The following is a 57,671-nucleotide window of genomic DNA, read 5'->3' on the forward strand; positions in this document are numbered from 1 at the left end:
AAGCAACTCCACTGTGCAACCGGAGGTCCTCACCTTTGGCTCAACAACTCCAGCGAGTCATCACATTCACCAAACCAACGTCCCTGGGCAGTACAGCTAGGCCAGCGTGATCAGGTCCAGGTAGTCCTCGTTCCAGTGGTCCTCGACGCCGTCGGGCAGCAGCACGACGCGTTCGGGGTTCAGCGCTTCAACGGCGCCTTCATCGTGGCTGACGAGGACGACGGCGCCGGTGTAGTTCCGGAGCGCACCGAGGATTTCCGCGCGGCTGGCGGGGTCCAGGTTGTTGGTGGGTTCGTCGAGGAGCAGGACGTTGGCGCTGGACGCCACGATGGTGGCCAGTGCGAGGCGGGTCTTCTCACCGCCGGACAGGACTCCGGCCGGCTTGTCGACGTCGTCTCCGGAGAAGAGGAATGACCCCAGGATGCCGCGGACCTCGGCATCCTTCATGTCGGGCGCGGACGAGCGCATGTTCTCCAGGACGGTGCGGTTGACGTCGAGGGTCTCGTGTTCCTGGGCGTAGTAGCCCACCTTGAGCCCGTGCCCCGGTACGATTTCCCCGGTGTCCGGCTGGTCTACGCCGGCGAGCATCCGCAGCAGGGTAGTCTTGCCGGCACCGTTGAGGCCGAGGATGACCACCTTGGAGCCGCGGTCGATAGCGAGGTCCACGTCCGTGAAGATCTCCAGGGAGCCATAGGACTTGCTGAGCCCGTCCGCGGTGAGCGGGGTCTTGCCGCACGGCGACGGATCCGGGAAACGCAGGGCGGCCACGCGGTCGTTCTCGCGGACGGCTTCGAGGCCGCTGAGGAGCCGCTCGGCGCGCTTGGCCATGTTCTGCGCGGCCACGGCTTTGGTAGCCTTCGCCCGCATCTTGTTGGCCTGGTCGAAGAGGACCTGGGCCTTCTTCTCGGCGTTCGCGCGTTCCCGCTTGCGGGCGCGCTCATCCGTTTCGCGCTGGGTGAGGTACCGTTTCCAGTCCATGTTGTAGAAATCGATCTGGGCCCGGTTGGCGTCCAGCAGGAAGACCTTGTTGACGGTGGCTTCGAGGAGTTCGGTGTCGTGGCTGATGACGATGAGCCCGCCCTGGTGGTTCTTCAGGAAGTCGCGAAGCCAGGCGATGGAGTCGGCGTCGAGGTGGTTGGTGGGCTCGTCGAGGAGCATGGTCTCGGCATCCGAGTAGAGGATCCGGGCCAGTTCCACGCGGCGGCGCTGGCCTCCGGAAAGTGTCTTGAGCGGCTGGTTCAGCAGGCGGTCGGGCAGCGCGAGGTTCGAGCAGATGGATGCGGCTTCGGCCTCCGCGGCGTAGCCGCCCGCCGCCAGGAACTCGGACTCCAGCCGGTCGTACCGGTTCATGGCCTTCTGCTGCACGGCAGCGTCCTCGCTGGCCATCTCGTCATGGGCCTTGCGGAGTTTTCCGACGACGATGTCCAGGCCGCGGGCGGAGAGGATCCGGTCACGCGCCAGCTGCTCCATGTCCGGGGTGCGCGGGTCCTGCGGCAGGTAGCCGATCTCGCCGCTGCGGGTCACCTTGCCGGCAGCGGGAAGCCCTTCGCCTGCCAGGACACGTGTGAGCGTGGTCTTGCCGGCTCCGTTGCGTCCCACCAGGCCAATCTTGTCGCCCTTATCGATGCGGAAGCTCACCTGATCCATCAGGAGCCGGGCACCGGCGCGGAGTTCAAGATCCTGGACAGTAATCACAGAAGGTAAGGCCTTTCACAACGGGGAACGCCGCAGCCCCAACAGGATATGGCGGGGGCTGGAGGCAGAGTGGCCGGAGAACGGCCTTGACAAGTCTACCGTCCATGCCAAGGAAACCGGACCTTCGGGCGCGGACCGGGGTATCAGAAGGCGTAGCGGACCCGGCAGTAGGGAGTGATCTCCTCGATCAGCGCCGTCAGCTGCCGTACATAGCGGCCCTTGGTTCCGCTGCGGTAGCGGACGTTGCTGAAGCCGTTGGAGGAGGTCTTGGCCTCCTGCAGGTCCGGACGCCAGAGGACCTTCTCCGCCTGCGGGTGCCATCCGAGGTTGACCTTGTGGAGCCCCTCATTGTGGGTCAGGAAGATCACTTCTGCGGCAAGCTGCGCTTTGGCTGCAGGCGTCAGGGCGGCATCGAGCTGTTGAAGCAATTCACGCCAGTCATCAAGCCAGGTCTCAGTGACCACCACCGGTGAGAAATTGACGTGCACCTCGTAGCCGGCGTCGACGAAGTCGTTGACTGCGGCAATGCGTTCGGCAACCGGGGACGTCCGGACATCAATGGACTTCGCCAGGTGCGCGGGCATCAGCGAAAACCGGATCCGGGTGTGGCCACCGTGGTCCCAGTTAAGGAGGTCCCTGTTGACGTACTTCGTGGCGAATGACAGCTTGGCGGTGGGCAGTTCCCGGAAGAGCCCAACCAGGTCCTCCACGTTGTCGCTGATCAGCGCATCCACGGAGCAGTCACTGTTTTCACCGATGTCGTAGACCCAGAGTTCGGGGTCGCACTGGTTGGGTTCCAACTTGATGCCCTGCCGGGTGGCGTGCCGTTCGAGTGCCGCGGCGATCTGGTTGATGTTGGCAAAGACGGTGACCGGGTTGCTGTACCCCTTGTGGCGGGGAACGTAGCAATAGGCGCATGCCATGGCGCACCCGTTCGCCGTGGAGGGGGCAATAAAGTCTGCCGAGCGCCCGTTGGGCTTCACGGTCAAGGACTTCTTCACTCCGAGGACCAAGGCCTCGGTCTTGATCCGGGACCACCGCGGCACGTTGGTTTCGTCGCCGTGCAGCTCCGGGATGTTCCAGTGGTTCTCGACAGGTACGACGTCGGCGTCCGGCCAGCGCGCGACGATCTCGCGGCCACGGGGCAATTCCAGCGCCTCCGGCTGGGCGAAAATGCGCCGGATCTGCAGGAGCCGGTTGAATTCCATGACGCTATTCTTCCGAACCGCTGCAGCCGCTGCGGGCGGTTAAGCCAAGGGCTCACGCTGTTCGGCTACATCCGGCGCCCCACCATCGGTGCTGCTCATTCCATTACTTCGAACGGGGCCGGCTCCGGCCTGAACCACGGCAGTTGTCTTGTAGGCCTGTAGAGGAAACGGCGCAACGTCCGGGGCTGGATCCGTCAGCAGGCGCGCATGGGTCTCTACGTCGAACCGTTGGTTCATGACTCCCATCTTGCCCTGCTAACACAGCAGACGGTGGAAGACGGCACTGCGGCTCTTCCGCCATAGATCGCCTCAAGCACACGCCAGCAAACCATGCAATGGTTTAGGCTCACATCCGGGGGGAATTGATGGATCTTTTTAGACGCGTGTTTGTCGCGCTGGCCGTCACCGGCTGCCTTGCGGGCTGTACCTACACAGAGCCGGTACCAGCGGAATCGGTGGAGTCAGCTGAGCGATCGCCGTCACCGGGTTTGTCCCAGCCGCCGAGTCCGGCCCCTTCCGTTGTGCCGCGCACAATGCACGGGCAGTTCCAATCGCAGGCCGCCGTTACCCGGGGAACGGCCACCATCCGGGTTGCTGCCTCGGGCACAGTCCTCCAGCTGGACGGCTTCACCACCGGGGCTGGCGACGACCTCCGGCTCATGCTCAGCCCCGGGATCCTGGCTCCGGACAGCACCGGCCAACCCGGCCTTTCCTCTTCCACCCTGATCGAACTGGGTCCACTCAGCGGCAGCCCGCAACAACGCATCGACATCGACGCCCGGATGTGGTCCGCCATGGCCGTGCCGGTCAGGAGCGTAGTGGTCTACAACTACGCGGACAAGACCGCCTACGCCACCGCAAACCTCTCGTAAGGGCCGGCCGGTGGAAGCAAGGCCCCCTGCCCCTGTCTTGCCTTGAGGCCTCCGCATGTGTGTAGGTAGGAACTGCAATGACGTTATGGTGCCTACCCCATGGATGAGGAAGAAACACGAATGACTGAAACGACCACAGCAGAGCGTGCACAGCAGCTGAAAGCCCTTCACGAAGCACCGGAAATCCTCCAGGTGGTCAACGTGTGGGATGCCATCAGCGCGGCAACCGTCGCTGGCCTCCCGGAGACCAAGGCGATCGCCACCGCAGGGCATTCGATCGCAGCCGCGCTGGGCTACGCGGACGGAACCATGCCCTTGGATGTTGCCTTGGAGGGTGTCAGAAGGATCGTGGACGCCGTGGACCTGCCTGTCACTGCAGACCTCGACGACGGCTACGAGGACCCGGCCGAGACCATCCGGCGGGCCATCGGGATCGGCGTGGCCGGAGCCAACGTCGAAGACAGGCTGCGGCCCTTTGATGAAGCCGTTGCCCGGGTTCAGGCAATCGTGGCTGCTGCCGCTGACGAGGGCGTGCCCTTCCAGCTCAATGCCCGCACCGATGCTCTGGTCCGTGCCGGGGACCGGCCGGTCAAGGACAGCATCGAGGACGCCATCGCCAGAGGCCGTGCCTTCCTCGACGCCGGTGCGGCACTGGTCTTTGTCCCAGGTGCCCTGACCCGGGAAGTCATCGAACCCCTCGTCGACGGCCTCGGCCGTGGAAAGCTGTCCATTATCGGCGCACCAGGCGCGCTCCCGGCAGCCCAACTCCAGGAACTGGGCGTAGCGCGGGTGTCGTACGGCCCCTTCACTCAACGGGTGGCCCTCCGGGCTCTGCGCGACCTTGCCGCGGATCTGTACGGGGCCGGAGTCATTCCCGCTGATACTCCGGCGCTTAACTAAGGAGCGGCCGGAGGAAGGGACGGCACTCCACATGCCGTCCCTTCCGCGTCCCCGTAAGCCAGCTCATCAGGCGGTTCTGCCCGCAGTTGTGCCCTGCCCCCAATCTCCTGGCCAACCCTTTAGTAGGTCCCCTACAAAATGGGCCCCGTTCCGTCCCAGTAACGTCGGCAGTACATTAGATTCCGCTTGTACAACCCCGACAGGACTGCCATGAGCAACACCGACACCGCCGTCACCTCCGGCCCTTCCTCCAAGCGCCGCCGCTGGAACGCCACAGACCTGGGCCTCATCGGCGTCTTCGCTGCACTGGTGGCCGGCGCCGCGCTGGTACCCGGCCTGGCCGTCAACGGCTTCGGCGTGCCCATCACCTTTCAGACCCTCGCCGTGATGCTGACCGGCCTGGTGCTCGGACCCGGAAGGGGGTTCGCCGCCGTCGGCCTTTACACCCTCCTGGGCCTTGCCGGACTGCCTATCTTCAGCCAGGGCCGCAGCGGCCTGGGCATCCTCGCCGGCCCGTCCGCAGGCTACATCATCGCGTTCCCCATCGCTGCCGCACTTGTCGGCTGGCTGGCTACCGTCGTGATCCGCCGCACCACCAAGGCCCGCGCGCTGTGGTTCTTCCTCGCCGCCACTGTCACCAGCATCCTCACCGTCCACACCCTGGGCATCGCGGGCATCGCCCTTAACACCAAGGCCACCCTCGGCCAGGCCTTCCTCAGCGACCTCGTCTTCTACCCCGGAGACATCATCAAGAACATCCTCGCCGCCGGCATCGCCGTTGCCCTTCACCGCGCCTTCCCGGACCTCCTGGTCCGCCGCTCGCGCGCCAGCAAACGGCCTGTCCAGCCCGCCAAGGCCTAGGAAGAACTCCAATGCCAGTTGTCACCTTTGACCAGGTAACAGTCGCCGTGGACACGGACCACTCCCCCGTGCCAAAGGTCCTCCTCGACGGCGTGAACCTCCGCCTGGCGGAACGCCGCGTGGGCGTCATCGGTGCCAATGGTTCCGGGAAATCCACCCTGCTGCGCCTGATGAACGGGCTCGTCCAGCCAACCGCGGGCAGGGTGGCGGTGGACGGCGACGACACAGTCCGCGCTGTCCGGAAAGTCCGCCGGAGCGTCGGTTTCGTCTTCACCGACCCGCTGTCCCAGCTGGTCATGCCAACCGGCCGGGAAGATGTTGAGCTGTCGCTGCGCCGCTCTGTCCGGAACGGCCGCGAACGGCAGGCCATGGCCGAAGCCGCGCTCGAACGCCTTGGCCTGCTGCCCCTGGCCGACCAAAGCATCTACGAACTCTCCGGCGGGGAACGCCAGCTGATGGCGCTCGCGGCCGTCCTGGCGGTTGAGCCGGCGGTGCTGGTCCTCGATGAGCCCTCCACGCTCCTGGATCTCAGGAACCGCGAACTGTTGCGCCACACCCTGGCGGGACTGGAACAGCAGGTCATCATGTCCACCCATGACCTCGAGCTCGCCCTGGACATGGACCGGGTCCTGGTGGTCGAGGACGGAACGGTGGCGTTTGACGGCGCCCCGGCAGACGCCGTCGCCTTCTACCGCGCCCTGTGCCTGGACGGGACGCGGCATCCCGCTGGCCCGGACCGCAACCCGGCCGCGCCATGAGGGGCCACGGGTTCCTGCTGGCCAACTATGTGCCGGGCAACTCCCTCATCCACCGGTGGCCCCTCGCCCTGAAATTCCTCCTGGTCTTCGCCTGCGGTTTGGCATCCTTCCTGATTGTCGACTGGCGTGTCTCCCTGGCGGTGCTGGCTGCCCTGTGCGGGCTGTTCCTCCTGACGGGAGCCGGGCCGAAGCGGCTGGGGCGCGCGGTGCGGCCGCTGCTACCGGTACTCCTGGTGATCGGGCTCTTCCAGTGGTGGCAACTCGGTGCGCCCACAGCGGGCAGGATCGTCCTGAACATCCTGGTCTGCGTGGTGGCCGCGTCCCTGCTGACCGCAACCACGCCCGTACAGCGGCTCCTGGACGGCGTGGTGGCGGCCGCCACACCTTTACAACGTTTCGGAGCCGATCCGGAGCGGTTCGCCCTCACCATCGGGGTCATGCTGCGCAGCATCCCCTACATCGCCGGCACCTTCGCCGACGTCAGGGATTCCGCAAGGGCCCGGGGGCTGGAGCGGAACCCGCGGGCACTGGTCCTGCCGGTCTTCATCACCTCCGTGGCCTACGCCCGGCAGACCGGTGAGGCACTCGCCGCCAGGGGGCTCGGAGACGCTGAAGACGACGGCCCCGGGGACTAAGCGGCGGACGGACTGTTGGTCAGTCCAGGTGTCCGTAGCGCAGCAGGGCCGCCGTTCCCATGCCGCCGGCACTGCTGATCATGGCCAGCCCGAGGCTCCCGGGCCTTCCCGCCCGCCGCGCCTGGGCGAGCAGCCTGGTCACTAGGACGGCGCCGGAGGCACCGTAGGCGTGCCCCAGGGCCAGCGCCCCACCGTCAAGATTGGCGCGGGCAGGATCAATGCCCAACTCGTCAAAGCAGGCGAGGGTCTGGGAGGCGAACGCCTCGTTGAATTCCACCAGGTCCAGCCCGGCTGCCTCAACACCGTGGGTGGCGAGCAGTTTCCGTGCTGCCTCGGCGGCACCCACGCCCAGCACGTCCGGCTCCACCCCGGCGGTGCAGGTGCCCAGCACAAGGAGACCGTCCTCGGCACCCAGGTCGCGGGCCCGCTGCAGGGAGGTCATGACGACGGCGGACGCGGCGTCCGCGTCGAAGCAGGAGTTTCCGGCGGTGACAGTTCCTCCGGGAACGAACGCGGCGGGGAACCGCCCCATGACTGCAGGGGTGAGCCCGCGCCTCGGGCCGTCATCAGCCGTTACCGTCCCGCCGGCCGCGGCGAGCGGAACAATCTCCTGCTCATAGCGGCCCTCCGCCATGGCCTCAAGGGCCTTCCGGTGGCTGCTGAGGGCAAAGGCGTCCTGCCGGTCCCGGGTAATGCAGTACCGCCGGGCCACCGTCTCCGCGGCAACGCCCATGTCCGGGTCGCCAAAACTGGCCGGCACGAACTGGGCACGGGCGTAGAACTCCGGGCCGCCGTCGGACTTCCTGTGCGCGCGCAGAGGAGCGGTGCTGGTACTCTCCACTCCCCCCGCGAGATAAAGCGGGTTTCCGCCGGCGGCCACCAGCTGCGCGGCGAGGGCGATTGCGTCCAGGCCGGATCCGCACTGGCGGTCCACGGTGATGCCCGGAACACTGACGGGCAACCCGGCGTCCAGGAGGGCCAGCCGGGCAACATTTCCGCCGCCGCCCACCGCATTTCCGATGATGACGTCGGTCACGGCGCCGGGTGCCGCAGCAGTCTCGTGGAGCAGGCTGCTGAGCACCGGGGCCAGGAGTTCATGGGCGCCCACAGTCCGCAGGGAGCCGTTGGTCCGGCACACAGGGGTCCGGCGGGCCGCGATGATCACGGGCTGGCGGTCCGCCGGAAGAAGGTCAGCTGCCAAGGCTCTTCACCCGTGGATCCCTCTGGGTGATCCAGTCCAGAAGCAGGCTGCGGCTGACCTTGCCGCGGTCCGTGACGGGAAGCTCGGCGAGCACGAAGTACTGCAGCGGTCGCTTGTCCCTGGCCAGGATGTCCTCCAGGCCAGACCGGAGCTGCGTTGCGGTGATCCCGCCGTGGGAAGGGACGACGCCGGCCACCACCTTCTGCCCGCGCAGGTCGTCGGGCATTCCGGCGGCGATGGCGGCGGAAACGCCGGGCACGGCGCAGAGGGCCAGCTCCACCTCGTGCGGGTAGATATTCCGGCCCGCGGTGAGGATCATGTCAGCCCGGCGGCCCAGGATATGCAGCCCGTCCGGGCCCAGGTAACCCTGGTCTCCCACGGTGTGCCAGTCGCCGAAGGACCGCAGGGCTTCGCCGTCATCGCCCCACAGGTAGCCGTTGCTGACCATGCCGCTGCGCACACAGATATTCCCGTACCCGCTGTCCGGTACCGGTTGCCCTGCGTCATCTAGGATGCGCACCTCAGCGCCGGGAAACGGCCGGCCTATGCAGGTGCTTCCGACGGCGGGTGGCTGGTTGGCGGACAGGCCGGCACCTGAGACGAAGCTCAGTTCCGAAGCGCCGTAGTACTCGTAGATGGTGGCGTTGGGAGCCCAGCGGCGGGCCGCTTCGAGGGTCCTGGCATCAAGCTTGGAGCCGGCGCAGACGATGGTCCGGATCCCGGATGCGTCCACGCATCCGGTCAGCCCGCGTTCGCTCAGCATCCGCAGCATGGTGGGCACCAGCACCAGGCGGGTCACGCGGTCATGGGTGATGGCTGCGTGGACGTCGCCAACGTCGAAATGCTCCAGGGTCTGGAATTCGGATCCGGCGTAGAGGCACTCGGCCAGGGCGTAGAGGTTCAGGCTGGCGGCCAGCGGGCCGGGAGCCAGGGTCACATCGTCCTGGCGCAGGCCGAAAAACTCGATGGAGGCTTCAAACGACTCCTGCCACGAACGCCGGGACCGGGTGAACGCTTTCGGCACGGAGGTGGTGCCGGACGTGAGGCCGATCAGGAACGTTGAGCCGGGCGGGCCGTCGGCCAGGGGGTCGTCCGCAGCCACCGCTGCCGGTCCTGCTGACGACTCGACGCGCCGGACAATATCCTCCTGCAGGTGAGCGGGCCAGGCAGGATCCAGCACGGCGCACTGGCGTCCGCCGGCCACGGCCGCGGCAAACTTCACTGCGAAATCGATGGAATTGGCTTCACACAGCGTGGTCACCGATTTCGTTTCCGGAACCATGGCGGCCGCCCCGCCCCGCAGCTCGGCCCAGGACAGCCGCCGGCCGGCGACGGCCACGGCTGTGCCGTGCGGACGCTCGGTGGCCCAGCGCTGGATTCGGTCAAGGAAAGGCATCGGATCAACTTTACCGGCGGCCCTGATTGGGTGGCCGATCCGCGGGTATTGTGACGATATGAGTTTCAATGACAATGTGCAGCTGGATCCGTCCCAGGTACAGGACCGGCGGGGCATGGGCCGCGGCGTAAAAGTCGGCGGCGGCATCGGTGGCGGACTTATCCTGCTCATCGCGGCGCTGCTTGGAGTAAACCCGCAACTCCTGGAAGGCCTGGCCGGCGGAGGCACAGCGGAACCCCAAACCCAGGGCAGCGCTCCTGCCTGCAGCACCGGCGCCGATGCCGACGCCAGGCTGGACTGCCGGATCACCGGTACGGTCAACAGCCTGAACGCGTTCTGGCCCGGCTACCTGCAGCAGTACAACGTCCAGTACCCCCGGCCGGAAGCCGTGATCTTCACGGGCGGCACCAATACCGGGTGCGGCGCAGCGACGTCCGAGGTGGGCCCCTTCTATTGCCCCACGGACACCACCGCCTACTTCGATCCGGGGTTCTTCCAGGAGCTGGTGGACCGGTTCGGTTCCTCCGGCGGCCCGCTCGCACAGGAGTACGTGGTGGCCCATGAGTTCGGCCACCACATCCAGAATGTCCTTGGTGACCTGGGCCGGGCCCAGCAGGATCCGCAGGGCCCGGAATCCGGTTCCGTCCGGACAGAGCTGCAGGCCGACTGCTACGCCGGGCTGTGGGCCAAGTACGCCTCCACCACGCCGAACCCCGATACCGGCCAGCCGTACCTGGAACCGTTGAAGCAGCAGGACGTCAACGATGCCCTTTCCGCTGCCGCCTCCGTGGGCGACGACCGCATCCAGAAGGCCGCCACCGGACGCGTTTCCCCCGAGGGCTGGACGCACGGCTCCAGCGAGGAACGCCAGCGCTGGTTTGCCCGTGGCTACGAGTCCGGCGACATCAAGCAGTGCGACACGTTCAGCGCCCCCACCCTTTAGCCCAAGCACAACGGCCGGTCACCTTCGTGGAGAAGGTGACCGGCCGTCGTCGTACTTCAGGTTTTTCAGATGTTGAAGCCGAGGGCCCGCATCTGGTCCTTGCCGTCGTCGGTGATCCGCTCAGGACCCCATGGCGGCATCCAGACCCAGTTCAGGCGCCAATCATCCACAACGCTTTCCAGGGCTTTGCCCACCTGTTCCTCGAGGACATCGGTGAGCGGGCAGGCCGCCGTGGTGAGCGTCATGTCGATCAGGAGCGCACCGTCGTCATCGGAGTACTTCAGGCCGTACAGCAGCCCAAGGTCCACCACGTTGACGCCAAGCTCGGGATCGATGACGTCCTTGAGCGCTTCCTCGACGTCTTCCAGGGCCGTGCGGCCCGGCGTGATTTCGGTCATCGCAAGTCCTAACTAGGCCTGTGCTGCTGCGGGAGCTGCGGCCGTGCCGGCACCCTTGGCGTAGCGGTCGTAACCCTCTTCTTCAAGGCGGTCAGCCAGTTCCGGGCCGCCTTCTTCGACAACCTGGCCGTCAACGAAGACGTGGACGAAGTCAGGCTTGATGTAGCGCAGGATGCGGGTGTAGTGGGTGATGAGCAGCGTGCCCATGTTGCCCTCGGCGTGTGCGCGGTTGACGCCTTCGGAAACGATCTTGAGCGCGTCGACGTCCAGGCCGGAGTCGGTCTCGTCCAGCACGGCGAACTTCGGCTTGAAGAGTTCGAGCTGCAGGATCTCCACGCGCTTCTTTTCACCGCCGGAGAAGCCCTCGTTGACATTGCGCTCGGCAAAGTCGGCGTCGATGCGCAGCTTCCCCATGGCGTCCTTGACGTCCTTGGTCCAGGTACGCAGCTTGGGTGCTTCGCCGTCGATCGCGGTCTTCGCGGTGCGCAGGAAGTTGGTCATGGTGACGCCGGGAACCTCCACCGGGTACTGCATGGCCAGGAAGACTCCGGCGCGGGCACGCGCGTCAACGCTCATCTCCAGGACGTCTTCGCCGTCCAGGGTGATGGAACCGCTGGTGACCGTGTAGCGGGGGTGGCCTGCGATGGTGGAGGCCAGGGTGGACTTGCCGGATCCGTTGGGGCCCATGATGGCGTGGGTCTCACCCGTGCGGATGGTGAGGCTGACGCCCTTCAGGATCTCCTTGGTGCCCTGCTCCGTCTCAATGCTGACGTGCAGGTCCTTGATCTCAAGAGTTGACATGCTCTTCTTTCTGTTCGTTCGTAAGTCTGTGCTGCGGGGCGCTCAGTAGTTGTTTACTGCCGCGCCGTTCAAAACGTTGGTGACATCCACGTAGACGTCGTCGCCGTCGAGCTCGATGGCGAACACCGGAACGGGCTCGTAGGCGGGAAGCTGGAGTGGCTGCCCACTGCGCAGGTCGAACTGCGAGCCGTGGCCCCAGCATTCGATCGCGCAGCCTTCCACGTCGCCTTCGGACAGCGAAATGTCAGCGTGCGAGCAGGTGTCGCCGATGGCGTGGATGTCACCCATCGAATCCCTGACCACGGCCACGGGGTAGTCGTCGATCAGGATGCGCAGCGCCTGCTTGACCTTGATGTCGTTGGCGCTGCACACCAGCTCGCCCTTGGGCTTACCACTCATGCGTTCCTGCCTGCCTGCCGTCTAGTTTTCCGTTGCCGCGAGTTCGCGTTCCACAGCCTCGGTCAGGCGCTCTTCGAGTGCCGGGACCTTGATCTGCTGGATGATCTCGTTGAGGAAGCCGCGGACCACCAGGCGGCGGGCAACATCCTCGGGGATGCCGCGTGCCATCAGGTAGAACAGGTGCTCGTCGTCGAAGCGGCCGGTGGAGCTGGCGTGGCCGGCACCTTCGATCAGGCCGGTCTCGATTTCGAGGTTGGGCACGGAGTCCGCGCGGCAGCCGTCGGTCAGGACCAGGTTCTGGTTCTTCTCGTAGGAGTCGGTGCCTTCGGCCTGCTTCTGGATGAGGACGTCGCCCACCCAGACGGTGTGTGCGCCCTTGCCCTGCAGTGCGCCCTTGTAGAGGACGTTCGACTTGCAGTTGGCCAGGTTGTGGTCAACGAACGAACGGTGCTCCAGGTGCTGTCCCGCGTCGGCGAAGTAGAGGCCGAGGAGTTCGGCATCGGCGCCCTCGCCGGCGAACCGGACGTTGGAGTTCAGCCGGACGATCTTGCCGCCAAGGGTCACCGCAATGTGCTTGTACACAGCGTCCTTGGAAACCTCGGCGTCGTGCTGGGCCAGGTGGCGCGCGTCGTCTTCCCAGAGCTGGACGGAAACCACTGTCAGCTTGGCGCCTTCGCGGACGAAGACCTCCACGTTGCCGTTGTGGTCGGCGGAGCCGTCGTGCTCCAGGATCACCACGGCGCGGCTGTTCGCGCCGGCCTCGATGACGTGGTGCGTGTTGGTGCGGCGGCCTGCGCCGTTGCCGGTCATGACCACGCGGATGGGCTGGTCCAGTTCGGCGTCCGCGGGAATGCGGATCAGCTGGGCCTCCTCCACATTCGCGGAAGCGACGACGGCGGCACGGTCCGCGGGGACCAGCGTGGCACCGCGGGGGGCCTCGCCGGCGCGGAGGGCACCCTGGACGAAGGATTCCGGGCCTTCGACGGTGACGCCGAGCGCACCGGCGTCCGAAGGCGTGTCCGAGAGCAGGTTGGCAAGCTCGCGGACCGGGGTGAAGCGCCATTCCTCTTCGCGGCCGTTGGGCATGGCGAAGTCAGCAACGTCGTGGCTGGTGATGCGCTCCGCGCGGGAGGCCATGACCTGCGTTCCGTGGCTGTGGTGGCGGTCCACCTTGGAGGCGACCAGGTGTTCGCCTTCCTCAGTGAAACCGGCGATTGACGGCGCGCCGATGCGGGCCTTTTCGGTAGTAGCTTCGGCAGTCATTAACCGACGGATCCTTCCATCTGGAGTTCGATGAGGCGGTTGAGCTCGAGGGCGTATTCCATGGGGAGCTCACGGGCGATCGGCTCGATGAAGCCGCGCACGATCATGGCCATGGCCTCGTCCTCGGGCATGCCGCGGGACATGAGGTAGAACAGCTGCTCCTCGCTGACGCGCGAAACAGTTGCCTCGTGTCCCAGCTGTACATCGTCCTCGCGGATGTCGATGTAGGGGTAGGTATCAGACCGCGAAATGGTGTCCACCAGCAGGGCGTCACAGCGCACGGTGTTGGCGGAGTGCTTGGCGCCTTCGCGGACCTGGACCAGTCCGCGGTAGGCTGCACGGCCGCCGCCGCGGGCTACCGACTTGGAGATGATGGAGCTCTTGGTGTTGGGCGCGATGTGGACCATCTTCGAGCCTGTGTCCTGGTGCTGGCCTTCACCGGCGAACGCGATGGACAGGGTTTCACCCTTGGCGTGCTCACCCACCAGGTACACGGCCGGGTACTTCATGGTCACCTTGGAGCCGATGTTGCCGTCCACCCATTCCATGGTGCCGCCGGCTTCGCAGACGGCGCGCTTGGTCACCAGGTTGTACACGTTGTTGGACCAGTTCTGGATAGTGGTGTACCGGACGCGGGCGCCCTTCTTGACCACGATTTCCACAACGGCTGAGTGCAGGGAATCCGAGGTGTAGATCGGCGCCGTGCAGCCTTCGATGTAGTGGACGTAGGAGTCCTCGTCGGCGATGATCAGGGTCCGTTCGAACTGGCCCATGTTCTCGGTGTTGATGCGGAAGTATGCCTGCAGCGGGATGTCCACGTGAACGCCCTTGGGGACGTAAACGAAGGAACCGCCGGACCAGACTGCCGTGTTGAGTGAGGCGAACTTGTTGTCGCCCACCGGGATGATGGTGCCGAAGTACTCCTGGAAGATTTCCGGGTGTTCCTTCAGTGCCGTGTCGGTGTCCAGGAAGATGACGCCCTGCTTCTCAAGGTCCTCACGCAGCTGGTGGTACACAACCTCGGACTCGTACTGGGCAGCGACGCCGGAGACCAGGCGCTGCTTTTCGGCCTCGGGGATGCCGAGCTTGTCGTACGTGTTTTTGATGTCCTCGGGCAGTTCCTCCCAGCTGGTGGCCTGCTTCTCCGTGGAGCGCACAAAGTACTTGATGTTGTCGAAGTCGATGCCCGAGAGGTCTGCACCCCAGGTGGGCATGGGCTTCCGGTCGAAGTACTTCAGCCCCTTGAGGCGAAGGTCCAGCATCCACTCGGGCTCGCTCTTCTTAGCCGAGATGTCGCGGACTACCTCTTCGTCGAGTCCACGGCGTGCGTTGGCGCCGACGTCGTTCTTGTCAGCCCAGCCGTACTCGTAGTTGCCGATGCCGTGGAGCTCGGGATTCTTTTCCAGAATCTCCGAGATCACAGTGTTTTCGGCTACTGCTTTCTCTGATAGTTGGTCCGTCATCACGGCCTTTCTTGCTGATGGTTTGTTACTTCGTTCAGGCTGGCGGGGGCTGCGGAAGGCCTTGTGGGCCCGGGCGCAGACAGCCTGCCTGTGGGAATGTGGGTGGTGCAGACGTGCCCGCCGCGGGCCAGTGTGGACAGGCGGCGCACGTCGACGCCCACCAGCCGTGAAAACACTTCGGTTTCCACGTCGCAGAACACGGGGAAGCGGGCGGCGAGTTGCTGGATGGGGCAGTGGCCCTGGCACAGCTGAACGCTGGACAGCGCGGCCGGCAGTGGCGCCTTGGCCTCGATGGAGGCTGCGGACGCAACGAAGTTGTCCCGGCTAAGTGCCTCGGCAAGAGCCCTGGCCCGGTCAGTGATGTCCGGACCTGCCTTGTCGATTTCGGGGGCGTAACGCCGTTCCATGTCGGCGAAGCGCTCTTCGGCGAAGGCACGGACAGCGTCCGGTCCGGCGGCTTTCTGGAGCTGCTGGAGCGCCAGCGCGGCAATGTCCAGGTAGTCGTTGCCCAGGCTCGACTGGCCTTCGGAACTGAGGACGTAACGGCGTGCGGGGCGTCCGGCGCCCGCTCCGGCCCTGGCCACCCTCTTGACTTCGATGATGCCGGCGCGGGATAAATGGTCGAGGTGCCGGCGGACTGCCGCCGGCGTGAATCCCAGCATGTCGCCAAGCTCGGCTGCGCTGACCGGTCCGTGTTCCAGGACAGCCGAGAGGACGCGGTCGCGGGTGCGCTCATCGGCGTCAGCCACGGGACCGGGCACCGTTTGGGCGCGCCCTTCCTGGGCCTGCGCGGCCCCGTGCCCGGCGATAGGCACAGCAGTAGCATTGCTCACGGAATACACAACACAATCATGTCGTAATTTAGTCCCGGGCTCCAGTAAGGGCAGGCTGACCTTCCCCCCCGGCAGTACGGCGGGGACCGGCAAGTACTACATCCCGTAGAATACTGGGGTGCGATCCCCCCAATCCCCCGTCCTGTCCATCAGTGGACTCGTTAAGGACGTCGGCCCGCTGGCCAGCCTGGACGGAAAGATGCTGAGGGTGGTCAGCGATGTTTCGCTGATCGCCGGGCGTGGCGAGGTGACGGCCCTGCTGGGACCCAACGGCGCCGGAAAGACCACCACACTTGAGTGCGCGCAAGGCCTCCAGCGGCGCAGCGGCGGAACCATCAGCCTCCTCGGCGAGGATCCTGCCTCTGCCGGGGCAGACCTGCGCTCCCGCGTCGGCGTGATGCTCCAGGACGGCGGGCTCCCGCCGTCGGCCAAGCCTGTGCCGCTGCTGCGGCACATCGCCGGCCTGTATGCGAACCCCTGGCCCGTGGAGGACCTGGTGGAGCGGCTGGGCATCGATACCTTCAGCCGCACCGGCGTGCGGAGGCTGTCCGGCGGACAGAAACAGCGGCTTGCCCTCGCGGCGGCCCTGGTGGGCAGGCCCGAAGTCCTCTTCCTCGACGAACCGAGCGCCGGGCTGGACCCGCAGTCCCGCGCCCTCGTCTTCGACCTCATCTCCGAGCTCCGCAGCAGCGGAATGGGCATCATCCTCACCACCCACCTGATGGACGATGCGCAGCGCCTGGCCGACTACGTCTACATCATCGACGGCGGCCGCAACGTTGCCGAAGGCACAGTGCAGCAGCTCCTGCAGCGCGAACCGGCCCTCGACAGCGGGGCGGACCACGTCCGGACGCTGGTGTTCGAAGCGCAGCCCGGCCTGGACGTCTCCGCTGTGCTCCCAGATTCCATCGCCGTCGCCGAGACCCGCGCAGGCAGCTATTCCGTGACCGGAGCACTCACGCCGGGACACCTCGCGGCACTGGCTGCCTGGTGGGAAGCGAAGGGCATCATGCCCGCCGCCATGAGCCTGCAGGCGCGTAGCCTTGAAGACGTCTTCCTGGACATCTCTGGAAAGGACATTCGATGAACGGGACCGGTACTGCCGCTGGCAGCGCTCCCGGGAACGGCCTGGCGGAAGCAGCCGGCCGCCGCCAGCACCCCGCTCCCCTGCTTCGCCGCGTGCTCCTGCAGGGCAAATATGAAGCCGTCACCATGCTGCGGAACGGTGAACAGCTGATCCTTGCCGTGGTGCTGCCGCTGCTTGCCCTGGTGGGCCTCACCGTCACGCCTTTCCTTGACGGCCTGGGTCCGAGCCGTGTCAACGTGGCCGTCCCGGGCATCCTGGCCCTGTGCGCCATGTCCACGGCGTTCACCGGCCAGGGCATCGCAACAGGCTTCGACCGCCGCTACGGCGTGCTCCGCTTCCTCTCCACTACCCCCCTTGGCCGCGGCGGCCTGATTGCGGGCAAGGTCCTCTCGGTGCTGGTGGTGCTGTGCCTGCAGATCGTGGTGGTATCGGCAGTAGCGTTTGCCCTGGGCTGGCAGCCTGTTGCTGCGGGCTGGCTGCCCGGCCTTGTCCTGCTGGTCCTGGGTGCGGCAGCGTTCACGTCACTGGGCCTGCTGGTTGCCGGTACCGTCCGCCCGGAGGCAACGCTGGCCATCACCAACCTGCTGTGGATCCTGCTGGGAGCCATGGGAGGAATCGTGATTCCGGCTGACAGGCTTCCGGCCCTGGCACAATCCATCGTGCACTTCCTGCCCTCCGGCGCATTGGGTGAATCCCTTCGCGACGCCTTCCTTCGTGGCGCCCTGAACGGCGGGGCCGCCCTCATCCTGGTGCTCTGGACGGCGATTGCCGGGGCAGCAGCCATCCGTTGGTTCAAGTGGAATTGAGATATTCGTGAGCACGGCTTCGCGCCTCCCCCAGTTCGCCGGCCGCCTGGCAGCGCGGCTTCCCCGCACAGTCGACGCCAGAGTGCGCCGCCTGGCTGTGGCCTCCCTGATCGGGCAGACACTGCTGGTGGTGACCGGTGGCGCCGTGCGGCTGACGGCGTCGGGCCTGGGCTGCCCCACCTGGCCGCGCTGCACCGACACCTCGTTGGTCAACACGGCGGAAATGGGCATTCACGGCTTCATCGAGTTCGGCAACCGGCTCCTCACCTTCGCCCTCGCCGCCGTCGCGGCCCTCATGCTGGTGTACCTGTGGAACCTCCGCAAGGAACGCCGCGACCTTTTCCTGCTGGCACTCGGCCTCCTGGCCAGCATCCCCGCCCAGGCCGTCATCGGCGGGATCACCGTCCTCACCGGCCTCAACCCGTGGGTGGTGGGCCTGCACTTCCTGGTGTCCATGGCCCTGGTGGTGTTCGCCACCCTGCTGGTCAACAGGGCCTATGGCCGCACCGGGCGTTACATGACGCTGTCCCTGCGTCCGTTGCCGGGGACCCTGCGTCCGGTGACGTCCGCCGTCGCGCTTTTCTCCGCCCTGGCCGTGATGCTGGGTGTTGTAGTCACCGGAGCCGGACCGCACGCAGGTGACGCGGACGCGCCACGCAACGGGCTGGACTGGGACCTTTTCTCGCACATCCACGCCGTTCCGGCCTACCTGGTGACTGCGGGTTCCCTGGTGGCGCTTGTCCTGGTGCTGATGCGCCGCATTGCCGGTCCGTTCCGGACTGCTGTGTTCGGCCTGCTGGGGGTCACGGTCCTGCAGGCGGTCATCGGTTTCACCCAGTATTACAACGGCATTCCTGCACTGCTGGTGGGCGCCCACATGCTGGGAGCCGCGCTGCTGATGGTCACCGCCACGAATGCCTGGGACGTGGCCCGGTCGAGCCCGGTGGAGTAAAACCTTAACGCGAGGGCGCCCCGGTTCCAGACCGGGGCGCCCTCACGTTTTAACGTGTGTTGATGTCTGCGCTCAGCCGGCTGCCGCGCCAGTGGCTTGCACCAGGGCTTGGGCCGGATCCAGGGACTCGATGCCGTGCGGTGTCACCAGGACCACGCGGGCCGTGGCGATGTCGTAGAAAAGCCCGGTGGCCTGGACCTCCCCGGCGGCGATGGCGGGGCCAACCACCGGATGGTTGTCGAGCTTGCTGAGCTGGACTGCCACATTGACCATGCCCAGCTGGTCGAGGCGGCAGTAGCCCGCCTCAGCAGCGGCCCGCGCCACGGGGTGGTCCGCCAGCAGTTCGAGGTAGCTGGGACGGGCATGCTCCAGCCAGGCGTCGAACCCGGTACCCAGCCCCGGGTTCCCCGCGCCTTCGGCATCGGCGATGACGGCCTTCATGGCACCACAGTTCGAGTGCCCGCACACCACGATGGTGTTCACCTCAAGGCCCTTGACCGCGAACGACAGCGCAGAGTCAATGGAGGCGTCCTGGCCGTCATGGCACACCACATTGCCGATGTTGCGCAGGGTCAGGAGATCACCCGGGCCGCTGCTGGTGATGAGGTTGGGGTTGACCCTCGAATCGACGCACGCCACGAAGAGCGTATCCGGATGCTGCTGCTCGGCCAGGTCCTCCACCAGGGGACGGACCTGATCAGCGAAGCGCCGGTGGTACTTGCTGATTCCCGCCAGGACTGCCGGCAGCCGTTCACTGCCGCGCCGGTCACAGTCGTCAGCGCCGTCCGCGGTCCGTGAGTTGCGCGGCGGCAGCGGAAGTTCGCGTGCGTCCTGCCGCTGCGGTGCCCTGTGCTCGGCGTCCTGGAACAGCGTGTTGCCGTGTTCCTCAAGTTCGACGGAGCCGCCGGCGGCCAGGTACTGGTCGCGCCAGGCCACCAAGGATTCACGGAACGCGTGGTCCACGTAATCGGCGTTGAGTTCAACCACTACCGCGTTCCCTGCGGGCACCGATTGCAGTACGCGGTTCAGGCGCGGCAGGGCGAAGAAGCTGCACGATCCGGCGATGGTGATGCGCCAGGCCGACGACGGCGAGACCGGCTCGTGCACGCGGATGGCCGCGCGCAGGACGCGCCACAGCACGCTGGCCGCCGCTAGGGCCAGGCCGATGAGCACGCCCTCCAGCAGGTTGAGGAAGACGACGCAGAAGAGGGTCACGACGTAGATCAGCAGGTCACCGGTGCGTCGGCTGGTACGGATGTCCGCTACCTTGATCAGCTTGGCCCCGATGACCAGGAGCAGCCCCGCCAGCACCGAGAGCGGAATGAGCTGGATCATGCCGGCGAAAAGGGCCGAGAAGATGAGGATCCACACACCGTGCAGGATGGCCGAAGTCCGTGACTTGGCACCTGCTTCCACGTTCGTGGCGCTGCGGACAATCACGCCGGTGACCGGCAGGCCGCCCAGGGCACCGGAGAGGATGTTGGCCGTTCCCTGGCCCATCAGCTCCTTGTTGAGGTTGGTCCGCGGACCGGAGTGCATCTTGTCCACGGCGACGGCTGACAGGAGCGATTCGATACTGGCAATGAGCGCCATTGACAGGACAGCGAAGGCTATGGCGCGCCAGTTTCCTTCGGGCAGTGCCGGCAAGGCCACAGCGTCCAGGATGGAGCCCGAGAAGGAGATCCGTTCAACTCCCGGCGCCAGCGGCACTGACAACGCGGTGACGGCGGCAACGGCGGCCAGCGGGCCGGGGATTTTCCGTACGGCGGCGGGCAAGTGCTTCCAGGCCACCAGGATGATCACCACCGTGAGCCCAAGCAGAGCCGCATGGATCTCGACGTTGGTGATGGCCGCCGGGAGGTTGGCGAGGTTTTCGATGGCGGAGCCTGCCGGGCCGGAGCCGAGCAGCACATGGATCTGCTGGACCATGATGGTCACGCCGATGCCGGCGAGCATCGCCTTGACCACCACTGGGGAGACCGCCAGTGCAGCCCTCCCCACCCGGCTCACGCCGAGCAGGAGTTGTACGACGCCGGCAGCGGCGGTGATGGCACAGGTGGCCTGCCAGCCGAATTCCTGGACGAGGCCGGCGACAATCACGGTCAGGCCGGCGGCTGGACCGCTGACTTGCAGCGGAGCGCCGCCCAGGCTGCCGGCGACGATGCCGCCGACGGCTGCGGCGATGAGTCCGGCCATGATCGGCGCACCGGAGGCAGCGGCGATTCCGAGGGACAGTGGCAGCGCCACGAGGAACACGACCAGGGAGGCGGGCACGTCAGCGCCCAGGTTCGACAGGAAAGGCCGGAAGCGGTTGGCTCGGCCGCGCTGTCCTCCGGGCGGGCTGTGGTTGGAGGCTGTTGTTGTGGCTGGGCCGGGCGTCATGGGATTTCCTTTACTTCGCGGGAAAGATCCAGTCCACCGTATGCAGGTTGTCACGCCCAGTGACACTTAAAGTGACGGATATGACAAAATTAGTCACCTCGCGTTCTTGCGCAGACACAGGGACGCCACGGTTGGCAACGGCGCTTAAAAGGCGAACGGCCCGGACTCGAAAGTCCGGGCCGTTCGTCGGCACAATGGGCGCGTCTAGCCGCCGATGACAGCAGGTCCGATGAAGGGATCCACGGCCAAGGCAATGAACAGCAGGGTGAGGTAGCTGATGGAACCGTGGAAGACCTTCATGGCCCGCTTATCCGGGATGTCTTCACGCTGAGCGCGGTTGTAGAGGGCATGCGACTCGTAGAGGAACCAGGCGCCGGCGAGCACGGCTGTGACTGTGTAGACCCACCCGGCGCCGCCGGCCGGAACCATCAGCAGCGAACAGGCCACCATGGCCCAGGCGTACAGGACCACCTGGACGGACACCACCTTCGCGCCCGCGATGGCTCCAAGCATGGGCACCTTGGCGTTGCGGTAGTCCTCGCCGTAGCGCATGGACAGCGGCCAGTAGTGCGGCGGTGTCCAGAGGAAGATCACCATGAAGAGGATGATGGCCGGCCATTCCACGGAGTTGGTGACGGCGGCCCAGGCAATCAGCACCGGGAAGCAGCCGGCAGCTCCGCCCCAGACGATGTTCTGGGCCGTGCGCCGCTTCAGGATGATCGTGTAGATCACGACATAGAAGAAGATGGCTCCAAGCCCGAGCCAGGCTGACAGCGGGTTGGCGCCAAACCACAGGATGGCGATGGCCGCAGCGCCCAGCAGCCACGAAAAGACCAGCGCTTCGCGCGGGGTGACTTCTCCGGTGACCAGGGGCCTGTTTTCTGTACGGGCCATCAGTTTGTCGATGTCGCGGTCGATGTAGCAGTTGAACGCGCCGGCGCTGCCCGCGGCGAACGCACCGCCTACCAGCGTGGCCAGGATCAGGCCGATGGACGGGAAACCCCGCTCTGCGTAGATCATGGTGGGGAGCGTGCTCACGAGCAGCAGTTCAATGACGCGCGGTTTTGTGAGGGCGAGATACGCCTTGGCCTTACGGGCAAACCCTGGGCCGGAGGCCCGGGAAGCGTTCAGCGGCGTATCTGTTGTGCTCACGGTGGCAGTCACCCGTTCTGTGTGGCAGTTGTATCTGGCATTGCAGCTGCGGGCGGTTGAAAAGGTCCGGCGCCCGGCATTGGCCTCCGAATATCATACCGCGCCGCCACCTGCCCAAAGCCCGGCTGATATGCGCACTTGATCGCTCGCAGCCCGATTCGAGCAGATTAACTCATCCTCACTTCAGCCTTATTCATAAAAGGGGAAATTGCGTCCAAAAGGTGAGATTTCAGCCTCCGGAAGATTGGAATGGAGCTAAGCTGTCACCAGATCAGCACGCGGCAGGAACGCGGTGGAAAACGCATTCCCACACGACTCGCGGCTGGACGAGAGACCAACATTCGACGGCGACTGGTACACACCGCAGCGGGCGCCCCATTTCGTGCCTATAACCGGACCGGGTGTGCCGTGCGCCGTCAGCAAAGAGAGGGGCCCGGTTTTCGTGCCACATTTGGAAGAGCAAGAACTGTCCTGGACCAGCCTGGACCAGAAGGCTGTTGACACCATCCGCGTCCTGGCTGCGGATGCTGTGGAGAAGGTGGGCAACGGACACCCCGGTACGGCGATGAGCCTTGCACCGGCCGCGTACCTGCTGTTCCAGAAGCTGATGCGCCACGATCCGCGGGATCCGCAGTGGCTGGGCCGTGACCGGTTCGTCCTGTCCCCGGGCCACACCTCGCTGACCCTGTACATCCAGCTGTTCCTCTCCGGCTACGGCCTGGAACTCAAGGACCTGGAAGCCCTGCGGACCTGGGGTTCACTGACCCCGGGCCACCCCGAGTACAAGCACACCGCCGGTGTGGAGATCACCACAGGCCCCCTGGGCCAGGGCCTGGCGTCCTCGGTTGGCTTCGCGTACTCCCAGCGCCGCCAGCGCGGCCTGTTCGACGCCGATGCCGCAACGGGCACCAGCCCGTTCGACCACACCATCTGGGTCATCGCATCCGACGGCGACCTGCAGGAAGGCGTCACGTCCGAGGCTTCCTCGCTGGCCGGCCACCAGGAACTCGGCAACCTTGTGGTCATCTACGACGAGAACCACATCTCCATCGAGGACGACACCGACATTGCCTTTACCGAGGATGTCCTGAAGCGTTACGAAGCCTACGGCTGGCACATCCAGCGGGTGGACTGGACCAAGACCGGCGAATACAAGGAAGACGTCCAGGAGCTGTACTCGGCCTTGCGCGCCGCCAAGTCCGAGACCTCCAAGCCGTCCATCATTTCGCTGCGCACCATCATCGGCTACCCGGCACCCAAGAAGCAGAACACGGGCAAGATCCACGGTTCCGCCCTCGGTGCCGAGGAAGTTGCAGCCCTGAAGGAAGTCCTGGGCTTCGACCCCGCCAAGTCCTTCGACGTGGACCAGGAAGTCCTGGCCCACGCTCGCTCCGTGGTTGACCGCGGCGCCGAAGCCCGCAAGGAATGGGAGGAGTCCTTCAACGCCTGGCAGGCCGCCAACCCTGAAGGTTCAGCGCTGTTGCAGCGTGTCGAGGCCCGGGAACTTCCCGCGGACATCGACGCCGCCCTTCCGGTCTTCCCGGCCGGCAAGGACGTCTCCACCCGCGCCGCTTCCGGCAAGGTCCTCAACGCTCTGGGCCCGGTCATGCCCGAACTCTGGGGCGGCTCCGCCGACCTCGCCGAATCGAACAACACCACCATCGAGGGTTCGCCGTCGTTCGTCCCGGCTTCCAAGCAGACCGATGCGTGGAAGGGCAACCCCTACGGCCGCGTGCTGCACTTCGGCATCCGCGAACACGCTGCCGCGTCGATCGTCAACGGCATCAGCCTGCACGGCAACACCCGCGCGTTCTCCGGCACGTTCCTGATCTTCAGCGACTACCAGCGTCCCGCCATCCGCCTGGGTGCCCTGATGGGCGTTCCGTCGCTCTACGTCTGGACGCACGACTCCATCGGCCTCGGCGAGGACGGCCCCACCCACCAGCCGGTGGAACAGCTCGCCTCGCTGCGCGCCATCGTGGGCCTGGACGTGGTCCGCCCCGGCGATCCCAATGAGGTTGCCGTGGCCTGGAAGACCATGCTGGAGAACCACAGCAACCCGGCCGGCATCGTCCTCACCCGCCAGAACATCCCCACCTGGGAGCGCGGCGAAGGAGCAGCCGACGGCGACACGTTCGGTGCCGCTGCCGGCGTCGCCAAGGGCGGTTACGTCCTGGCCGAGGCAGCCAAGGACGGCGCCACCGTCCCCGCTGACGTCATCCTGATCGCCACCGGCTCCGAGGTCCAGCTGGCCGTCCAGGCACGCGAAGCCCTGCAGGCCGAAGGCGTCGCCGCCCGCGTCGTCTCGATGCCCTGCGTCGAGTGGTTCAACAAGCAGGACGCCGCCTACCGTGAATCGGTGCTGCCCGCTGCGGTCAAGGCCCGCGTCTCCGTCGAGGCCGGCCTCTCCCTGGGCTGGAAGGAATTCGTCGGCGACGCCGGCCGTTCCGTCAGCCTTGAGCACTACGGCGCTTCAGCCGATTACAAGCGCCTCTTCCAGGAGTTCGGCATCACCGCGGAGGCAGTCGCCGCCGCAGCCAAGGACTCCCTCGCAGGCCTGAACGCCTAACAACGATTTCCAGGAGATAACCACCATGACTACTCCCACCCAGCAGCTCTCCGAAGCCGGAGTTTCCATCTGGCTCGATGACCTTTCCCGAGGACGCCTCGAAACCGGCACCCTCCGCAAGCTCATCGAAGAAAAGAACGTGGTTGGCGTGACCACCAACCCGTCCATCTTCCACGCAGCGATCACCGCCGGCACCGACTACGACGCCACCATCGCTGCGAAGGCCGCAGCGGGCGCCAGCGTGGAGGAGACGATCTTCGAGATCACCACCACTGACGTCGCCGACGCCTGCGACCTGTTCGCCCCCGTGGCGGCAGCCACCAAGGGTGTTGACGGCCGCGTCTCCATCGAGGTGGACCCCCGCCTCGCCTGGGACACCAACGGCACCATCAACGAGGCCAAGCACCTCTACAAGAAGGTCAACAAGGACAACGTCCTGATCAAGATCCCGGCCACCATCGAGGGCCTGGAAGCGATCACCGCCACACTGGCCGAAGGCATCAGCGTCAACGTGACCCTGATTTTCTCCCTCGAGCGATACCGCGCGGTCATCAACGCCTTCCAGGCGGGCCTGGAGCAGGCGAAGGAGAACGGGCACGACCTCTCGAAGATCCACTCCGTGGCATCCTTCTTCGTTTCCCGCGTGGACAGCGAAATCGACAAGCGCCTCGACAAAATCGGCACGGAGGAAGCCAAGGCTCTCAAAGGCAAGGCCGGCCTGGCCAACGCCCGCCTCGCCTACCAGGTGTATGAGGAACTCTTCGCCACCGAACGCTGGGCACTCCTCGCCGAAGCCGGCGCGCTCCCCCAGCGTCCGCTGTGGGCCTCCACCGGCGTGAAGGACCCGGCCTACCCGGACACCCTCTACGTGACCGAACTGGTTGCTCCCGGCGTCGTGAACACCATGCCGGAAAAGACCCTGGACGCCACCTTCGACCACGGCGTGGTCACGGGTGACACCGTTTCCGGCACCTACGCCGACGCCAACGCCACCCTGGATGCGCTCGAAAAGCTCGGCGTCTCCTACAACGAAGTCGTCGCCCTGCTGGAATCGGAGGGCCTGGATAAGTTCGTGGCCAGCTGGAAGGAACTGCTGGCCGATGTCGAAGGCGCCCTCGCCTCAGCACGGAAGGCCTCCTAACCACCCATGAGCACACTCAGCTACGAAGCCACCGGTGCCGCGCAGCAGGCACTCGAACAGCACCTTCCCGCCCTCGTCGAGGACAGGATTGCCACCCGGATCTTTGCGAAGGACCATACCCTGTGGGGTCCCGACGCTGAGTCGGAGTCCGCAATCCGCCTCGGCTGGGTCGAGGCTGCAACGGTCTCCCAGCCGCTGGTGAAGGACATCCTGGAACTGCGCGACGCCCTCCGGGCCGAGGGAGTCACCCGTATTGCCCTGTGCGGCATGGGTGGATCCTCGCTGGCTCCCGAGGTCATCGCCGGCACCGCCGGCGTCGAGCTGACTGTGCTGGACAGCACGGACCCTGACCAGGTCCGTGCTGCCCTGGCGGACCGCCTGGCGGAAACCGCCATCGTGGTCTCCTCCAAATCGGGTTCCACCGTTGAAACCGACTCCCAGCGGCGGGTCTTCGAGAAGGCGTTCAACGACGCCGGCATCGACGCCAAGAGCCGGATCATCATCGTCACCGATCCCGGATCGCCACTGGACAAGGCCTCCCGCGAAGCCGGGTACCGCGCCGTCTTTAACGCCGACCCCAACGTTGGCGGCCGCTTCTCCGCACTGACCGCGTTCGGCCTGGTGCCCTCCGGCCTGGCGGGCGTGGACATCCAGGCCTTCCTGGACGAGGCTGAGGAAGTAGCAGAGGTCCTGAACGAGGACGCCCCCGAGAACATCGGCCTGGCCCTTGGAACCGCCCTGGGCGGAACCAGCCCCCTGCGCAACAAGATCGTCATCGCCGAGGACGGGTCCGGCATCGTGGGCTTCGCCGACTGGGCTGAACAGCTCATCGCCGAATCCACCGGCAAGCTCGGCACCGGGGTGCTGCCCGTCGTCGCAGGTCCCAACTCCCCCGAGGTCAACTCCGGCGCGAAGGACGTCCTCGTGGTCCGCCTCGTGGCCGCGGATGCCGACGTCGAACTTGGTGAAAACGAAGTCGCCATCGCCGGCGGCCTCGCTGCCCAGATGATGGTCTGGGAGTTCGCGACCGCAGTGGCCGGCAGGCTGCTGGGCATCAACCCGTTCGACCAGCCCGACGTGGAAGCCGCCAAGGTTGCTGCCCGCGGCCTCCTGGACGCGCAGCCTGAACCCACACCGGCAGCCTTCGTCGATGGTTCCATCGAGGTCCGCGGCGGGGAATGGCTCGGCGGCGCATCAACGGCCGCGGAAGCTGTCGGCGCACTGCTGGACACCCTCCAGCCGGACAGCTACCTCAGCATCCAGGCCTACTTTGACCGGCTGGCGTTCGGGCAGCTTGAAGGCGTCCGCGACGAGTTCGCAGCGGCGACGGGACGCCCCGTCACATTCGGCTGGGGCCCCCGGTTCCTGCACTCGACCGGCCAGTTCCACAAGGGCGGCCCCGCCATCGGCGTGTTCCTCCAGGTGACGGCTGCGTCCACTGAGGACCTGGCCATCCCCGAGCGTCCCTTCACCTTCGGCGAACTGATTTCCGCCCAGGCTGCCGGTGACGCCCAGGTCCTCGAAGAACACGGCCGGCCCGTGCTCCGGCTGCACCTCACCAACCGAGCCGCCGGCGTGGCACAGCTGCAGGGCATCGTTTCTGCACTGTCCGCCCGGGCATCCGCTACCGAAAGCTAAGGCGCACAAGCAACATGCCAGAAACTGAATACGGCAGGACCTCCGGAACGCGTTCCGGAAAGTCAGGCCGGAATCCCCTGCGGGATCCGCGTGACCGCCGGTTGAACCGGATTGCCGGTCCGTCCTCGCTGGTGCTCTTCGGGGTCACCGGCGACCTTGCCCGGAAGAAACTGATGCCGGCCGTGTACGACCTCGCCAACCGGGGGCTGCTGCCGCCCAGTTTCGCGTTGGTCGGGTTCGCACGGCGTGAGTGGGACAAGGAGGACTTCGCCGCTGAAGTGAAAGCGTCCGTCCAGGCCCACGCGCGGACCCCGTTCGATGAGGCGGTCTGGAACCAGCTCTCCGAAGGCATCCGGTTCGTCCAGGGTGAATTCGACGACGACGCTGCGTTTGAGCGGCTCGGCGAAACCATCAAGGAACTCGATGACGTCCGCGGCACCCGCGGGAACCACGCGTTCTACCTGTCGATCCCGCCGAAGGCATTCGAACAGGTCTGCCGTCAGCTGTCCAAGCATGGGCTGGCCCAGGCCGACGGCGACAAGTGGCGGCGCGTGGTCATTGAGAAGCCGTTCGGCCACGACCTCCAGTCCGCCCGGCAGCTGAACGACATCGTCGAATCGGTCTTCCCGCCGGATGCCGTGTTCCGGATCGACCACTACTTGGGTAAGGAGACGGTCCAGAACATCCTGGCCCTCCGCTTCGCCAACCAGCTGTTCGAGCCGCTGTGGAACGCGAACTACGTGGACCACGTCCAGATCACCATGGCCGAGGATATCGGCACCGGTGGCCGTGCCGGGTACTACGACGGCGTGGGTGCGGCCCGCGACGTCATCCAGAACCACCTCCTCCAGCTGCTGGCACTCACAGCGATGGAGGAGCCCATTTCCTTCAACGCCGATGACCTGCGTGCGGAGAAGGAAAAGGTCCTCGCAGCGGTCAAACTCCCAGAGGACCTGTCCACGCATTCTGCGCGGGGGCAGTTCTCGGGCGGCTGGCAGGGCGGCGAGCAGGTTCAGGGGTACCTGGAGGAAGAGGGGATCCCCGCGGATTCGACCACCGAGACTTACGCCGCGGTGCGGGTGGACATCCACACGCGCCGTTGGTCAGGAGTCCCGTTCTACCTGCGTGCCGGCAAACGCCTGGGAAGGCGGGTCACGGAGATTGCCGTGGTCTTCAAGCGCGCCCCCAACCTGCTGTTCCGTGACCACGGTGAGGACGACTTCGGGCAGAACGCGGTGGTCATCCGCGTCCAGCCTGACGAGGGCGTCACCATCCGGTTCGGTTCCAAAGTCCCGGGCACCCAGATGGAAGTCCGGGACGTGACGATGGACTTCGGCTACGGCCACTCGTTTACCGAGTCCTCCCCCGAGGCGTACGAGCGGCTGATCCTGGACGTACTCCTGGGTGAGCCGCCGCTGTTCCCCCGGCACGAGGAAGTGGAACTGTCCTGGAAGATCCTTGACCCGTTCGAGGAATACTGGGCTCAGCTGGACGAACAGCCCGAACCCTACGCCCCGGGATCCTGGGGCCCTGCCTCTGCTGATGAGCTGCTGGCCCGTGACGGACGAACCTGGAGAAGGCCATGATTGTCGATTTGCCCGACACCACCACCTCGAAGGTGTCCAAGAAGCTCATGGCACTGCGGGAACAGGGCGGCGTGATTGCCCTGGGCCGGGTCCTTACCCTCGTGGTGGTGACGAAGTCCGGCCTCGAAGAGGAAGCGATTGAGGCCGCAAACGACGCCAGCCGGGAACACCCCTGCCGGATCATCGTCCTCGCTGATGCCGGAAAGGACACCGGTGACCGGCTGGACGCCCAGATCCGGGTGGGCGGCGACGCCGGCGCCTCGGAGGTGATCGTGCTGCGCGGCTACGGCCAGCTCGCCCACGAAAGCGAATCGCTCGTTGCGGCGCTGCTGCTCCCGGACGCGCCGATCGTGGCCTGGTGGCCGCACGGCGCCCCGGAGAACGCCTGCGAAACCTCCATTGGCGCCATCGCGCACCGCCGGATCACGGACTCCGCAAACGAACCCGACCCCCAAGCGGCCCTCGAACGCATCCACGGTACCTACAAGGCCGGTGACACCGACCTTGCCTGGACGAGGCTGACCAACTGGCGCATCCAACTCGCCGCAGCCCTCGATGAAGCGGATTCCTCTCCCGTCACGGCAGTGGCTGTGGAAGGTGCCTCGGACTCGCCCAGCACCATCCTGCTGGCCGCCTGGCTGACACTCACCCTGGACGCCCCCGTGACCATCGTGGCGGATCCGGCCGGAACCGGTATCCGCCGGGTCCGGCTCACCCGGCCCGGCGGTGACGTCCAGCTGTTCCGCCCCGGACTCTCGGTGGCGGAACTCACCCAGCCCGGGCAGCCTGCCCAGCGGATCTCCCTCCCGCGCCGCAGCCTCCGTGACTGCCTCGCCGAAGAACTGCGCCGGCTCGATCCGGATGAGGTGTTCGGTGAAGTGATTACTATTGGACTGCCACGTACAAACCTAAGGAGCGTCCGGCCCAGTGAGCGTTGACCCAAGAGTAAGCATTCATCCCGACTCGTCCGTGCTGATGGCTGCCATCGCGGCACGCCTGATCACCAAGCTCGTCGATGTCCAGGACAAACACGGTGAGGCCACCGTTGTCCTGACCGGCGGCACGGTGGGCATCGGCACGCTGAAGGCTGTTGCAGACTCTCCGGCGGCTCCGGCCGTCGACTGGTCAAAGGTGAATTTCTGGTGGGGCGACGAGCGGTTCGTGGGATCTGCCGACGGCGACCGGAACACAAAGCAGGCGTACGACGCCCTGCTGAAGCACATTCCCGTGGATCCGGACCGCATCCACGAACCCGGTTCCTCGGACGACTTCGAAACGCCTGAAGATGCGGCTGCTGATTATGCGCGTCGGCTCCGTGAGGCAGCGGCCGCCGAACATGCCGCCGATATGTCCGACGACCGTCCGGAAGAGCCCGGGGTCCTCCCCCGGCTTGATGTTGTCCTGCTGGGTGTGGGTCCTGACGCGCACGTTGCATCGCTCTTCCCCGAGCAGGCGGGTATCCGAGAGAAGGAACGCACGGTGGTGGGGGTACGCAATTCCCCAAAGCCTCCGCCGCTGAGGATTTCGCTGACTCTGCCTGCCATCAACACTGCCGCTGAGGTCTGGATGGTGGTAGCAGGCGAGGACAAGGCCGGTGCCGTTGGCCTGGCCCTCGCCGGGGCCACCCCGGTCCAGGTCCCCGCGGCGGGGCCCCGGGGAACGTCCCGGACCCTGTGGCTCATCGACGAGAATGCGGCCTCACGGGTCCCGCAGCAGCTCGTCCGGAAGGACGCCGCGGGCGCGTAACCGTTCCAGCGCTCCGGCCAGCACGTCTTCGGCGTCCTGGTCGGAGCGCCGCTCTTTAACGTACTCGAGGTGCGTTTTGTAGCCGTCGTCGAGGGCCTCGGTGCCGGCAGCCTCGGAACCGTCCCTCGATGCCAGCGCTCCGCAGCGCCGGCAGTCCCAGACAGCCGGGATCTGGACGTCAGGGAGCTGCAGGAAAACGGGCTCCGTGACATGCCCCTTTGGACACCAGTACGAAACCCGGATCCTGGGCAGCGGGCTGCCGTGGTCGGCGCCGCCTTGGAGGCTTGAGCCTGTCCCCGCTGTCACCCCAGCCCGCGTACCGCGGAAACCTGACACTGGATGGACCATCGGAACTCCTGCCTCGGGATGACTGGTTCTGCCGGTTAAACAAAACTGTGGCTGTCGGAAGCCGACAGCCACAGTTTAGTTCGCAGGCGCGCGGGGCGGGAGGGCCCAGCGGCATACCAGTGTTGGAAGTTTGGGGTCAGGAGTCCCCGGCGCCGCTGAACCTCATGATCAGGCCCAGGGCGATGATGACGATTCCCCAAGTGACGCCGAGGATGATGGTGAACCTGTTGAGGTTGCGCTCAGCCACACCGGATGAGCTGAGTCCTGAGCTCATGCCGCCGCCGAACATATCCGACAGTCCGCCGCCACGTCCTTTGTGAAGGAGGATGAGCAGCGTCAGCAGGAGGCTGGTGATGCCCAGGAGGATCTGCAGGATGACATGAAGAACGTCCACGACGGCCTTTCAGGAAGTTAGTGGGGCGGGAGTGCGTGCGCCGGGACGGACTAGTCCGTCACCAGGTGACTCTCGAACCTGACAATATTAGCAAACTCAGCCGGGTCCAGGCTGGCGCCACCCACAAGCACGCCGTCAACGTCGCGCTCCTTCAGGATGGCTGCTGCATTGTTGGCCTTGACGGAGCCGCCGTACAGCAGCCGGGTCTTGGCAGCAACGGCCGCGCCGAACAGTTTCTCCAGCTCGGCCCGGATGGCGGCGCACATCTCCTGCGCGTCCTCCGGTCCGGCAACCTCGCCCGTTCCGATGGCCCATACGGGTTCGTAGGCAACCACTATTTCTGCCGCCTGCTCGTCGGTCAGGCCTGCCACGCCGCCGCGAAGCTGGTCCAGGGTGTGGTTGACGTGCGTGCCGGCCTGGCGGATCTCCAGGCCCTCACCGACGCAGAGGACCGGGGTGACGCCGTGTTTGAAGGCGGCCTTGGTCTTGGCGTTCAGGATGTCGTCAGACTCGTTGTGGATGGTCCGGCGTTCGCTGTGGCCCACCAGCACGTACTTGCAGCCCAGCTTGCTCAGGAACTGCCCGGAGATGTCACCGGTGTAAGCGCCGGAGTCGAACTGGGAAAGGTCCTGGCCGCCGTAGGCCACGTCCAGGTCGTCGCCCTGGACCAGGGTCTGGACACCGCGGAGGTCTGTGAAAGGCGGGAAGACCGCAACCTCGACGCGGTTGTAGTCGTGCTTGGCGTCCGAGAGTGTCCAGGCCAGCTTCTGCAGGAGGGTGATGCCCTGCACGTGGTCCATGTTCATCTTCCAGTTGCCGGCGATGAAGGGCTTACGGTCGAAGGCGCCGTTCGTAGACGTTGTCACGTGTTCTCCAAAATGGTCTTGTAAAGTGTGCGGCCGGCAGGCTGCCGCGGGCAACCTGCCGGCCGAAGGACAGGAGCTGTGATGCTCCCGGAGGCTGGTCCTACCGGTCCAGGACGCTCAGGCCCGGGAGTTCCTTGCCCTCAAGGTACTCCAGGCTGGCGCCGCCACCGGTGGAAATGTGCCCGAACTGGTCGTCGGCGAAGCCGAGGGTGCGTACAGCGGCAGCTGAGTCGCCGCCGCCCACCACGGTGAACGCTTCGGTTTCGGTCAGGGCCCTGGCGATGGCGCGGGTTCCGGCGGAGAAGGCTTCGAATTCGAAGACTCCCATGGGTCCGTTCCAGAACACCGTCCGGGCGCCCTTGATCCGTTCCGCGAAGGCAGCTGCCGAGTCGGGACCGATGTCCAGGCCGATGCCGTTGGCGCCGAAGCTGCTGCCCTCGATGGCGTCCGCGGCAACCGTTTCATGCGCGGCGTCGGCAGCGAACTTCTCCGCCACCACAACGTCCGTGGGGATCACGAACTCGGTGCCGGCATCCGCGGCGCGCTTCAGGTAGTCCTGCACAACGCCGATCTGGTCCTGTTCGAGCAGGCTGCCGGCCACCTTGTGCCCCGCCGCAGCGAGGAACGTGAACAGCATGCCGCCGCCCACCAGGATGGTGTCTGCCTTGCCGAGCAGGTTGTCGATCACGGCGAGCTTGTCCGAGACCTTCGATCCGCCCAGGACCACCACGTAGGGACGCTGGGTGTCGGCGGTGAGCTTGCGCAGGACGTCCACCTCGGCGTGCACCAGGTCGCCCTGGTAGGACGGCAACCGGGATGCGACGTCGTAGACGCTTGCGTGCTTGCGGTGGACAGCACCGAACGCGTCATCCACGTACGCGCCGTTCCCGCCGGTCAGCGCCACCAACTCATCAGCGAAGGCGCCGCGCTCGGCGTCGTCCTTGCTGGTTTCGCGGGCGTCGAAGCGGACGTTCTCCAGGACCAGGGCCTCGCCGTCCTGCAGGGAAGCTGCTGCTTCCCTGGCAGAGTCACCGACGGTGTCGGCGGCGAGGGTGACCTTGAAGGCCGCCAGCTCCGCGAGGCGGTCCACGGCAGGGCGGAGGGAATACTTATCCTCGGGGGCGCCCTTCGGGCGTCCAAGGTGGGCTGTTACCAGCACGCGGGCACCGGCGTCCGTGAGCTTTGCCAGCACTGGGAGGGAGGCCTTGATGCGGCCGTCGTCAGTGACTGTAGAGCCGTCGAGCGGCACATTCAGGTCGCTTCGGACCAGAATGTACCGCCCGCGGACACCTTCAGCGATCAGTTCGTTGAGGGTGTGGGATGTCATGTGTCTAACCCTAGCCCAGCTTGGACGCGACAAGCTCCGTGAGGTCGACGAGGCGGTTTGAGTAACCCCACTCGTTGTCATACCAGGAAACAACCTTGACCTGGTTGCCGATGACCTTGGTCAGTCCGGCGTCGAAGATCGAGGATGCGGGGTCGCCAACGATGTCCGAGGACACGATGGGCTCTTCCGTGTAGGTCAGGAAGCCCTGCAGTTCGTCGGACTCGGAAGCGCGCTTGAGGGCAGCATTGACTTCCTCAACGGTGGTTTCGCGGGACACGGTGACCGTGAGGTCCGTAGCTGAACCGGTGGGGACGGGAACGCGGATGGCGTAGCCGTCCAGCTTGCCCTTGAGCTCCGGCAGGACCAGGCCGATTGCCTTGGCCGCACCGGTGGAGGTGGGCACCATGTTGATGGCAGCGGCGCGGGCGCGGCGCAGGTCCTTGTGCGGGCCGTCCTGGAGGTTCTGGTCGGCCGTGTAGGCGTGCACGGTGGTCATCAGGCCACGCTCGATGCCGAACTCGTCGTTGACTACCTTGGCCAGCGGGCCGAGGCAGTTGGTGGTGCAGGACGCGTTGGAAATGATGTGGTGCGTGGCGTTGTCATACAGGTTGTGGTTTACGCCCATCACGATGGTGATGTCCTCATCCGAGGCGGGGGCGGAAATCAGGACCTTCTTGGCACCGGCGTCGATGTGCTTCTGCGCATCGGCTGCCTTGGTGAAGAAGCCGGTGGACTCGATGACGATGTCCACGCCAAGCTCGCCCCACGGAAGGTTGGCGGGATCGCGTTCCGCCAGGACCTTGATGACGTTGCCGTTGACGACGATGTTGCCGTCCTTGACCTCGATGGTTTCCTTCAGGCGTCCGCCCACGGAGTCGTACTTGAACAGGTGGGCCAGCGCCTCGGGGCTGGTGAGGTCGTTGACGGCAACGATTTCGAGGTCCGCACCCTGGGCGAGTGCTGCGCGGAAGTAGTTGCGGCCAATACGGCCGAAGCCGTTGATACCAATACGGGTCGTCACTTTTCAGTCTCCTTGGTGCTTGAAGCAAGCACTACTAGTTGAGCGGGCGTTCAAGCCAACTAACAGATCCCGCACGCCATTGGGCAGAGATGATTTACAGACGGAAGGCGACCAGCCTCATTGCTGAAGGCTAACCGCCTTCCGTGACCTATCTTACGTTTAACTGGGTCCGCCCCCGCAAGTGCGGGGGCGGCCAGTCCACATGGCGGCCTTATTAAGTCCGAATGTGAAGTTTGTAACAAGCATGTGTGCTGCAGGTTACGGGAGGGTGATGAGCCCGGTGGCGTTGCTGCGGGCGGCGACGAAGCGCTTGGCGACGTCGGCCCAATTCACGATGTTCCAGAACGCCTTGACGTAGTCGGCCTTGACGTTCACGTAGTCCAGGTAGAAGGCGTGCTCCCACATGTCCAGCATGAGCAGCGGCGTGGTGCCCAGCGCCACGTTGCCCTGCTGATCGTACAGCTGCTCGATGACCAGGTTTCCACCGATGGGCTCGTAGGCCAGGAAGCCCCAGCCCGAGCCCTGCAGGCCGAGGGCGGCTGCGGAGAACTGGGCGCGGAAGGCGTCGAAGGAACCGAACGCGTCATCGATGGCTGCAGCCAGTTCGCCCTCGGGCTTGTCGCCGCCGTCCGGGGAAAGGTTGTTCCAGAAGACGGAGTGGTTGACGTGTCCGCCTGTGTGGAACGCGAGGTCCTTGGAGAGCCGGTTGATGTTGGCGAAATCGCCCTTCTCCCGTGCCTCTGCCAGCTGGGCCAGCGCGTTGTTGGCGCCTGCAACATACGCTGCGTGGTGCTTGCTGTGGTGCAGCTCCATGATCCGCGCAGAGATGTGCGGCTCAAGGGCGGCGTAGTCGTACTTGAGTTCGGGCAATACGTACTCAGTCACAAAATCCTCCAATATCGTGGACTTTCGGTCCGGTTGGTGACTCTCGGATTATGCATCCGGACGTCTGGCGCCCGGAATTATTTTTGATTCTAGGGGCCCGCTACTCGTCGAGCATTTCGGGCGTCACATTGGCATCGGTGCCGGGAATCCCCAGGTCAAGGGCCCGCTTGTCCGCCATCGCCAGGAGCCGGCGGATCCGGCCGGCGATGGCGTCCTTCGTCATGACAGGATCGGCCAGCCTGCCGAGCTCGTCCAGGCTGGCCTGCTTGTGGGCCACACGCAGTTCGCCGGCGTACTTCAGGTGGTCCGGGACGTCGTCGCCGAGGATTTCCAGGGCGCGGTCCACGCGGGCACCGGCAGCAACGGCGGCCTGCGCCGAGCGGCGGAGGTTGGCGTCATCGAAATTGGCGAGGCGGTTCGCGGTGGCGCGGACCTCCTTGCGCATCCGGCGCTCTTCCCAGACCATGAGGGCGTCGTGGGCGCCCATGCGGGTCAGAAGGGCGGCGATGGTGTCGCCGTCGCGGATTACCACCCGGTCCACGCCGCGCACCTCGCGCGCCTTGGCCTGGATGTCGAGCCGGCGGGCGGCACCCACCAGCGCCAGGGCGGATTCAGGCCCGGGGCAGGTCACTTCGAGTGAGGACGAACGGCCGGGTTCGGTCAGCGAGCCGTGGGCCAGGAACGCACCGCGCCATACTGCTTCGGCGTCCGCCGCGGAGCCATTGACGACGGCGGACGGCAGCCCCCGTACGGGGCGGCCGCGGCCGTCCAGAAGGCCGGTCTGGCGGGCCAGCGCCTCGCCGTCGCGCACGACCCGAACCACGTACCTGCTGGCCCTGCGGAGCCCGCCGGCTGACACCACAATGATTTCGCTCTGGTGCCCGTAGACCTCTGCGATGGCTGCCCGGAGGCGCCGCGCGGTGGAGGCGAGGTCCACCTCTGCCTCGATGACGATCCGGCCGGAGATGATGTGCAGGCCGCCCGCGAAACGGAGCATCGCGGAGACCTCAGCCTTGCGGACGGACGATTTCTTAATGTCCAGACGGGACAGTTCTTCTTTGACTGATGCTGTCAGTGCCATGGCACCTTCCTAACTGTTCCCAAAAATGTCCTGGTACGCCGTGGCCAGCCGCAGGGGGTCATGGACGGGACGGCGTCCCGACGCCCCTACTTTACCCAAGACCACCTCGGCGCCGATCATCGCGGCGGCCTTCTCGAACTCCTGGCGGTCGGGGACGGACGCAGGATCGGCAAGGACAACGTCAACGTTGAATCCGGGGGCGTAGCGGCGCAGGACGTGCAGGTGGTCCGCGGCCGTCATGCCCGAGGTTTCCTTGGTGTCCGTGGCGAGGTTCATGGTCAGGCAGCGTTTGGCCGGGGTGTTGCACAGCGCCTGGCGCATCTCCGGCAGCAGCAGGTGGGGCAGCACGGAGGTGTACCAGGAGCCCGGGCCCAGGATGACCCAGTCGGCGAGCTCGATGGCGGTCAGCGCTTCCGTGCAGGCGGGTGCCGACTCCGGGAGGAGGCGGACGTTTTCCAGCGATCCTGCCACGGCGCAGCGGGCCTGGCCGTGGACCGTCTCCAGCACCGAACCCCCATCCGGCGCCGTCACCCGGACATCGCCTTCGATGGTGAGCGGCACCGTGGACATGGGCAGGACCTGGCCGCGGGCACCCAGGAGGGCCCCGGCCCAGGTAAGGCCGGCGACGGCGTCGCCCAGCAGTTCCCAGAGCGTCACGATCAGCAGGTTCCCCATGGCGTGTTCGTCCAGCGAGCCGCCGCGGCCGCTGCCGGGGCGGAACCGGTGCTGCATGACGTCGCGCCAGGTCCGTCCCCAGTCTGTGTCGTCGCAGAGCGCAGAGAGCGCCATCCGGAGATCTCCCGGCGGGAGGACACCGTACTCTTCGCGCAGACGCCCGGACGAGCCGCCGTCGTCCGCCACTGTGACGATCGCGGTGAGCTTGGAGGTGAGGAGGCGGAGGGCGGACAGCGAGGCGGAGAGCCCGTGGCCGCCGCCCAGCGCCACAATGGTGGGCTCGGTGTCCTGCGGGCCGGCGCCCGGTCCCGTGGCAGGGGGGACCAGCGGCAGCGCGCCGGTGAACAGCGCCATTACTCGCGGCCCAGATCCCGGTGGGTGGTGGTCACGGTGACCCGGGGATACTGCGCGAGCTTTTTGGAAAGCTCGACGGCGACTGCCACGGAGCGGTGTTTCCCGCCCGTGCACCCCACTGCGATGGTGGCGTAGTGCTTGTTTTCGCGCCGGTAGCCATCAAGGACCGGCTCGAGGGCCATGACGTAGCGGTCCACGAAGTTCTTGACGCCCTCGGCCTCGAGCACGTAGTCGCTTACGTCCTTGTCCAGGCCGGTGTGCGGGCGCAGCTGCGGTACCCAGTGCGGATTGGGAATGAACCGGACGTCGGCCACGTAGTTGGAGTCCACGGGCAGGCCGTACTTGAAGCCGAAGCTCATGACGTTCAGCCGCAGCGCCACCGGGCCGGTTTCGCTGAAGAGCTCGGTGATGGCCGTGGCCAAGCCGTGCACGTTGTAGCCGGAGGTGTCCAGCACGACGTCGGAGCTGTCGCGCAGTTCCTGCAGGAGCTCGCGTTCGGCGGCAATACCGTCCAGGATGCGGCCCCCGCCCTGCAGCGGATGCGGCCGGCGTCCCTGCTCGAAGCGGCGGACCAGGACGTTGTCGCTGGCGTCCAGGAACAGCACCCGGAAGGTGACGCCGCTGGCGGCCAGGGCACCCAGGGCGGCCCGGATGTCTGCGAACAGGCCTTTGCTGCGGACGTCGATGACAACTGCCAGCCGCGGGATGGACTGCGGGGCGTGCGAGACGAGCTCAGCGAGGGTTCCCAGCATCTGGGGTGGCAGGTTCTCCACGACGTACCAGCCATGGTCCTCGAGTGCATCGGCGGCGGTGCTCCGCCCTGCCCCGGACATCCCGGTAACCACCAGCAGCTCCGCTTCGAGGGGTTTGACGGGCTCCATGCCGTTTTGCCCTGCCTCGGATTCCGCCGAAGTGCCTGCCATTGAGTCCGCCCCATTTCCGTTGTCAGTCAGTGGGGCAGCGCCGGCGCAAACCCCGCCACTTACCCTAGCTAAGTTTCAATGATTTCGCCGGTGGTCATGTTGATGGCCGGCACTGTGACCGCCGCGGGACCGTCTCCGGAGAAATGGCTGACGATGGCGGCGGCCAGCGCCGGGCCGATTCCTTTCGCCTGGGCGAGCTCCTCGGGCGTTGCCGACTTGACGCCCTTGACTGACCCGAAGTGGGACAGCAACGCCTTCCGCTTGGAGGCGCCCAACCCCGGAACGCCGTCCAGCGCCGAAACGGTCATGGCTTTGCCGCGCTTCTGGCGGTGGAACGAAATGGCGAACCGGTGGGCCTCGTCCCGGATGCGCTGCAGCAGGTACAGGCCCTGCGACGTTCGGGGAAGGATGACGGGGAAATCGCTGTCCGGCAGCCACACTTCCTCCAGGCGCTTGGCCAGGCCCACCACATACACGTCATCGATGCCCAGGTCCGCCAGGGCACGTGCGGCCGCATTGACCTGCGGCTGCCCGCCATCCACCACCACCAGGTTCGGCGGATAGGCGAACTTGCCCTTCGGCGCCGGAGTGGTGGTGTCGGCCACAGCGGCCTCGGCGGCAGCGTCCGCCGCTGCCTCTGCGGTGCCTGCTTCGAGGACGTCCTCGTCCACCTGTGCGGACTTGTCCTGGAGGTAGTGGCGGAAGCGCCGGGTGAGGACGTCGTGCATGGCGGCGGTGTCATCCGATGCGGCCGGTCCGGTGATGGAGAACTTCCGGTAGTCGGATTTCTTGGGCAGCCCGTCCTCCACCACCACCATGGACGCCACCACGTTGGTTCCCTGGACGTGGGAGACGTCGAAGCATTCGATGCGCAGCAGCGGCACGGGAAGGTCCAGCGCTTCCTGGAGTTCCTGGAGTGCCTGCGACCTCACGGTGAGGTCCCCTGCGCGGCGGGTTTTGTGCAGCTTCAGGGCATGCTCGGCGTTCTCCCGGACGGTGGACATCAGGGCGGCCTTGTCGCCCCGCTGCGGGACGCGGACGTCCACCCTGGCGCCGCGGATGCCGCTGAGCCATTCCGTCAGCTCCTCCGCGTTGCTGGGCGCCACGGGAACCAGCACCTCCCGCGGCAGCCGGCCGTGGGTTTCGCCGTCCTCGCCGTAGACCTGCTGGAGCAGGTGTTCCACGAGGTCCGGCGTGGTGAAGTCCTCCACCTTTTCCACCACCCAGCCGCGCTGGCCGCGGATCCTGCCGCCGCGGACGTGGAAGACCTGCACGGCTGCCTCGAGCTCATCCTCGTGGAGCGCGAACACATCAGCGTCCGTGTCCTCAGCCAGCACCACGGCGTTCCGCTCAAAGACCTTCCGCAGGGCCGTGATGTCGTCGCGGAGCCGGGCGGCCTGTTCGTAGTCCAGCCTGGCCACGGCGGCCGCCATCTGCTTTTCAAGCTTATTGGTGAACCGCTTGGCTTCGCCGCCCATGAAGGCGCAGAAGTCTTCAGCAAGGGCCCTGTGGTCTTCCGGGGAAATCCTGCCCACGCAGGGCGCCGAGCACTTGTCGATATAGCCCAGCAGGCACGGGCGCCCGCTGGACTCGGCACGTTTGAATACCCCGGCGCTGCAGCTGCGGACCGGAAAGACCCGGAGCAGGGTGTCCATGGTTTCGCGGATGGCACCGGCCGTGTACGGCCCGAAGTAGCGGGTGCCTTTCCGCTTGTCACCGCGCAGCACCTGCACCCGGGGGTATTTCTCGCCGAGGGTGACGGCCAGGTAGGGGTAGGTCTTGTCGTCGCGGAACACCACGTTGAAGCGCGGCTTGAATTCCTTGATCCAGGTGTATTCCAGCTGCAGGGACTCAAGCTCGCTGCCCACCACGGTCCACTCCACGCTGCTGGCCGCGTGGACCATGGCGTAGGTTTTGGGCAGCAGTCCGGCGGGGTTGGCGAAGTAGGAGTTCAGGCGGGAACGGAGGCTCTTCGCCTTTCCCACGTAGATGACCCGTCCGTGCGGATCCCGGAACCGGTAGACGCCCGGGTTGGTGGGGATTTCACCGGTCCGGGGCCTGTAACTTGCTGGATTTGCCACCTATACAGTCTACTGAGCCGCGCCGCCCGGCTTTGCCGCCACGGAACTTTCGGCACGCACTTATTCCCCGCGGACACGCCGTGGGTGCAAGTGCGCCGCCCTACTCCGCGACTTTGCTTTGGTTGTAACCGGTGGAGCGCTGCTGCCCGCTGAGTTCAGCGATGGCGTCCATGATGCGGTCCGTCACTTCGCGCCGCGCAGGCAACGAGTGGTCAGGCCCGGTCTTGTCGAAGTACAGCGGCTCCCCCACCTTCATGGTGAAGTGCTGAGGCTTCACGCCTTTTTCGCCGGCCCGCTGCAGGTTCTCAGTGCCGATCAGACCCACGGGAACCACGGGTGCCCCGGTGGTCAGTGCCAGCCAGCCAACGCCCGTGCGGCCCCGGTAGAGGAGGCCGTCCCGGGAGCGTGTGCCTTCCGGGTATATGCCGATTCCCTTGCCTGATTCAAGGATGTCCAACAGGGTCTTGAGCGCCTGGACGCTGGCGGCCTGCTCACCGCGTTCCACCGGGATGGAGCCGACAGATTCGAAGAAAGCCTTCATGACTTTCCCTTTGATGCCGCCGGTGGTGAAGTACTCTGCCTTGGCGAAGAACGCCACCGGGCGGGGCATGAGGGCCTGGACAATGACGCTGTCAAAGAAGGACAGGTGGTTGGGGGCAACGATGAACGGCCCATCTTTGGGGACGTTTTCCAGGCCGACGACGGTGGGCCGGCAGGTGCCGGAGATCAGGTTGCGGGTGGTCCAGCGGACGGCATCAAACATTTCCATCGTTGGTCACCTCGCTCATGGCGGAGGCGTGGATGGACTGCAGCCGCTCCACGGCGGTGACGAGTTCGGCGGCATTTGCGACGACGGTGAAGGCGCCGGCGCCCTCCAGCTCGCCGTCCGGCGCGAATCCCCACGCCACACCGATGCAGTCCAGGCCGTTGGCAATGGCGCCCGAGACGTCCTGCGCACGGTCCCCCACCATGACAGCGTGCTGGGTGTCGAGGTCCTTCAGGGCGGCGGCGATGATCTCTGTTTTTCCGAGCGGGACGCCGTCGACTGCGGATTCATTGTCCGCGGAGCCGTGGATTCCGCGGAAGAGTCCGTCAATCCCGTGGTGGGCCAGGACGGTCCGGGCGATGGTCTGCGGTTTCTGCGTCGCCACGGCTACGGGCAGGCCGGCTGCCACGAACGTTTCCAGGACTTCCCGGATACCCGGGTAAAGCCGGCCCTGGGCGATCCCGGTCTCCGCGTAGTAGGCGCGGTACCGGCGGATCACGTCGTCGAGGCGGTCCGCCGGAACCTTCGCCACGTTCAGCAGGGCGTCGCTGAGCTTGGGGCCAATCATGGAGTCGAGCAGGTCCTGGCTGGGCACGGGAAGTCCCAGCTCTTTCAGGGCCGAGGAGATTCCGTCAGTTATCCCACCGGCAGGATCGACAAGAGTGCCGTCCAGGTCAAAGATCACGGGCACTGTTGTTGAAGTCACCGGGTTAGTTTCTCATGCCTTTACGGGTGCCCGAAACTCGCATTCCACCAGCGGAATACTTCCGGTGGAACCGCGCAGGGCTCAGCCGAGTATTTCGGCCAGGAACGCGGCGGTGTGGCTTGTGGTGGAGGTGGCCACCTGCTCGGGAGTTCCCGTGGCCACGATCTTCCCGCCGCCGGAGCCGCCGTCGGGCCCCAGGTCAACGATCCAGTCCGCACTCTTGATGACGTCAAGGTTGTGCTCGATGGTGATCACCGTGTTGCCCTTGTCCACCAGCCCCTGCAGGACCAGCAGCAGCTTCCGGATGTCCTCGAAGTGCAGGCCCGTGGTGGGCTCGTCCAGGACGTAGACGCTGCGGCCGTTGGACCGCTTCTGCAGCTCGGCTGCCAGCTTCACGCGCTGCGCCTCACCGCCGGAAAGGGTGGTGGCAGGCTGTCCGAGGCGGACATAGCCCAGGCCGACGTCCACCAGCGTGTTCAGGTGCCGTGCGATGGGCGAAAATGCCGCGAAGAACTCGGCACCTTCCTCGATGGGCATGTTGAGGACGTCGGCGATGGTCTTGCCCTTGTAGTGGACTTCAAGGGTTTCCCGGTTGTACCGGGCGCCGTGGCACACCTCGCAGGGTACGTATACGTCCGGCAGGAAGTTCATCTCAATCTTCAGGGTGCCGTCGCCCGAGCATGCCTCGCAGCGGCCGCCCTTGACGTTGAAGGAGAACCGGCCTGGCAGGTAGCCACGGACCTTGGCTTCGGTGGTCTCGGCGAAGAGCTTGCGGATGTTATCGAACACGCCGGTGTAGGTGGCGGGGTTTGAACGCGGTGTCCGGCCGATGGGGCTCTGGTCAACGTGGACCACCTTGTCGAGGTGTTCGAGGCCCTGGACCGTCTTGTGCCGGCCGGCCACCTGCTTGGCCCCGTTGAGCTTGTTGGCGAGCACCTTGTAGAGGATTTCGTTGACCAGCGTGGACTTACCGGAGCCGCTGACTCCCGTGACGGCCGTCAGCAGGCCGAGCGGGAAGGCTGCGTCCACGTTGGTGAGGTTGTTCTCCCGCGCACCGACCACCTTCAGTTCGCGCTTCTTGTCGTACTTGCGGCGCTTTTTCGGGATCTCGATGCTCTTCCGCCCGGACAGGTAGTCGCCGGTCAGGGAGTTCGTGTTATCGAGCAAATCCTTGTAGGAACCGGAGTGGACCACCTGGCCGCCGTGCTCACCGGCACCCGGTCCGATGTCGACGATCCAGTCCGCCACATGGATGGTGTCCTCGTCGTGCTCCACCACAATCAGGGTGTTGCCCATGTCGCGGAGCCTGGTGAGGGTGTCGATCAGGCGGCGGTTGTCGCGCTGGTGAAGACCGATGGACGGTTCGTCCAGGACGTAAAGGACACCCACCAGGCCGGAGCCAATCTGGGTGGCCAGGCGGATACGCTGCGCCTCGCCGCCGGACAGGGTGGCGGAGGGGCGCTCCAGGTTCAGGTACTCCAGGCCGACATCCAGGAGGAAGGTCAGCCTGGCCTGGATCTCCTTGAGCACCTGGTGGGCAATCTGCGCCTCGCGGCCGGTGAGGACAAGGTTGTCCAGGAATGCCGCGCATTCGCGCATGGGCAGCGCTGCCACTTCGGCAATGGACTTGCCGTTGATCAGCACCGACAGCGAGGCCGGGTTCAGCCGCGCTCCGTTGCAGGCAGGGCAGGGAATCTGGCGCATGTACTCTTCGTAACGGTCGCGCGCCCAGTCAGAGTCGGTTTCGCCGTGCTTGCGGTGGACATACTGGATGGCACCTTCGAAGCCGGTGCTGTACTTGCGTTCCCGGCCGAACCGGTTGCGGTACTGCACCACCACCTTGTGGTCCTTGCCGTGCAGGACAGTCTGGCGGACGTCCTTGCCCAGCTTTTCCCAGGGGGTGTCCATGGAGAACCCGAGCTCCTTGGCCAGGCCCTCAAGGAGCCGGTTCCAGTACTCTGTGGTGGCAGTGCCAAGGGACCAGGGCGCGATGGCGCCTTCCGAAAGGGAGAGCTCGGGGTTGGGGACGATCAGCTCGTCATCCACCTCGAGCTTGGTGCCGATGCCGCTGCAGGCAGCGCAGGCCCCGAAGGGGTTGTTGAAGGAGAAGGACCGCGGTTCGATTTCGTCGATGGCCAGCGGGTGCTCGTTGGGGCAGGCAAGGTTTTCGGAGAAGGCCCGCGTGCGCCCGGCGTCGTCTGCGTCGAGGTCGACGAATTCGGCCAGGACCCGGCCTTCGGCGAGGCCGAGGGCGGTTTCGATGGAGTCGGTAAGGCGCTGGCTGATGCCTTCCTTGACCACCAGGCGGTCCACCACCACTTCGATGGTGTGCTTGTACTGCTTGCCGAGTTTGGGCGGATCGCTGAGCTGGATGAGGTCGCCGTCCACCCGCGCCCTGGAGTAGCCCTTGGCCGAGAGCTCCTTGAAGAGGTCAACGAATTCACCCTTGCGTCCCCGGACTACGGGTGCGAGGACCTGGAAGCGGGTTCCGTCCTCAAGCTCCAGCAGCTGGTCCACGATCTGCTGCGGTGTCTGCTTGGCCACGGGTTCGCCACAGACGGGGCAGTGCGGCCGGCCGACGCGTGCCCAGAGGAGGCGCATGTAGTCGTAGATCTCGGTGATGGTTCCCACGGTTGACCGGGGGTTCTTGCTGGTGGACTTCTGGTCGATGGAGACCGCCGGTGACAGTCCTTCGATGAAGTCGACGTCGGGCTTGTCCACCTGGCCCAGGAACTGACGCGCGTAGGCGGAGAGCGACTCGACGTAGCGGCGCTGGCCTTCGGCGAAGATGGTGTCGAAGGCGAGGGAGGATTTGCCGGAACCGGACAGGCCGGTGAAGACGATCATGGCGTCGCGGGGCAGGTCGAGGTCCACGTTGCGCAGGTTGTGCTCGCGCGCGCCCTTGACCACAAGTCGGGAGAGATCGTGGCGTTGTGGGCTGTCGGCGGAGGTGGCGGTGAAGGAAGCGGGGACGGCTGTTTCTTCGGCTACGGCTTTAGGCACCCCATAATGCTAATCGAAAATTTCTTCGAACGCGCACGGTTCCGCCCTCAGGGAACATCGTAGGCGGCGGCCAGCAGCTTCACCGCTTCCGCAAAAGTTGCACCCTGCGCTTTGGCGGTGGCGGCATAGGCCGCAGCGGCGTCGGACAGCCCGCCGAGACGTTCGTCCCGGGCGCAGACCACGGTGCCGTTCCTGCCCCGGGTTGCCACGATTCCTGCTGCTTCGAGTTCTTTATAGGCGCGCGCCACAGTGTGCGGTGCGACGTCCAGCCGCTCTGCCAGTGCCCGGACGGCGGGCAGCCTGGTGCCGGGCGCCAGCGCCCCATTGTCCACCTGGTGGATCACTTGCAGGCGCAGCTGTTCAAAGAGGGCCACGGTGCTGGTGGAGTTGGGCTTCCACGTCCCGGGGAATTCGGCTGTGTTGCTCACAGTCCCGCCTCAAGGGCGCCGGAGCGGCGCGGCGCCGCCGAGAACTGGGCGTTGTAGAGCCGTGCGTAGAAGCTGTTCGCGGCCAACAGGCCCTGGTGCGTGCCCTGCTCAACAATGCGTCCGTGGTCCATGACGAGAATTAGATCAGCGTTCCTGACGGTGGACAAACGGTGCGCGATGACAAAGCTGGTCCTCCCCCGCCGCAGCCGGAGCATGGCCTGGCGGATCAGCAGTTCCGTCCTGGAGTCGACCGAGCTGGTTGCCTCGTCGAGGATCAGCACGGCCCGGCCGGCCAGCTGGGCCCTGGCGATGGTGATGAGTTGCCGCTGGCCCTGGCTGAGGGGTTCACCGCCGTTTTCCAGAACCGTGTCGTAGCCGTCCGGCAGGGACCTGGCAAAGCGGTCCACGTAGCTTGCCTCCGCCGCGGCCAGGATCTCCCCGTCAGAGGCCCCGGGCAGTCCGTAGGCGATGTTGTCCCTGATGGTGCCGCCAAACAGCCACGTGTCCTGGAGCACCACCCCGAACTGCCCGCGGAGCCGGTCCGGCTGGACAGTGGCGATGTCGGTGCCGCCCATGGTGATCAGGCCCGTGCCCGGTTCGTAGAAACGCATCAGCAGGTTTACCACGGTGGTCTTTCCGGCACCGGTATGGCCCACAATGGCGACCGTCTGGCCAGGCTCCACCGCGAATGACAGGTTCCGGACTGCGGGCGCCGCTCCGGGGTAACCGAACGTCACGTCGTCAAAGACGATGCGGCCGTCCGACGGCGCTTCCAGGGTGCCGCTCTCCGCGTCCTCTTCCGAGTCAAGGAGGGCAAACACGCGCTCAGCCGATGCGACGCAGGACTGGATCAGGTTGAGCAGGCCACCGATCTGGCCCACCGGCTGCGTGAACAGCCTGCTGAACTGGATGAATGCCTGGATCCCGCCGATGGTCATGGCGCCTGCGATGACCTGGAGGGCTCCAACCACCGCGACGGCGATGTAGTTGAGGTTTGCCATCAACACCATCAGCGGCTGCACCACGCCGGCGGAGTACTGCGCCTTGGTTGCTGCGCGGGCCAACCGGCTGTTGCTGCTCGCGAAGACCGCGGCCGCCTCCGGCTGCTGCCCGAACGCCTTGATCACCTCGTGGCCCGTGATGAATTCCTCGACGTGGGAGTTCAGCTCCCCTGTTTCCGTCCATTGGCGCGCAAAATGCTCCTGCGACCTGCGGGCCACGAGCACCGTGACACCCATGGACAGCGGAACTGAGGCGATGGCGATACAGGCTAAGAGGGGCGATATCCACAGCATCATCGCGAGTGACCCGAACAGCATCAGGACAGACATGATCAACTGGGTGAGAAGCTGGTTAAGCGCCTGGGAGATGTTGTCGATGTCGTTGGTGGCCCGGCTCAGCACGTCGCCGCGGGAGCGCTCCCGGAAGTAGGTGGACGGGAGCCGGTGCAGTTTGCCTTCCACTGCGCCGCGCAGCCCGTACATGACGCCTTGAACTGACCGGGCAGTCAGGGAACCCTGCACCCAGTTGAACAGCGACGTGAAGATGTACATCAGCGACACGGCAGCCAGCAGGAGGCCGAGCCCTTCCTGGTCCAGTGCTCCCCGGACCACGCCGTCCACCACAATGTCGGTGGCGTCGCCGAGGAGTTTCGGGGCTGCCACATTCAAGGCCGCGAAACCGCAGGTGGCGGCAACGGCACCCAGCATGAGGGCCCGGAACGGCCGGAGGAGGCCCAACAGCCTGCCGGCGGTACGCCAGAAACCGGCCCCGCGCATGTCGGCGCCGGGCGCCGCCGTCATTGCGGGCCGTCCAGTGCAAGCTGCGAGTCGGCGATTTCCCGGTAGGTGGACGACGACTCCAGCAGCTCGCCGTGCGTTCCCTGCGCAACGAGCCGGCCGCCGTCGAGCACCAGGATCAGGTGGGCATCCTCCACCGCGGCAATGCGTTCGGCCACGATGATCCTGGTGGCTGCGGCCAGCCGGACGTCCAAAGCCTGCCGAAGCCTGGTGTCCGTGTCGTAGTCCAGGGCGGAAAAACTGTCGTCAAAGAGGTACAGCGGGGCCTTGCGCAACAGCGCACGGGCAATGCACAGCCGCTGCCGCTGCCCGCCGGAGAGGGTGGTGCCGCCCTGCCCCACCGGCGTTGCCAGCCCCAACGGGAGGTCCCGCATGAAGCGCATGGTTTGCGCCGCCTCGAGGACCTCCCAGAGTTCGTGGTCGGAGGCTCCGGGCGCAGCCATCCGCAGGTTGTCCGCAATGGTCCCGGAAAACAGGTGGGAGTGTTGCGGGACGATTGACATGGATCTGCGCAGGAGGTCCAGCGGCAGTTCCCGGACATCGGCGCCGTCGAGGAGGATGCTGCCTTCGGTGGTGTCGAGGAACCTCGGGACCAGGTTCAACAGGGTTGATTTGCCGCTGCCGGTGGACCCCACGATCGCCGTGGTGGTCCCGGGCGCAGCCACAAAATTCAGGTCTGCCAGCACCGGCGCTTCCGCCCCCGGGTAGGAGAAGCCAACACCCCTGAACTCCAGGGCTCCAGGCCCGGCCTGGGGCGTCACCGGATCCCCCGCGGCCACGGCAGGGCGCGACGGCGGGGGGCCGGCAGGGTCGGCGACGGAGGGTTTGGTGTCCAGCACCGCAGAGATCCGCTCGGCGCAGACTGCCGCCCGCGGGGCCGTCATCAGCACGTACATGGACATCATGATGGCCAGGAGGATCTGCAGGATGTAGGCGATGAAGGCGGTCAGCGCGCCCAGGTTCATCTCGCCGGCCTGGATCCGGTGGCCGCCGAACCAGACCACGGCCACCGAGGAGAGGTTCACCACGAGCATGATCAAGGGCAGCATGCCGGCAACGAGCAGGGCGGACTGCAGATTGTTGGCGGTGAGACTGGAGTTGGCGCGGGCGAACCGGCGCGTTTCGTGGTCCTGCCGGACGAAGGCGCGGATGGCGTTGGCGCCGATGATCTGTTCGCGCAGGATGCCGCCGGCGTTGTCGAGCAGGTCCTGGCCGTCGCGGTAGAGCGGAATGAGGCGGCGGACGATCAGTGCCATGATCAGGACGAGCAGCGGCACGATCACGATGACAACGGCGGACAGTGCCACGTCCTGCTGCAGGGCAAGGATGATGCCGCCGACGCCCATGGCGGGACCCGCCACCAGCATGGTGAACACCAAGATGGCGAAGGACTGCACCTGCTGGGTGTCGTTGGTGGCCCGGGTGGTCAGGCTTTGTGTGCCGAACCGTGCAACTTCCAGGGAGGACAGGGACTGGATCCGGGCAAAGATTTCCGCGCGGAGCCGGTGGCCGATCCGCATGGCCACCACCGCCCCGAGATAGCCTGCGGCGATGGCAGCCGCCGCCTGGACAACGGCAATGCCGGCCATCACGATACCGAGGCGGGAGATGACGCCCGTATCACCGGGAACGATCCCGTCATCAATGATGGCGGCGTTGACGGTTGGCAGCAGGAGGTTGGCGGCTGCCTGGATCAGCTGCAGCAGGACGACGGCGGCGACGGAGCCTTTTTGGTCCGAGAGCAGGCGCCTCATCAAACCGATCAGCAACGAACCTCCAGTTCGGTCGGGGGCTGTCGGGGCCGGACGTCGGCCTCTCCCCCAGAAACCTCTCCGTCATTGTAAGCCAGATCACTTTCCCCCGCTGTCAAAGACATGACAGGCCCGTTGAGCCGGCCGCACGGCGGCAGTTCAGGGACCGGGAACCGCTCAGTCCGCCTTCCGTCCCACCGCGAAGATCCTGCGGAAGGGAAACACTGTGCCGTGCCGGCCGTGCGGGTAGGCAGCCCGGAGCGCGTCCGCGTATTCCGTTTCGAAGGCGGCGCCGTCCTCCGCCGGGAGCACGGCCAGGACGGGGCGGAGGGCGGTTCCACGAACCCATTCCAGGACGGGGTCGGGCCCGGGCAGCAGCTGCTGGTAGGTGGTTTCCCACGCGTCCGCGGTGCAGCCGGCGTCGAGCATGATCCCGAGGTAGTCCGCAGGTTCACTGACGGATTCTCCGCCCCGCAGGACGCCGTCGAGCTGGGCGGCCCACCGCGGTGATTCTGCCAGCTGGCGCATCAGCTGATGCGACGGGGCGTTGAAGTTCCCGGGCACCTGCATGGCGAACCAGCCTCCGGGGCGCAGCGCGGCCAGCCAGGTCCGGAGCAGGTCCTGGTGCCCGGGGACCCATTGCAGCGCCGCGTTCGTCACCACCACATCCGTGTCATCAGACGGCGTCCAGTCACGGATGTCCTTCTGCTCAAACGCGAGGGACGGCTGCGCGGCGGTGAGCTCCGCGGCCTTGCCCAGCATCTGGGCCGAGGAGTCCACTCCCACCACCCGGGCTCCGGGCCAGCGGCTGGCGAGCGTTGCGGTCAGGTTGCCGGGTCCGCAGCCGAGGTCAACCACCTGGCCGGGGTTGGCGGCGTGGATCCTCCCGGTGAGGTCGAAGAACGGGCGGTTCCGGTAATCGCCGAACTGAACGTACTTCGCCGGATCCCATTTCATAAGTTGCTCCCTGCCTTCGTGCTGACTCTGCTACGGGAAGCCTAGCCGGGGCGAACGGCGGCGGCACCGTACGCCGGACCCACGGATTTCCTGCCGCAGCGGGGCACTAAGCTGGAAAACAATGAAACTCGTTGACCAGCTGACCGATCTGACCGCGCCGGGACCGTCGGCCGCCGTCGACCCCGACGACCTGTACACCCGCTTTGTGGAATGGACCGAAAGCCGCGGCCTGGACCTGTATCCGGCGCAGGACGAGGCCATCATGGAGCTCGCCACCGGCGCCAACGTCATCCTCGCAACACCCACCGGGTCCGGGAAGTCCCAGGTTGCCATCGCAGCCCACTTCCAGGCGATGGCGCTGGGCCGGCGTAGCTACTACACGGCGCCCATCAAGGCGCTGGTATCGGAAAAGTTCTTTGCGCTCTGCGAGATTTTCGGCGCGGAGAACGTGGGCATGATCACCGGCGATTCGGGCGTGAACCAGGACGCCCCGATCATCTGCTGCACCGCCGAGATCCTGGCGAACATCGCCCTGCGCGAGGGCGCCACGGCGGACCTGGGCTCCGTCATCATGGACGAGTTCCATTTCTACTCGGACCCGCAGCGCGGCTGGGCCTGGCAGGTGCCGCTGCTGGAACTGCCGCAGGCGCAGTTCCTCCTCATGTCCGCCACCCTGGGCGACGTGACCCGGTTTGAGAAAGGCCTCACAACGCTCACCGGGCGTCCCAGCACCACCGTGAGCTCGGCTGAGCGGCCCATCCCGCTGCATTTCTATTATCACGAGACCCCGGTCCACGAGACCCTCGAAGAGCTGCTGTCCACCAAGCAGGTTCCGGTGTACGTGGTGCACTTCAGCCAGCTCGAGGCGATCGACCGCGCCCAGACGCTCATGAGCATCAACGTGTGCACGCGGGAAGAGAAGGACAAAATCGCGGACCTCATCGCGAACTTCCGGTTCGCGGCCGGGTTCGGGAAGACCCTCAACCGGCTGGTCCGCCACGGGATCGGAGTGCACCACGCCGGCATGCTGCCGAAGTACCGGCGGCTCGTGGAGCAGTTGGCGCAGGCGGGACTGCTGAAGGTCATCTGCGGTACGGACACCCTGGGTGTGGGCATCAACGTTCCCATCCGCACCGTGCTGCTCACTGCTTTGAGCAAGTACGACGGCGTCCGCACCCGGCTGCTCAACTCCCGCGAGTTCCACCAGATTGCCGGACGCGCCGGCCGGGCAGGGTACGACACCGCCGGCACCGTGGTGGTGCAGGCCCCGGAGCACGTCACCGAAAACGTCAGGGCCATGGCCAAGGCCGTGGCCAAGTTCGGCGACGACCAGAAGAAACTGCGCCAGGTAGTGAAGAAGAAGCCCCCGGAGGGATTCGTATCCTGGGGCGAACCCACCTACCGGCGGCTGGTGGAATCCGTTCCAGACCCGCTGGCGTCCAGCTTCACGGTCACCCACGCCATGCTGATGAACCTGATGGAACGTCCCGGAGACCCGTTTGCCGCCGCACGCCGGCTGCTGACGGAGAACCACGAAACACGGCCGGCGCAGCTCCGGCTGATGAAGAAGGCCCTGGGCATCTACCGCGAGCTGCTGGCCGCCGAAGTTGTGGAACGGATCCCGGAAGCCGAACAGGGGCCGGACGGCCGCGCCGTCCGCCTGACGGTGCACCTGCAGGCCAACTTCGCACTCAACCAGCCGCTCTCCCCCTTCGCGCTCGCCGCGCTGGAGCTCCTGGACCCGGAGTCGCCGTCGTACGCCCTGGACGTGGTATCCATAATCGAGGCGACGCTGGAAAAGCCGCGCCAGATCCTCTCCGCGCAGCAGAAGAAGGCCCGCGGCGAGGCGGTGGCCGCCATGAAGGCTGACGGGATCGAGTACGACCAGCGGATGGCGATGCTGGACGAGGTGACGTACCCGCAACCGCTGGCGGATATCCTGGCCGAGGCCTTCGAGGTCTACCGCAAGGCCGCCCCGTGGGTTGGCGACTTCGAGCTGGCACCCAAATCCGTGGTCCGGGACATGTACGAACGCGCCATGAACTTCGGCGAGTTCGTCCAGTTCTATGGGCTGGCCCGCTCGGAAGGCATCGTGCTGCGGTACCTTGCCGATGCGTTCAAGGCCCTCCGGCAAACCGTCCCGCAGGACATGCTCCGCGACGATTTGGAAGACCTGACCGCCTGGCTGGGCGAACTGGTCAGGCAGGTGGATTCCAGCCTCCTGGACGAATGGGAGGAACTGGCGTCCGGGGCCATGCCCACGCCGCACGACGCGCCACCGCCTCCCCCGCCGTCGCTGACGTCCAACATCCGCGCCTTCCGCGTGATGGTCCGCAACGAAATGTTCCGCCGCGTGGAGCTCTTCGCCGATGAGGACGCCGCGGCACTGGGTGAACTCGACGGCGGCTCCGGCTGGGATGCCGACCGCTGGGAAGACGCCCTGGACGATTACTTCGACGAACACGACGACATCGGCACCGGACCGGACGCCCGCGGGCCCGGACTGCTGATTATCACGGAGGAAGCCGGGGTGTGGAAGGTGCGCCAGATCTTCGATGACCCGGCACGGAACCACGACTGGGGCATCTCCGCCGAAGTGAACCTGGCGGAATCGGACGAAACCGGCACCGCGGTCCTGAGGGTAACAGGCGTCAACCGGCTTTAGGTAAGCTCGGACGATGAGTGTAATCCGCCCCGCAACCGAGCACGACGTCCCGGCAATCCTCCGGATGATCCACGAACTGGCGCACTACGAAAAGGAGCCTGACGCGGTCCGGAACACACCGGAACTGCTGCAGGCCGCCCTCTTTGGCGATAACCCGCGGGTGTTCGCTGCAATGGCCGAAAATGCGGCAGGCGAAGTGCAGGGCTTCGCGCTGTGGTTCCTGAACTACTCCACCTGGGAGGGCGTGCACGGCATCTACCTGGAGGACCTCTACGTCAGCCCGGAGGCGCGCGGCGAGGGGCACGGGAAGGCCCTGTTGAAGCACCTGGCGGGTATCGCCGTCGAGAACGGCTACGCCCGGGTGGAATGGAGCGTGCTTGACTGGAACGAGCCCTCCATCAACTTCTACCACAGCCTGGGTGCCCGGCCGATGGACGGGTGGTCGACGTTCCGGCTCACCGGCGAAGCCCTGGATCAGTTTGGCAGCCCAGTTCCGGCCGCGGTCCATGGCTGAGGCGGGCCACCGGATCCGTGCCCGGCATGAGTTCCGCGGCATGCGCACCGTGGAGCACGTCTTCACCGTGCCCCTGGACCATGCAGCCGCCGCCGGGGACGCAGAAACCATCACCGTCTTTGCCCGCGAGTACGTTGCGGCCGGCCACAGCGCCGAGGAAGCGGAAAACCTGCCCTGGCTGTTGTTCTTGCAGGGCGGCCCGGGAGGGCGCGGCAACAGGTTCGGGACCCTGGGCGGCTGGAGCAAGGCAGCGGCCAAGGACTTCCGTATCCTCATGCTGGACCAGCGCGGAACCGGCCTGTCCACCCCGGCCGACCGCCATACCCTTCCGCTGCGTGGGACGGCCGCCCGGCAGGCCGCCTACCTGGAGCACTTCCGCGCGGACTCGATCGTTGCCGATGCAGAACTGATCCGCAAAGCACTGGGTATTCCGTACTGGACCATCTATGGCCAGAGTTACGGCGGGTTCTGTGCCCTGACCTATCTCTCTTTCGCCCCGGAGGCTCTGCGCCAGGTGCTCATCACCGGCGGGCTCGCCCCGCTGACGGGTCCGGCGGACGATGTATACCGTGCCACGTACCAACGGGTTGCGGCCCGGAACGCGGAGTATTTCTCGTGGTACCCGGAGGACCGGGAGGCGTTGGAACGGATCGCCCGGCACCTGCGCAGCACACCGGAAGCCCTGCCCGACGGAAGCCCGCTCACAGTGGAGCGGCTGCAGATGCTGGGTGCGTTTCTGGGCGGTAACACCCGGGTGGACAGCCTCCACTACCTGCTCGAGGACGCCTTCACGGACACCCCCGAAGGGCCCCGGCTGTCGGACGGGTTCCTGGAGCAGGCGCACGGCGTCGTCTCGCGGGCGTCCAACCCGCTGTACGCACTGATGCATGAGTCTATTTATGGCCAGGGCCAGGCAACGGACTGGGCCGCCTTGCGGGTATTGGACGAGTACCCGGAATTCCGGCCGGACGCCGAACCGCTGCTGCTCACGGGCGAGATGGTCTACCCCTGGTACTTCGACCAGGACCCCGCGCTGCGGCCGCTCCGGGAGGTGGCCGGATTGCTGGCCGCCAAGAACGACTGGAAGCCGCTTTACGACGTCCGCAGGCTCGCCGCCAACCGGGTTCCGGTGGCCGCTGCCGTCTACTCGGACGACATCTACGTGGACCGGAAACTCTCCCTGGAGACTGCAGCCACGGTCCGCGGCCTCCAGGTCTGGGAAACAGGCGATTTCCACCACGACGGAATCGCCGATGACGGTGAAGGAATCTTCGCGCGGCTGCTGGGAATGGTGGCGTCAGGCCGCCGCTGATTGCCGGTGCGCCGAAACCCAGGCCATCGCCGCGGCCGCCAGGACACAGGACGCGATAGCCCCGGCAAGCATGTTGAGGCCGAAGTATCCCGCCCCACTCAGGACCAGGCCGGAGGCCGCGCCGCCCACGGCTCCTGCCGCACCCATCAGCATGTCCGAGACCCCTTGGACCACCACGCGTGCGTCCTGCCCCACGCTTTCGGCCAGCAGCGTGGACCCGGCCACGGTGGATGCTGACCAGCCCAGTCCCAGCAGCACCAGCCCTGCGGCCACCGCAGCGGTGGAGTCCTGCCCGAAGCCGGCCACGGCGACGCCCGCAATCAGCGTGGCGCAGCCGAGTATGATCGTTTCCGTCCTCCCTGCCCTGTCCGTGAGCCATCCCATGACTGGGGACAGGGCGAACATACCGGCGATGTGCAGTGAAATGGTGAAGCCGATGATCACCAGGGCACCGCCATCGGCTGCGTGGCCGGCGTGCGGCATGCCGGGCCCTTCCACCAGGTGCTGCAGGTGCAGCGGCGTCATGGACATTACACCCACCATGACGGCGTGGGCACCAACCACCGCGGTGACGGCCAGCAGCGCCATCCGGGAACCGCGGATGGCGCGCATGCCGGTGCTGAGCCTCCCTGCCGGCTTCGGCCGAAGACGCGTGCCGATACCGGCACCGGCTGCACGGTCAGCCCCGGCGGAGTGGGCGGTCACGTCCCGGTGATCCGCGGCCTCCTTCCCGGCCGCGTGCGGGTAGGACTGGCCTGCCTGCCCCGCGGTGCGCGTTGCAAGTTCCCGCGCCAGCAGCAACGGGTCCGGGCGCAGGCCAGCGAGCACAAGGATGATGGCCACCACCAGTCCGGCGCTGGAGATGACGAACGGACCAGCCACCGGCGGCAGTCCCAGCGCCAGTCCGACGGCGGCTCCCGGCTGGATCAGGTTCGGCCCGGCCACAGCGCCGATGGTGACCGCCCAGACAACCGTCGCCAGTGCCCGTCCGCGGTGTCCGGCGTCGGCCAGGTCGACGGCGGCGAAACGGGCCTGCAGGTTCGCTGCGGTGCCTGCCCCGATGCCCGCCGCACCCAGCATGAGGAGCACGAACACCCCGGTCACGACAGAGGTCACCATCAGGAGCGCGCCGGCCAGCGCCGCGAGCATGCCGGCCACCTGGCCTGCCCTGCGGCCCCTGCGGTCCGCCAGTGCGGCCAGCGGCAATGCCGTCACGGCGGCACCGAGGGTCATGACTGTGGCCACCGCTCCTGCCCAGGCGCTGGAGCCGGACAGTTCGACGGCAAGGATGGAGCCGATGGAGACCGTGGCGCCCGTGCCGATGCCGCCAAAAACCTGCGCCGCAGCCAAGAGGGCCACGGTGCGCCGCTGCACCCTTTCAACCTCGTGCTCCGCCATGATGGCCATGGACCGAGCATAGTCCCGTGGAACTCCGTCCAGGAGGGGTTAAGATAAAGACCGCAGTCCCGGCGCTGATGCTGCCGGGACTGCGGTCTCTTGAAACGGGAAGGAGTATCTATTCGGCGTCGCTGTGGCTCTTCCGGACATCCTCTTCGAGGCGCGGGTCAATGTGGGCTTCCTTGGCCTTGGAGCTGAGCAGGCTGGCAACGACGGCGATAATGATGGTGCCGACGATGACCGCGAGGGACACGAACGTGGGGATCTCGGGTGCCCATTCGATGTGCTTGCCGCCGTTGATGAACGGCAGTTCGTTCACGTGCATGGCGTGCAGGACCAGCTTGACGCCGATGAACGCCAGGATGACGGACAGGGCGTGCTTCAGGTACACCAGGCGGTTCATGAGGCCGCCGAGCAGGAAGTACAGCTGGCGCAGGCCCATGAGGGCGAACAGGTTGGCGGTGAACACGATGAACGGGCTCTGGGTGAGGCCGAAGATGGCGGGGATCGAGTCGACGGCGAACAGCAGGTCCGTCAGGCCGATGGTGATGAACACGATCAGCATGGGGGTGAAGACCTTCTTGCCGTTCACCGTGGTGCGGAGCTTGCCTTCGTCGAACTTCTCCGACATGGGGATGACCTTGCGGATCCGGGCGATGAGGGGGTTTTCCTTGTCCTCTTCGTCCTCGCCTTCATCCTGCGCCTGCTTCCACGCGGTCCACAGCAGGAACGCACCGAAGATGTAGAACACCCAGCTGAACTGCTCGATCACGATGGCGCCGAGCAGGATGAAGATGCCTCGCAGGACCAGGGCGATGATGATGCCCACCATCAGCACTTCCTGCTGGTACTTCCTGGGCACCGAGAACCTGGCCATGATGATGATGAAGACGAAGAGGTTGTCGATGCTGAGGCTGTACTCAGTGACCCAGCCTGCAACGAACTGGCCGCCATACTCGTGGCCGGCGAAGATAAACATGGCGCCGGCAAACAGCAGGGCCAGGGTGACGTAGAACGCCACCCACAGTCCGGCTTCCTTCATGGACGGTTCGTGCGGGCGCCGGACGACCAGGAGAAGGTCGATCAGGAGGATCAGGCCGAGGACGACAAATGAGCCGACCTCGAACCACAAGGGCAATTCGAGCACAGGGGTAACCTTTCGCGGGGTACAGAGATGCGGTGTAAGTCTCTCCGGCCAGCCTGTGCACTTGGTGCTGATGCGGCGGGCCCGCTACGCCCGGCTGGGCAACTATGCCCTGCGTGTTGACGATCGTAGCGCTTTGGGATACTCCCCTACGTGACGTTAACTGTACCGCAGGGCAGCTGGATGCGACCCCGTGGTGGCGTTTGTGTCAGGCGTGGCCGGCGGCCTGCATCTGGCGCAGCTCCTTCTTCAACTCGCCCACCTCGTCCCGGATCCGGGCGGCCACTTCGAACTGCAGTTCCGCCGCAGCCCCGTGCATCTGCTCGGTCAGCTGCGCGATCATGCCCACCAGGTCCTCTGCCGGTGCCGCGGCCAGGCCGTCCGCCCTTACCTGCGCAGCGCCCTTCTTCGCACCGGGCTTGTTTGCCCCCGTGATGCCGCGCTTGCCCTTGCCGTAGTCGAAGCTGCCCAGCAGCGCATCGGTGTCGGCATCTTCCTTGGCCAGCTGGTCCGTGATGTCGGCGATCTTCTTCCGCAACGGCTGCGGATCGATCCCGTGCTCGGTGTTGTAGGCCACCTGGATGGCGC

General features: G+C 66.1%; 50 protein-coding genes (1 of these 50 running past the window's edge). 18 read left to right on the plus strand and 32 right to left on the minus strand.

The window, feature by feature from the left end; translation table 11 throughout:
* Positions 1-96: 96 nt before the first annotated feature.
* Together ACFV4R_RS16095 and ACFV4R_RS16100 are read right to left on the minus strand one after the other, a co-directional pair.
* The gene (locus ACFV4R_RS16095) at positions 97-1,695 is read right to left on the minus strand and encodes an ABC-F family ATP-binding cassette domain-containing protein (protein ID WP_015937054.1); all 1,599 of its coding nucleotides are present in this window, start codon (positions 1,693-1,695) and stop codon (positions 97-99) included.
* 143 nt (positions 1,696-1,838) lie between these two features.
* Positions 1,839-2,903 (minus strand): spore photoproduct lyase family protein, encoded by a 1,065-nt coding sequence (locus tag ACFV4R_RS16100; RefSeq protein WP_377203506.1) that lies wholly within the window; start codon positions 2,901-2,903, stop codon positions 1,839-1,841.
* Positions 2,904-3,424: 521 nt separating this feature from the next.
* Here ACFV4R_RS16100 and ACFV4R_RS16105 point away from each other — a divergent pair.
* The 5 genes from ACFV4R_RS16105 to ACFV4R_RS16125 all read left to right on the plus strand — a co-directional run bounded on the left by ACFV4R_RS16105 (position 3,425) and on the right by ACFV4R_RS16125 (position 6,929).
* Positions 3,425-3,775 (plus strand): DM13 domain-containing protein, encoded by a 351-nt coding sequence (locus ACFV4R_RS16105; protein WP_377203505.1) that lies wholly within the window; start codon positions 3,425-3,427, stop codon positions 3,773-3,775.
* Positions 3,776-3,895: 120 nt separating this feature from the next.
* Positions 3,896-4,675, plus strand: coding sequence for an isocitrate lyase/phosphoenolpyruvate mutase family protein (locus tag ACFV4R_RS16110; RefSeq protein ID WP_377203504.1), 780 nt, complete (start codon positions 3,896-3,898; stop codon positions 4,673-4,675).
* A gap of 210 nt (positions 4,676-4,885) precedes the next feature.
* The gene (locus ACFV4R_RS16115; protein WP_377203503.1) at positions 4,886-5,536 is read left to right on the plus strand and encodes a biotin transporter BioY; all 651 of its coding nucleotides are present in this window, start codon (positions 4,886-4,888) and stop codon (positions 5,534-5,536) included.
* 11 nt (positions 5,537-5,547) lie between these two features.
* Positions 5,548-6,294: an energy-coupling factor ABC transporter ATP-binding protein gene (locus tag ACFV4R_RS16120; protein ID WP_377203502.1), complete on the plus strand. Its 747-nt coding sequence runs from the start codon at positions 5,548-5,550 to the stop codon at positions 6,292-6,294.
* Positions 6,291-6,929, plus strand: coding sequence for an energy-coupling factor transporter transmembrane component T family protein (locus tag ACFV4R_RS16125; protein WP_377203501.1), 639 nt, complete (start codon positions 6,291-6,293; stop codon positions 6,927-6,929). The genes ACFV4R_RS16120 and ACFV4R_RS16125 overlap by 4 nt, the downstream gene beginning before the upstream one ends.
* Positions 6,930-6,948: 19 nt before the next feature.
* On the opposite strand, the gene ACFV4R_RS16130 is transcribed toward ACFV4R_RS16125, so the two are convergent.
* Complete coding sequence (locus ACFV4R_RS16130; protein WP_377203500.1) at positions 6,949-8,130, minus strand: thiolase family protein; 1,182 nt, start codon at positions 8,128-8,130, stop codon at positions 6,949-6,951.
* Positions 8,120-9,526: a class I adenylate-forming enzyme family protein gene (locus ACFV4R_RS16135; protein WP_377203499.1), complete on the minus strand. Its 1,407-nt coding sequence runs from the start codon at positions 9,524-9,526 to the stop codon at positions 8,120-8,122. Before ACFV4R_RS16135 ends, ACFV4R_RS16130 begins: the two co-directional genes overlap by 11 nt.
* A 58-nt stretch (positions 9,527-9,584) precedes the next feature.
* Between ACFV4R_RS16135 and ACFV4R_RS16140 the strand changes: the two genes are divergently transcribed.
* Positions 9,585-10,469: a neutral zinc metallopeptidase gene (locus tag ACFV4R_RS16140; RefSeq protein WP_377203498.1), complete on the plus strand. Its 885-nt coding sequence runs from the start codon at positions 9,585-9,587 to the stop codon at positions 10,467-10,469.
* Positions 10,470-10,534: 65 nt separating this feature from the next.
* On the opposite strand, the gene ACFV4R_RS16145 is transcribed toward ACFV4R_RS16140, so the two are convergent.
* From ACFV4R_RS16145 to ACFV4R_RS16170, 6 genes are read right to left on the minus strand one after another with little or no spacing between them, the layout of a single operon-like run.
* Positions 10,535-10,867, minus strand: a complete 333-nt coding sequence (locus tag ACFV4R_RS16145; protein WP_015937045.1) for a metal-sulfur cluster assembly factor — start codon at positions 10,865-10,867, stop codon at positions 10,535-10,537.
* A 12-nt stretch (positions 10,868-10,879) separates the two neighbouring features.
* Positions 10,880-11,668 carry a Fe-S cluster assembly ATPase SufC gene (gene sufC / locus ACFV4R_RS16150; protein ID WP_015937044.1) on the minus strand — a complete coding sequence of 263 codons (789 nt, stop codon included), beginning with the start codon at positions 11,666-11,668 and terminating at the stop codon, positions 10,880-10,882.
* A 42-nt stretch (positions 11,669-11,710) separates the two neighbouring features.
* Positions 11,711-12,067, minus strand: a complete 357-nt coding sequence (locus tag ACFV4R_RS16155; protein ID WP_377203497.1) for a non-heme iron oxygenase ferredoxin subunit — start codon at positions 12,065-12,067, stop codon at positions 11,711-11,713.
* A 21-nt stretch (positions 12,068-12,088) separates the two neighbouring features.
* Positions 12,089-13,330 carry a Fe-S cluster assembly protein SufD gene (sufD, locus tag ACFV4R_RS16160; protein ID WP_377203496.1) on the minus strand — a complete coding sequence of 414 codons (1,242 nt, stop codon included), beginning with the start codon at positions 13,328-13,330 and terminating at the stop codon, positions 12,089-12,091.
* Positions 13,330-14,793 (minus strand): Fe-S cluster assembly protein SufB, encoded by a 1,464-nt coding sequence (gene sufB, locus ACFV4R_RS16165; RefSeq protein ID WP_015937041.1) that lies wholly within the window; start codon positions 14,791-14,793, stop codon positions 13,330-13,332. The genes sufD and sufB overlap by 1 nt, the downstream gene beginning before the upstream one ends.
* Positions 14,793-15,635 (minus strand): helix-turn-helix transcriptional regulator, encoded by an 843-nt coding sequence (locus ACFV4R_RS16170; RefSeq protein WP_377203495.1) that lies wholly within the window; start codon positions 15,633-15,635, stop codon positions 14,793-14,795. Before ACFV4R_RS16170 ends, sufB begins: the two co-directional genes overlap by 1 nt.
* Before the next feature lie 109 nt (positions 15,636-15,744).
* On the opposite strand from ACFV4R_RS16170, the gene ACFV4R_RS16175 reads away from it, so the two are divergent.
* Genes ACFV4R_RS16175 through ACFV4R_RS16185 form a run of 3 tightly spaced genes read left to right on the plus strand, consistent with a single transcriptional unit; the run spans position 15,745 to position 18,471 of the window.
* On the plus strand, positions 15,745-16,713 hold the full coding sequence (locus ACFV4R_RS16175; protein ID WP_377203494.1) for an ABC transporter ATP-binding protein: 969 nt from the start codon (positions 15,745-15,747) through the stop codon (positions 16,711-16,713).
* Positions 16,710-17,519: an ABC transporter permease gene (locus ACFV4R_RS16180; RefSeq protein WP_377203493.1), complete on the plus strand. Its 810-nt coding sequence runs from the start codon at positions 16,710-16,712 to the stop codon at positions 17,517-17,519. The genes ACFV4R_RS16175 and ACFV4R_RS16180 overlap by 4 nt, the downstream gene beginning before the upstream one ends.
* Positions 17,520-17,526: 7 nt before the next feature.
* Positions 17,527-18,471, plus strand: coding sequence for a heme A synthase (locus ACFV4R_RS16185; RefSeq protein WP_377203492.1), 945 nt, complete (start codon positions 17,527-17,529; stop codon positions 18,469-18,471).
* Between the two features lie 72 nt (positions 18,472-18,543).
* On the opposite strand, the gene ACFV4R_RS16190 is transcribed toward ACFV4R_RS16185, so the two are convergent.
* Positions 18,544-20,853 carry a SulP family inorganic anion transporter gene (locus ACFV4R_RS16190; protein WP_377203491.1) on the minus strand — a complete coding sequence of 770 codons (2,310 nt, stop codon included), beginning with the start codon at positions 20,851-20,853 and terminating at the stop codon, positions 18,544-18,546.
* Positions 20,854-21,057: 204 nt separating this feature from the next.
* Complete coding sequence (locus ACFV4R_RS16195) at positions 21,058-22,017, minus strand: heme o synthase (RefSeq protein ID WP_056078992.1); 960 nt, start codon at positions 22,015-22,017, stop codon at positions 21,058-21,060.
* 439 nt (positions 22,018-22,456) lie between these two features.
* On the opposite strand from ACFV4R_RS16195, the gene tkt reads away from it, so the two are divergent.
* The 6 genes from tkt to pgl are packed head-to-tail and all read left to right on the plus strand — an operon-like array spanning position 22,457 to position 30,685.
* Entirely contained in the window at positions 22,457-24,574 is a 2,118-nt protein-coding gene (gene tkt, locus ACFV4R_RS16200) for a transketolase (RefSeq protein ID WP_377203514.1), read from the plus strand.
* 25 nt (positions 24,575-24,599) lie between these two features.
* The gene (tal, locus tag ACFV4R_RS16205) at positions 24,600-25,715 is read left to right on the plus strand and encodes a transaldolase (RefSeq protein WP_377203490.1); all 1,116 of its coding nucleotides are present in this window, start codon (positions 24,600-24,602) and stop codon (positions 25,713-25,715) included.
* Between the two features lie 6 nt (positions 25,716-25,721).
* Positions 25,722-27,353, plus strand: a complete 1,632-nt coding sequence (locus tag ACFV4R_RS16210) for a glucose-6-phosphate isomerase (protein WP_377203489.1) — start codon at positions 25,722-25,724, stop codon at positions 27,351-27,353.
* Between the two features lie 14 nt (positions 27,354-27,367).
* Complete coding sequence (zwf, locus tag ACFV4R_RS16215; protein ID WP_056078980.1) at positions 27,368-28,939, plus strand: glucose-6-phosphate dehydrogenase; 1,572 nt, start codon at positions 27,368-27,370, stop codon at positions 28,937-28,939.
* Positions 28,936-29,877 carry a glucose-6-phosphate dehydrogenase assembly protein OpcA gene (locus tag ACFV4R_RS16220; protein WP_377203488.1) on the plus strand — a complete coding sequence of 314 codons (942 nt, stop codon included), beginning with the start codon at positions 28,936-28,938 and terminating at the stop codon, positions 29,875-29,877. The genes zwf and ACFV4R_RS16220 overlap by 4 nt, the downstream gene beginning before the upstream one ends.
* Positions 29,867-30,685 carry a 6-phosphogluconolactonase gene (gene pgl / locus ACFV4R_RS16225; RefSeq protein WP_377203487.1) on the plus strand — a complete coding sequence of 273 codons (819 nt, stop codon included), beginning with the start codon at positions 29,867-29,869 and terminating at the stop codon, positions 30,683-30,685. The genes ACFV4R_RS16220 and pgl overlap by 11 nt, the downstream gene beginning before the upstream one ends.
* On the opposite strand, the gene ACFV4R_RS16230 is transcribed toward pgl, so the two are convergent.
* The 17 genes from ACFV4R_RS16230 to ACFV4R_RS16310 all read right to left on the minus strand — a co-directional run bounded on the left by ACFV4R_RS16230 (position 30,638) and on the right by ACFV4R_RS16310 (position 50,050).
* Entirely contained in the window at positions 30,638-31,033 is a 396-nt protein-coding gene (locus ACFV4R_RS16230; RefSeq protein ID WP_377203486.1) for an RNA polymerase-binding protein RbpA, read from the minus strand. The two genes, pgl and ACFV4R_RS16230, sit on opposite strands and share 48 nt — an antisense overlap.
* A gap of 136 nt (positions 31,034-31,169) precedes the next feature.
* Entirely contained in the window at positions 31,170-31,427 is a 258-nt protein-coding gene (secG, locus tag ACFV4R_RS16235; RefSeq protein ID WP_015937027.1) for a preprotein translocase subunit SecG, read from the minus strand.
* A 50-nt stretch (positions 31,428-31,477) separates the two neighbouring features.
* Complete coding sequence (gene tpiA / locus ACFV4R_RS16240) at positions 31,478-32,293, minus strand: triose-phosphate isomerase (RefSeq protein WP_377203485.1); 816 nt, start codon at positions 32,291-32,293, stop codon at positions 31,478-31,480.
* Between the two features lie 100 nt (positions 32,294-32,393).
* Positions 32,394-33,620 (minus strand): phosphoglycerate kinase, encoded by a 1,227-nt coding sequence (locus ACFV4R_RS16245; RefSeq protein WP_377203484.1) that lies wholly within the window; start codon positions 33,618-33,620, stop codon positions 32,394-32,396.
* 10 nt (positions 33,621-33,630) lie between these two features.
* Entirely contained in the window at positions 33,631-34,641 is a 1,011-nt protein-coding gene (gene gap, locus ACFV4R_RS16250; protein ID WP_015937024.1) for a type I glyceraldehyde-3-phosphate dehydrogenase, read from the minus strand.
* Between the two features lie 258 nt (positions 34,642-34,899).
* Positions 34,900-35,526, minus strand: a complete 627-nt coding sequence (locus tag ACFV4R_RS16255; protein WP_377203483.1) for a superoxide dismutase — start codon at positions 35,524-35,526, stop codon at positions 34,900-34,902.
* Between the two features lie 100 nt (positions 35,527-35,626).
* Complete coding sequence (gene whiA / locus ACFV4R_RS16260) at positions 35,627-36,607, minus strand: DNA-binding protein WhiA (RefSeq protein WP_015937022.1); 981 nt, start codon at positions 36,605-36,607, stop codon at positions 35,627-35,629.
* Between the two features lie 9 nt (positions 36,608-36,616).
* Positions 36,617-37,636 carry a uridine diphosphate-N-acetylglucosamine-binding protein YvcK gene (yvcK, locus tag ACFV4R_RS16265; protein WP_377203482.1) on the minus strand — a complete coding sequence of 340 codons (1,020 nt, stop codon included), beginning with the start codon at positions 37,634-37,636 and terminating at the stop codon, positions 36,617-36,619.
* On the minus strand, positions 37,636-38,559 hold the full coding sequence (rapZ, locus tag ACFV4R_RS16270) for an RNase adapter RapZ (RefSeq protein ID WP_377203481.1): 924 nt from the start codon (positions 38,557-38,559) through the stop codon (positions 37,636-37,638). The genes yvcK and rapZ overlap by 1 nt, the downstream gene beginning before the upstream one ends.
* Positions 38,560-38,627: 68 nt before the next feature.
* On the minus strand, positions 38,628-40,640 hold the full coding sequence (gene uvrC / locus ACFV4R_RS16275; RefSeq protein ID WP_377203480.1) for an excinuclease ABC subunit UvrC: 2,013 nt from the start codon (positions 40,638-40,640) through the stop codon (positions 38,628-38,630).
* Between the two features lie 100 nt (positions 40,641-40,740).
* Positions 40,741-41,409, minus strand: coding sequence for a lysophospholipid acyltransferase family protein (locus ACFV4R_RS16280; RefSeq protein ID WP_377203479.1), 669 nt, complete (start codon positions 41,407-41,409; stop codon positions 40,741-40,743).
* A complete protein-coding gene (locus ACFV4R_RS16285) occupies positions 41,396-42,112 on the minus strand; it encodes an HAD hydrolase-like protein (RefSeq protein WP_377203478.1) in 717 nt (238 codons plus the stop codon). The genes ACFV4R_RS16280 and ACFV4R_RS16285 overlap by 14 nt, the downstream gene beginning before the upstream one ends.
* 81 nt (positions 42,113-42,193) lie before the next feature.
* Complete coding sequence (gene uvrA / locus ACFV4R_RS16290; RefSeq protein WP_377203477.1) at positions 42,194-45,115, minus strand: excinuclease ABC subunit UvrA; 2,922 nt, start codon at positions 45,113-45,115, stop codon at positions 42,194-42,196.
* Between the two features lie 47 nt (positions 45,116-45,162).
* Entirely contained in the window at positions 45,163-45,543 is a 381-nt protein-coding gene (locus ACFV4R_RS16295; protein ID WP_377203476.1) for a GntR family transcriptional regulator, read from the minus strand.
* Complete coding sequence (locus ACFV4R_RS16300) at positions 45,540-47,345, minus strand: ABC transporter ATP-binding protein (RefSeq protein WP_377203475.1); 1,806 nt, start codon at positions 47,343-47,345, stop codon at positions 45,540-45,542. Before ACFV4R_RS16300 ends, ACFV4R_RS16295 begins: the two co-directional genes overlap by 4 nt.
* Entirely contained in the window at positions 47,342-49,096 is a 1,755-nt protein-coding gene (locus ACFV4R_RS16305) for an ABC transporter ATP-binding protein (protein ID WP_377203474.1), read from the minus strand. The genes ACFV4R_RS16300 and ACFV4R_RS16305 overlap by 4 nt, the downstream gene beginning before the upstream one ends.
* 174 nt (positions 49,097-49,270) lie before the next feature.
* The gene (locus tag ACFV4R_RS16310; RefSeq protein ID WP_377203473.1) at positions 49,271-50,050 is read right to left on the minus strand and encodes a trans-aconitate 2-methyltransferase; all 780 of its coding nucleotides are present in this window, start codon (positions 50,048-50,050) and stop codon (positions 49,271-49,273) included.
* Positions 50,051-50,171: 121 nt separating this feature from the next.
* Here ACFV4R_RS16310 and ACFV4R_RS16315 point away from each other — a divergent pair, with 121 nt between their 5' ends.
* From ACFV4R_RS16315 to ACFV4R_RS16325, 3 genes are read left to right on the plus strand one after another with little or no spacing between them, the layout of a single operon-like run.
* Positions 50,172-52,715 carry a DEAD/DEAH box helicase gene (locus ACFV4R_RS16315; RefSeq protein WP_377203472.1) on the plus strand — a complete coding sequence of 848 codons (2,544 nt, stop codon included), beginning with the start codon at positions 50,172-50,174 and terminating at the stop codon, positions 52,713-52,715.
* A gap of 13 nt (positions 52,716-52,728) precedes the next feature.
* Entirely contained in the window at positions 52,729-53,229 is a 501-nt protein-coding gene (locus tag ACFV4R_RS16320; protein ID WP_377203471.1) for a GNAT family N-acetyltransferase, read from the plus strand.
* Positions 53,222-54,541, plus strand: a complete 1,320-nt coding sequence (locus tag ACFV4R_RS16325; protein WP_377203513.1) for an alpha/beta fold hydrolase — start codon at positions 53,222-53,224, stop codon at positions 54,539-54,541. Before ACFV4R_RS16320 ends, ACFV4R_RS16325 begins: the two co-directional genes overlap by 8 nt.
* Here the strand turns inward: ACFV4R_RS16325 and ACFV4R_RS16330 are convergent.
* The 3 genes from ACFV4R_RS16330 to uvrB all read right to left on the minus strand — a co-directional run.
* Positions 54,527-55,948 carry an MFS transporter gene (locus ACFV4R_RS16330; protein ID WP_377203470.1) on the minus strand — a complete coding sequence of 474 codons (1,422 nt, stop codon included), beginning with the start codon at positions 55,946-55,948 and terminating at the stop codon, positions 54,527-54,529. The genes ACFV4R_RS16325 and ACFV4R_RS16330 overlap by 15 nt on opposite strands.
* Positions 55,949-56,057: 109 nt before the next feature.
* Positions 56,058-57,086, minus strand: coding sequence for a TerC family protein (locus tag ACFV4R_RS16335; RefSeq protein WP_377203469.1), 1,029 nt, complete (start codon positions 57,084-57,086; stop codon positions 56,058-56,060).
* Positions 57,087-57,291: 205 nt separating this feature from the next.
* Positions 57,292-57,671 carry the 3' end of an excinuclease ABC subunit UvrB gene (uvrB, locus tag ACFV4R_RS16340; protein WP_377203468.1) on the minus strand. Its footprint extends 1,735 nt past the window's final position, so 380 of the gene's 2,115 nt are visible here — the last part of the coding sequence; the start codon falls outside the window, past its right edge; its stop codon occupies positions 57,292-57,294.

Source organism: Pseudarthrobacter sp. NPDC059871, from assembly GCF_042731175.1.
Lineage (GTDB): Bacteria > Actinomycetota > Actinomycetes > Actinomycetales > Micrococcaceae > Arthrobacter.

Coding starts and splice junctions, on each gene's coding strand:
- ACFV4R_RS16100 (WP_377203506.1), bottom strand. CDS start 2,903: ATGGAATTCAACCGGCTCCTGCAGATCCGGCGCATTTTCGCCCAGCCG.
- ACFV4R_RS16110 (WP_377203504.1), top strand. CDS start 3,896: ATGACTGAAACGACCACAGCAGAGCGTGCACAGCAGCTGAAAGCCCTT.
- ACFV4R_RS16115 (WP_377203503.1), top strand. CDS start 4,886: ATGAGCAACACCGACACCGCCGTCACCTCCGGCCCTTCCTCCAAGCGC.
- ACFV4R_RS16120 (WP_377203502.1), top strand. CDS start 5,548: ATGCCAGTTGTCACCTTTGACCAGGTAACAGTCGCCGTGGACACGGAC.
- ACFV4R_RS16125 (WP_377203501.1), top strand. CDS start 6,291: ATGAGGGGCCACGGGTTCCTGCTGGCCAACTATGTGCCGGGCAACTCC.
- ACFV4R_RS16135 (WP_377203499.1), bottom strand. CDS start 9,526: ATGCCTTTCCTTGACCGAATCCAGCGCTGGGCCACCGAGCGTCCGCAC.
- ACFV4R_RS16140 (WP_377203498.1), top strand. CDS start 9,585: ATGAGTTTCAATGACAATGTGCAGCTGGATCCGTCCCAGGTACAGGAC.
- ACFV4R_RS16145 (WP_015937045.1), bottom strand. CDS start 10,867: ATGACCGAAATCACGCCGGGCCGCACGGCCCTGGAAGACGTCGAGGAA.
- sufC (WP_015937044.1), bottom strand. CDS start 11,668: ATGTCAACTCTTGAGATCAAGGACCTGCACGTCAGCATTGAGACGGAG.
- ACFV4R_RS16155 (WP_377203497.1), bottom strand. CDS start 12,067: ATGAGTGGTAAGCCCAAGGGCGAGCTGGTGTGCAGCGCCAACGACATC.
- sufD (WP_377203496.1), bottom strand. CDS start 13,330: ATGACTGCCGAAGCTACTACCGAAAAGGCCCGCATCGGCGCGCCGTCA.
- sufB (WP_015937041.1), bottom strand. CDS start 14,793: ATGACGGACCAACTATCAGAGAAAGCAGTAGCCGAAAACACTGTGATC.
- ACFV4R_RS16180 (WP_377203493.1), top strand. CDS start 16,710: ATGAACGGGACCGGTACTGCCGCTGGCAGCGCTCCCGGGAACGGCCTG.
- ACFV4R_RS16190 (WP_377203491.1), bottom strand. CDS start 20,853: ATGACGCCCGGCCCAGCCACAACAACAGCCTCCAACCACAGCCCGCCC.
- tal (WP_377203490.1), top strand. CDS start 24,600: ATGACTACTCCCACCCAGCAGCTCTCCGAAGCCGGAGTTTCCATCTGG.
- ACFV4R_RS16210 (WP_377203489.1), top strand. CDS start 25,722: ATGAGCACACTCAGCTACGAAGCCACCGGTGCCGCGCAGCAGGCACTC.
- zwf (WP_056078980.1), top strand. CDS start 27,368: ATGCCAGAAACTGAATACGGCAGGACCTCCGGAACGCGTTCCGGAAAG.
- ACFV4R_RS16220 (WP_377203488.1), top strand. CDS start 28,936: ATGATTGTCGATTTGCCCGACACCACCACCTCGAAGGTGTCCAAGAAG.
- ACFV4R_RS16230 (WP_377203486.1), bottom strand. CDS start 31,033: ATGGTCCATCCAGTGTCAGGTTTCCGCGGTACGCGGGCTGGGGTGACA.
- ACFV4R_RS16245 (WP_377203484.1), bottom strand. CDS start 33,620: ATGACATCCCACACCCTCAACGAACTGATCGCTGAAGGTGTCCGCGGG.
- whiA (WP_015937022.1), bottom strand. CDS start 36,607: ATGGCACTGACAGCATCAGTCAAAGAAGAACTGTCCCGTCTGGACATT.
- yvcK (WP_377203482.1), bottom strand. CDS start 37,636: ATGGCGCTGTTCACCGGCGCGCTGCCGCTGGTCCCCCCTGCCACGGGA.
- rapZ (WP_377203481.1), bottom strand. CDS start 38,559: ATGGCAGGCACTTCGGCGGAATCCGAGGCAGGGCAAAACGGCATGGAG.
- ACFV4R_RS16280 (WP_377203479.1), bottom strand. CDS start 41,409: ATGGAAATGTTTGATGCCGTCCGCTGGACCACCCGCAACCTGATCTCC.
- ACFV4R_RS16300 (WP_377203475.1), bottom strand. CDS start 47,345: ATGACGGCGGCGCCCGGCGCCGACATGCGCGGGGCCGGTTTCTGGCGT.
- ACFV4R_RS16305 (WP_377203474.1), bottom strand. CDS start 49,096: ATGAGGCGCCTGCTCTCGGACCAAAAAGGCTCCGTCGCCGCCGTCGTC.
- ACFV4R_RS16310 (WP_377203473.1), bottom strand. CDS start 50,050: ATGAAATGGGATCCGGCGAAGTACGTTCAGTTCGGCGATTACCGGAAC.
- ACFV4R_RS16315 (WP_377203472.1), top strand. CDS start 50,172: ATGAAACTCGTTGACCAGCTGACCGATCTGACCGCGCCGGGACCGTCG.
- ACFV4R_RS16320 (WP_377203471.1), top strand. CDS start 52,729: ATGAGTGTAATCCGCCCCGCAACCGAGCACGACGTCCCGGCAATCCTC.
- ACFV4R_RS16325 (WP_377203513.1), top strand. CDS start 53,222: ATGGCTGAGGCGGGCCACCGGATCCGTGCCCGGCATGAGTTCCGCGGC.
- ACFV4R_RS16330 (WP_377203470.1), bottom strand. CDS start 55,948: ATGGCCATCATGGCGGAGCACGAGGTTGAAAGGGTGCAGCGGCGCACC.